Raw genomic sequence first — 45,388 nt, 5'->3', positions numbered from 1 at the left:
TTTCACCCAGACAATAGGCCAGCATCAGCCGAAGTAACGACACCGCATCTGGAATTTGGCGCCGCCGCACGAAAGCCTTCGTCTGGCGCGCACTTATTTCAAGCTGCGCAGCCCCGCCGAGCTGCGCAACCACTCTCGTCCAGTCCTCGTTCAGAAGCGATTCGTCTGCCATCCCGCCTTGGAATCACGTGTGATTCCAACACTCAAGAATAAACTTAACGCCTATGCGGCCTTCCCTGCGCCCTCGGCACCTTTGAGGGCGATGACTCGCGCAAAGCTCGGGCACGATGTGCCGCGAGAAGGCGAAGCTGTGCGTGAGACCTGGACAGGAATGCGAGATGGATTCGACTCTCGTGCCCCGGACGCAGCGCAGCGCCCCTTCGGCGGTGCGCTGCAGAGCCGGGGTCCATCTCACCGCAGCTTACCCTGCGCAATTGGATCCCGGCTCTGCGCCGCAACGCTTGCGCGTTGCGGCTTGTCCGGGACACGAGGGTTGAGTGCCCTATGGCCTTCCATTCCGTCATTGCGAGCGCAGCGAAGCAATCCAGGATGTTTCCGCGGCCACAGTCTCGATTGCTTCGTCGCAAGAGCTCCTCGCAATGACGGCGGAGAGAACGACCACCCATTACGCCTATCACTCCGCTAGCGTCGCCTCCACGAATCCGCGCGGATCAGCGCAGAACTCCCGCATGACGCGGTAGTGATCAGTCTCCTCCACCGTCACGGGCTCGAGGCCATACTTTGTCAGCCGCAGCAACCGCGCATTGGGATACGCCATCAGCATCGGCGAATGGGTCGCCATGATGACCTGGCAATTGCGCGAAGAATCCATGCGATGCAGCAGCTTCAGAAACTCCATCTGGCGCGCCGGCGACAGCGCCGATTCCGGTTCGTCGAAGATGAAGATGCCCTGCCTCTGGCATCGCTCCTCGAAAAAGCGCAGAAAGCCCTCTCCGTGGGAGTACGACAGAAAATCGGGCGGCATGTCCGAGACTTCGTCGAGATATCTTGCAACGGAGAAGAAGGTCTCAGCTCGGAAGAACCAGCCGTTGGTGATCTTCGGCACCCAGCCGGCGCGAAGTGCGGTCGACAATTCCCCAGCCATGATCTCACGCGCATTGGAATGATCGACCGCGCGATAGCCCTTGCCGCCGCCGGCGTCGTCATAACCGGCAAGTGCTGCAATACCCTCCAGGATGGTCGATTTGCCAGTGCCGTTCTCGCCGACGATGATGGTGATCGCGGTGTCGAAGCTCAGGTCGAATTCTTCGCTGAAGATCGGGAGACAGTATGGATATACTTCCCAGTCCGGGACCAGCGCGCGGTCGAGCCAGACGCGCCGCAGATAGGGAGCAGGCAGCCTGATGTCACGCTGTCGCCCTCGCATAACAACCACCTCCCTGCCTTGACCAAGAACTACCGTCACAGGAACATATCAGGAACAATCATCTTGAGGAAGTGGTTTGCGGGCGAACGACAAGTCTACTCCAGCACCTCCAGCACCAGCTCCATCGTCATCAGCACGGGATTATCGCCGCGGATCAGACGGCCCTCGGCGATGCCGCCGGTGTAGTCGATCAGGGCAACATCGAGCGCAGCTTCCGCCGCGCCGGAAGTGCCGGGCGCGATCGTCCCCGCTGTTATCGCCAGCTCCGTCGCGAACGGCTCGGTCACGCCGCCATGGCTGAAGCGCGCCCCGATGGTCGAGCCGACCCCGCCATGGATCTTCGCGCGGGCAATGCCGTGCGCGCGGCAGAACTCTTCGAGGCAGAAAGCAAAGTCCTGATTGGGCCGCAACCGCAGCGCGAAGGCACGGCTCGTCGTGCGCGCGCCGGTGCTGGCAGCCGCCACCGGCCCGAACAGCTTGAAGTTGGTCTCGCCATCGGGCTCGGCCGTGAACATTGCACCATCGATCCCGAACGCCGCGACCTCAAACGGCTCGGCGACGATGGTCTCGTCCGGCAGCATGTGGCCGCCGCTCGTCTTGCCGTCCGCTTCGGTCCAGAGCCCATGGCAATGAAAGAACGGCGCGCCGTCGCGCGTGCCGAGCGTCATGCTGCCGAGCTTCGTGCGCGTAGCGCCAGCCGGCCGGAAGGTCTCGCTGTAGAACGCCGCGTTCTCGCCGGTCTTCGACAGCGCCGGCATGACATAGGCGAACGGCCCGAGCACACCGTGCCGAAAGTTCAGCACGCCGCCGGCAAAGCCCTCCGCGGCAAAGCCGCGCCGCGCAGCCTCCAGCAGCGGCACACCCGCCTGAAGCGTGAACGTGAAGGCACGCCCCCTCGCCTCCACCCATTGAATGCGTTCGGCGGCAGGCGCGCCCGGCTGCTTGATCCTCCGCATCGCGTCCGCTCAGCTTGCCCTGGTCTTGTCGAGGTCGAGCAACCCGCGCGCTTCGAGCTCATCGCGCACCATGCGCTTCGGCACCTTGCCGTAGCCGGATTTCGGCAGCGCCTCCCAGAAGAAGAACCGCTTCGGCATCTTGTAGCGCGGCACTTTTGGCGACAGGAACGCCGCCATCTCGGCTTCGCTCACCGGCTTCGCGCCCTCGCGCGCGACGCAGACGGCAACGCCGACCTCGCCCCAGGTCGCATCTGGCACGCCGAGCACGGCAACTTCGCCGATCGCGGGATGGGTCAAGATCTTCTCCTCGATCTCGCGCGGATAGATGTTGGAGCCGCCGGAGATGTACATGTCGGAGGCGCGCCCGGTGATGTAGACGAAGCCCTCCTCATCCATGTGGCCGAGATCGCCGGTGCGGAACCAGCCGTTGCGGAACGCCTTCGCGTTGGCTTCGGGATTGTCGTAATACCCGGCGAACACGGCTGGCCCGATCACGCAGATCTCGCCGCTCTGGTTGGCTTTGAGCTCGCGGCCCTCGTCGTCCTGGATCGAGACCTGCATGCCGGTACGCTCGAATCCGCAGGTGCCGATCTTCGCATGCGGGCGGTCCTCGGGATCGTGCAGCGCGGCCGGCAGCACGGTGATGTTGCCGGTGACCTCGCCAAGGCCAAAATACTGCACGATCACCTTGCCGAGCTTCTTCAGCGCGGCCTTCTGATCCTCGCGATACATCGGCGCGCCGGCATAGACGACCTGGCGCAGCGAGGAGTGATCGTATTTGTCAGCGGCGGGATGCTCGACCATCATCTTCAGGATGGTCGGCACCGTGAAGAGATTGCTGACGCGATGCGCCTCGATCAGACGGAACGCCTCGTTGATGTCGAATTTCTCTGTAGGCAGCAGCACGGTGCGCGCGCCGCGCGCGGTCTGCATCAGCTGATGCACGCCGGCGCCATGCGACAGCGGCGCCACCACCAGCGAGGCATCCTGCTCGGTCGTACCGGGCGTCAGATCGGCGAGATGATTGGTGACGACGAATCCCATCTGCCCGTGGGTCAGCACCGCCGCCTTGGAGCGGCCGGTGGTGCCGGAGGTGAAGAAGAACCAGCAGGGATCGTCGTGCTCGACGGCGACATTCTCCACGGCAGCTCCGGTATGCGAGGCGATGGCGTCAGCCACCGAGCGCTCAGCGAACGCGGCCTTGCCGTCGATGCTCCAGGTGAATTCCAGTGCGCCGCCCTTCACCGCCGCGGCGTGCTCGGGAAAATCGACATGGCACAGGAACGCCTTGGCGCCGGAGGCCTGCGCGAGATAGCTGACCTCGTCCGGCATCAGGCGGAAATTGGTGGGGACCCAGACCGCACCGAGCCGGAACGCGGCGAACATCGAAACGAACATCTCGTCGCCATTCTTGGAATGGACGAGGATGCGGTCGCCCTTCGCAATGCCGCGCGCAGCGAGCGCCGCGGCCAGCGCCGAGACCTGCGCATCGACCTCGCGCCAGGTCCAGGATTTGTCACCCCAGACGAAGCCAGGGCGCGCTCCATGCCGCCGCGCATTCTGGGTCAGCATATAGGCGAGATTCATGACGCGGCGGGACATGCGCAGGGGCTGCATCGGGCTTCCTCTTCGACGACGGGCGGCATGCGAGCCGCCCGCTCATTGCAGCCCATTTATCGCCAACGCCAGCGCCCCTGCAAGGCCTGCCGCGGACCAGCCCTACGGCTGCTTGAACGCAAACGGCGCGGCCGTGATGGCCTTCGTCTTCCAGCAGGCTTGCGGACCAAAGCCGCCGCAGAAGCTGCCATGCAGATCGAAGCGGACGGTGCGCGCGGCGCCGCGCTTCACCGGCGGGGCCATGATCTTGTAGCGCAGCACATAGCCGTCAAACACCTCGCGCACGCTGCCATCCGGCAGTGTCACCAGGATCTTCAGGACGCAGCCGCCGGTTCCGCAATAGGTCGTCTCGCGATCGCCGCATTTGGTGTCCTGGAAATCGACGATGTAGTCCTCGCGACCATCGCCGGTCAGATCGATCTTGCGCACGGTATTTGGCGCGAAGGTCACCTCGCCACCCTCCTGGCTATCGCATTCCTCATTGGCGTAGCGCACCGCCTTCTGCACGCCGGGTGGATAGTCAGCGGGATTGAACGGTTTTGCATCGTCGGCACGCGCGCCAGCCACGAGCAAGGTGAGCAAGAGGATCAGATATCGCATTGGCGTTGGTCGCAGCTACAATCGCAATCGTTCAGGGAATTTTAAACATGATCGGCGCAACCTCGCTCAGTTCTCGCGTACAGAGTGCCGCATCATGGTCAAAGCGCCCGCCCTCCTCCTGTTGTCGCTGGCGCTCGCCGGATGTGCCGTGGCGCCACAGACGCGTCTGGCTTCCGATCCCGCCTTCAAGCCTGCGCGCTATGCCTGGGATGGCGCCGGTGAGGATCCCAATCGGCCGCGCGCTGCCTCGCAGCCAACACGGGCCGCTGCCCGCTCCGAGCGCGGCAGATCGCAAGCCGGGCTTCAGCCCTATTCCAAGGAATGGTGGCAGGCGCAGGACAACACCGAGGCCGAGCAGGACACCAGGGTCAACCGCTCCCTGGTCATCTGCCAGGGTTGCCTCCGCCCGCAGCCTCAGGCCGAAGATTCCAGGCTGGCCAAAGCGACCGATTGAACCGAACGGCCTCAGATCGGAAACCGCCGACCGGACCGTGCGTTACGACTTCGTGCGCGAGGCGCGCAGCTGCAGGGCAACAATATGAGCGACGTCATCAACAATAAAGCCCATCACCGCTATGAGCTCGAGGTGGAGGGTCATCTTGCGACCGAGCACTACAAGCTCGATGGCAATGTCATCACGTTCGAGCATACGGACGTGCCGAAGGAACTTGGCGGCAAGGGCATCGGCTCGAAACTGGTGCAAGGCGCGCTCGACCAAGTCCGCGCCGACGGATTGAAGCTGATCCCGCAATGCCCGTTCGTGAAGGCGTGGATCGACAAGCATCCGGACTATGCGGATCTCGTGACACGATGAATGCGCAGGCCCACCGCCCGTGGCCGGCGGGCCTGCCGATATCTACGGCCTATTGTCCGTGCTTGAGCAAGTCCTGATCATTCATATCCCAGTCCTGCCACAGCTGGAGTATGCCGAGCAGCACCACCACCGCACCGAGGCTCGTATGATAGATGCGGAGAAAGCCCTCACCGGAATAGCCGATCGCGTATGGCGAGGCGATGAGCCACAGTCCGACCAGGATCGTCGTCACCTCTTGCCAGCGCTGCAAGGCGACATATTCGAGCTGGCTGAGGCCAAACACGACCAGACCGATCGCGACCGTGTTCAGGATTGCCGTCTGGTGTCCGGTGATCGCCTGATCCTGGATCGGAAACCACGGCGAAGCCACGATCACTGCGCCAAGCAGCATCCCGCACCAGTCTTCCCATGTTCGATGAGTACTCAAGAAACCAGAGTCCGACATCGTACCCTCCTACACAAGAGGCATACGTCTGCGGCTGGCGATCATGACACTCCGAATGTCTAGCGACCCTGCCGGCCGCATTCGGGCGTATGTCCTCTCATGGACGTGGGAACCGAAGTTCGGCTTGCAAGAGCGGTACCGAGGATTATTTGCAGTTGCCGCACCATGCTCGCAACGCGCGATCTCCATACTGCACTGCGGTCGCGGCAGTGCGCATTTGCATATACCTCCTCTGCGCCAATCTCCCTTGGTCTTACCTTGGCAAGAGCGGCGTCAGCCTCCTAAATCAGAAGGAAATTTGCATTTCGGAAGGACCCACATGGCGGCTTCGGTACGCGACAACAAGGACAGGAGGCGCTTCGAGCTCGATGTCGGCAACGACATCGCCTTCGCCAATTACCGGCTCACGCCGTCCGCCGTGATCATCACCCACACCGAGACGCCGCGCGCACTGCGGGGCCGCGGCATCGGCTCCGAGCTGGTCAGGGGCGCGCTGGACCTGATCCGGCGCGACGGCAGGAAGGTGATCGCCGGCTGCGGCTTCGTCGTCGACTATCTCGACAGGCATCCGGAGGATGCGGATTTGGTCGCCTGAAAGCAAAAGGACCCGCGCGATCGCGGGCCCCTGCGATACGACCTGGCGATCGATCAGTGCTTGATCTCCGGCGGCAGCTTGCCGCCATTGGCGGCGAGCTTCGACATCACCTGCTTGTGCAGCCAGACATTCATGCTGGCCGAGTCGTTCATGTCGCCGCTATAGCCCAGCTCCTTGGCGAGATCCTTGCGCGCAGCGAGGCTGGAATCGATGTCGAGCGCCTTCATAAGGTCGACGATCGAGGTACGCCATTCCAGCTTCTCGCCCTTATGTGCGGCCGCCGCCTTGTCGACGATCGCGGCGACGTCGACCGCGGCCATGGGCGCGGAGGCCGGCGCCGAAGCGCTTGGTGCCCCTGCGGGCGCGCCGGGCGAAGCGGTGCCACCGGCGGGCGCGGCGGAGGCCGGCTGGTTGCCGAAGATCGCGCTCATGATTTTCCCGAAAATGCTCATGTCTGCTCCCCGAAAAGGATCCGTTGGAAGGCCTTGAGTGGCACTTATAGACGAAGTTACTGCGTCGCGCCCGCGAAGTTCCGCGAACGACCAGCAGCATCAGCTTATCTGCGGCGAAATGACGACAGAATGACGTCGTCGTGGTTGCGCCGCGACATCGAATTTCACCCAAGCGTGAGGACAGGACTCGGACTTGGGGAGTATGGTTGCCGTTCAGCTCGCGATGCCATCCGGAATTCGCGTCTGGTCGGTATCGCGAGATTTCAGAGAATGGCGGCCACTTGCGCCGTTTGCCGGCGCCGGACTCGGCCGTCCGGCAAGGGAGCTAGCGACCATGGCCACACTCTACCAGGGCAATGTCCCTACGATGGCCCAGCCCTCGGATGCGGCTGGACCAGTGATCCGAACCATCCAATTGTCCGATCTGCACGACGCGCTCAGGCGCGGCTGGGAAGACTTCAAGGCCGTTCCGAGCCACGCCATCATCCTTTGCGTGATCTACCCGGTGCTCGGCCTCGTGCTCGTCCGCGTGGTCATGGGCTATTCGGTGCTGCCGCTGTTGTTTCCGCTGGCTGCCGGCTTCGCGCTGATCGGGCCCTTCGCGGCGCTCGGGCTCTACGAGCTCTCCAGCCGGCGCGAGCGCTATGAACCGGCCAGCGCCTGGGATGCCATGGAGGTGCTGCGCTCGCCTTCGTTCGGTGCGATGCTCGGCCTCGGTACGTTGCTGCTCGCCCTGTTCGTCACCTGGGTTGCGACCGCGCAGGCGATCTATGTCGCGGCGTTCGGCTACGAGGGCGTCAGCGGATTCTCGGACTTCATGATGCGCGTGCTGACGACGCAACAAGGCTGGTGGCTGATCGTGGTCGGCTGCGGCACCGGCTTCCTGTTCGCGCTCGCCGCGCTTTGCATCAGTGTCGTCTCGTTCCCCTTGATGCTCGACCGCCATGCCGGCGCGTTCGAGTCGATGGTGACTTCGCTGCGCGTTGCCGCAAGAAACCCGGTGCCGATGGCGGCCTGGGGCCTGATCGTGGCGGCGCTGCTCGCGCTCGGCACGATACCGGCCTTCCTCGGCCTCGCCGTGGTGGTCCCCCTGCTCGGGCACGCCACGTGGCACCTCTATCGCAAAGTGATCGTATCCGATCCGGGCGCGCGGCCCTTACCGCCCCCGCCGCATCGTCCGCGCAAGCCGGCCGCTGATTTTCCGGCCAATCTCTTCCCGTGGCGGAATCGAACCGACGCTTGACGATCTCGTGACCTCCGATCCTGCCCGGCTGCGGGCAGGATCGGCCTGTCATGCGCCTTGCTTTGGCCGCGGTTACAATCAAAATTGCGCCGCCGGTCGGATCACTTCACGGAATCAATTTCATCTGATGACCCCGACGATTTCTCGTCTCGCTCTCGCAGCCTTCGCCCTCTCCGTGTCAATCCTGTCCGCCCAGCCAGCGCTCGCCGCGGCTGCCTGCGGCTCGGGCAATTTCGACGCCTGGCTTGCGGATTTCAAAACCGACGCTGCGGCGAAAGGCATCTCGCAGCAGGCCATTACTGCCGGGCTTGCCGGCGTGACGCTCGATCAGAGCGTGCTCAACCGCGACCGCTCGCAAAAGGTCTTCAGCCAGACCTTCGAGGAGTTTTCCGGCCGCATGGTGCCGCCACGCATGCAGCGCGGCTCCAACATGATGAAGCAATACGGCTCCGTGCTGTCGCGCATCGAGCAGGCCTATGGCGTGCCCGGCGAGATCTTGGTTGCGATCTGGGGTCTCGAGACCGATTTCGGCGTCAACACCGGCAAGTTCGCAACGATCCGCTCACTGGCAACGCTTGCTTATGACTGCCGGCGCTCCGAGCAGTTTCGCGCCGAGCTGATGGATGCGCTGCGCATCGTCCAGCGCGGCGATCTTGCGCCTGGTGACATGAAGGGGGCCTGGGCCGGTGAGCTCGGCCAGACCCAGTTCATGCCGTCGTCCTGGATCAAATATGCCGTCGATTTCGACGGCAACGGCAAGCGCGATCTCCTGCACAATGCGCCCGACGTGCTCGCCTCCACCGCCAATTATCTCGCCGGCTATGGCTGGCAGCGAGGCAAGGATTGGCAGCCGGGTAGCCCGAACTTCGCAGTGCTGCAGCAGTGGAACAAGAGCGAGGTCTATTCCAAGACCGTCGCTTATTTCGCAACCCAGCTGGCTCACGCCCCCTAAGCCCCACTCGGCTACACCCAGCTCCGGACCGCTCGGCAACCAGCCTCTCCAGAGGCCGGGGACGCACCTGTCTTTATACATCGTTGCGATCTCGGCTGACTGACTATCAAGGTCGGATCGGAATCAGCGACCATTTCGCATAAGAATGAACATTTATTCATTTATAGAATTCCTTGTTCTATGCGAATTACGCAGGCAAGACTTGAGTTTAGATGCTGATGGATCTGCTTTCAGATCACCCATCCGCAACATATTTCAGCAATGATAGATGTCACTCGATTTGCACTAACCTCGTGATTCCACGGCCATTTAACCACTTGAATCGTTGCATTTGCTGGCTCTTCTAGGCGGAATGCCAAAGGGTTAAGCGTGTCTTACCCGCGCTATGCACTCAGCGCCTAGCTGCATCGCAACATCGGAACTTTCGCACTGCACCACTCTCACCTATATCATTTCAACGATGGGGCCTTAAGCAAAGGCTGAATCGAACTACAGGAGACTACCAATGCTGCTCTCGCTCATCCGCATGATCCAGGCTTTCCGGGATTATCAGCGCAATGTTGCCGAGCTGTCCCAGCTCAGCGATCGCGAATTGGCCGATATCGGCCTCGATCGCTCGGACATCCCGCGCGTTGCCGCCGGTCAGTATCAGGGCTGATATCGTTCAGCCCTTCACCGGAACGGACCGATAGCGCCCGCCTCGTGCGGGCGTTGTCGTTTCCGGAGGCAGAAAACTCGATCTCGGCGATTCCACTCGTCGCCGAAAAGCGCTACCTGTCCGCCTCATGACAGGACCCCAATCCAACATTGTGCACGTGATCGGCGCCGGCCTCGCCGGTTCCGAAGCTGCTTGGCAGGTCGCCAAAGCCGGTGTGCCCGTGGTGCTGCACGAGATGCGGCCAGACCGCATGACCGAGGCGCACCGCACCGACGGACTCGCTGAGCTCGTCTGCTCCAATTCGTTCCGCTCGGACGATGCGGCCAACAACGCTGTCGGCCTGCTTCATGCGGAGATGCGCCGGCTCGGCTCGTTGATCATGCGCGCGGCCGACGCCAACCAGGTGCCCGCCGGCGGCGCACTCGCAGTCGACCGCGACGGCTTCTCGGCGACCGTCACCAAGGCGCTGAATGACCATCCCCTGATAGAGATCGCACGTGGCGAGGTCGCCGGCCTGCCGCCGGCCGAGTGGAGCAACGTCATCGTCGCCACCGGCCCCCTCACCTCCGCCCCGCTGGCTGACGCCATCCGCGAGCTGACCGACGAGAACGCGCTCGCCTTCTTCGATGCGATCGCACCGATCGTGCATCGCGAATCCATCGACATGTCGGTGGCCTGGTTCCAGTCGCGCTATGACAAGGTCGGCCCCGGCGGCAACGGCGCCGACTACATCAACTGCCCGATGACCAAGGAGCAGTATGACGGTTTCGTCGCCGCGCTGATCGCCGGCGAGAAGACCGAGTTCAAGGAATGGGAGACCAACACCCCCTATTTCGACGGCTGCCTGCCGATCGAGGTGATGGCGGAACGCGGCCCCGAGACGCTGCGCCATGGTCCGATGAAGCCGGTCGGCCTCACCAATCCGCACGATCCCGCCACGAAGGCCTATGCGATCGTGCAGCTGCGCCAGGACAACAAGCTCGGCACGCTCTACAACATCGTCGGCTTTCAGACGAAGCTGAAATATGGCGAGCAGCAGCGCATCTTCCGCACCATTCCGGGGCTGGAGAAGGCGGAGTTCGCCCGCCTCGGCGGCCTGCATCGCAACACCTTCCTGAATTCGCCAAAGTTGCTCGACGGCCAGTTACGCCTGCGCGCGCAGCCGCGGCTGCGCTTCGCCGGCCAGATGACGGGCTGTGAGGGCTATGTGGAGTCCGCCAGCGTCGGCTTGATCGCCGGTCTCTATGCAGCAGCGGACGCGCGCGGTGAGACGCTTGTCAGTCCGCCGGGTACGACCGCGCTTGGATCGCTGCTCGGACACATCACCGGCGGCCATATTGAGACCATCGAGCCGGGGACACGGTCATTCCAGCCGATGAACATCAATTTCGGCCTGTTCCCGCCGCTTGCGACGGTGCCGACCAAGAAGCCCGACGGCACGCGATTGCGCGGCAACGAGAAGACGGTGGCCAAGAAGCAGGCGCTGAGCGCACGAGCGCTCGCCGATCTCGATCGCTGGATCGCCGACCACCTGCGCATTGCCGCCGCCGCGTGAGTTTTCGATGAGCCTCCCCAAAGACGACGCCGCAGAGCTGTCGGCGCGCTGGACCGAAGGTGTGCTGCTCAAGCGCGACGTGTTTTCGACCGTCGAGCGCGGCCGCTTCCGCAGCAAGAGCAGCGAGATCGATGCGGTGCTGCGCCGGCTCGACGAGGTGCCATGGTGGTCGTTCCTACTGGCACGCCATCTGTTCGCCCGCGAGAAGCATGCGCTGGTGCGCGCCAAAGGCCTCAACGTCGGTCCCGAGCTGCTGTGGGCCGGACGCCGCGCTCTGGTGCGCGGCTTCGTCGACGGCGTCGCACTGCATCTGGCCAAGCCGCATGGCGATCTCGCCTATTTCCGCTCGGCCAAAGCCGTGCTGCGCCGGCTGCGCCGCACCGGCATCTGCCACAACGATCTCGCCAAGGAGCAGAACTGGCTGGTCGGCCGCGACGGCCGGGCCTACGTGACCGACTTCCAGCTCGCCGCGTGCTTTAACCGCCGCGGCCGGCTCTATCGCATCCTCGCCTATGAGGACCTGCGGCATCTGCTCAAGCACAAGCGCTCCTACGCGCCGGAGGCGCTGACGCCGCGGGAGCGAAAGATCCTGGCGAAGAAGTCGTTCGCCGCGAGCCTGTGGCTTGCCACCGGCAAGAAGGTCTATCGCGCCATCACCCGAGGCCTGTTCAACTTCACCGACCGCGAGGGTGGCGGCCGCCGGCTGGTCAACGACGCGCCGGTGCTGGCCGAACTGATCCGTCGGAATCCCGCCGTTCGCGACGCCGCCATCGTCGCCTTTGCCGACCGACGCTCCGGCGTCGGGCTCTATGCCTTCGTCGAAGCCGACGAGACCGCGCTCGAAGGCCAGCTCCGCAGCGAGCTTGCCGCAGCCAAGGGACCGAAGCCGCCTGAGCACATCCAGATCGTGCACGCCCTGCCGCGCAACACCAGCGGCAAGCCACGCACCGAGGTCCTGCAACTCGTCGCCATGAACCAGCTCGACCTGATCGAGCCGATGATGACGAACGAGCAGGACCGCGCCTTCCTCAAGGACATCCTGGAGCAGCGCAAGAACCTGCGCGACCGCTTCAATTTCGAGGCGAACCTGCCAACGAGCTAGCGGCGCCTTGAAGCGTCCACATTGGCGATGGAGAAGCGTTCGAACAAGGCAGGGTCGGCAAAAATTATGGGCGCTCGGGGGACGATGATACATCGTATGGCTGGCGGCATGTTCGCTGGCCTTCTGTTGCTGGCAGGCGCGCCCGCGATGGCCGACTCGCCGGCCGAGCTGATCTCGAGCTTCCGTCTCAAGCATGGTGAGGTCCGCGTCGTCCGCGATGCCACACTCGACCGCATTGCCATGGATCAGGCCCGCGCGATGGCGGCGAAGGACGATCTCAGCCACGACGCGCTCGGCCCGTTCAACCGCCGCGTCGCCCCGGCGGGCGCGGGGCGTGCCGCCGAGAACATCGCCTATGGCTACGACAATTTCGAGAAGACGCTGGGCCAGTGGATCGATTCCTCCGGGCACCGCAAGAACCTCTTGCTGCACAACGCCTCCCGCGTCGGCATTGCGAGCGCCAGGAATGCCAGTGGCAAGCGCACCTACTGGGCCATGGTGATCGCCGGCGATTACGAGCCGAAGGGCAAGGGTAAAGGCAAGAAGGACAAGGAGCCGCTGGTTGCCGTGAAGCGCGAGGCTCCGGCAAGCAAGCCCAAATCCAGCAACTGCCACATCAAGCTGCTCAGCCTCTGCATCTGAGACGAGACTAGGCCGTCTTGCTCGCGGTCCTCGAGGCGTCTAATTCATGCACGAAGGTCGCGAGAAGCGGAGGCGCAAGTGATCGACATCGACCGAATACGCGCCGAGACTCCGGCCACCTCGCGGCTCGCATACCTGCATAACGCCGGCGCGGCTCTGATGCCGGCGCCCGTTGCCGCGGCGATGAAGCAGCATATCGACCTTGAAAGCGATGTCGGCGGTTATGCCGCTGCCGACCGTGAATCCGATCGGCTCGACGCGGTCTACGGCTCGGTCGCGCGCCTGCTCAATGCCGCCCCCGATGAGATCGCACTTGTCGAGAACGCGACGGTTGCCTGGCAGATGGCGTTCTACGCGCTGCCGTTCCGCGAGGGCGACCGCATCCTGACCGCCGAGGCGGAATACGCCGCCAACTATGTCGCGTTTCTTCAGGTGGCGAAACGAACCGGCGTGACGATCGACGTCGTGCCGAGCGATTCCAGCGGCGAGCTCGACGTGCACGCGCTCGAACGCATGATCGACGCGCGCGTGAAGCTGATCGCCATCACCTGGGTTCCGACCAATGGCGGGCTGGTCAATCCCGCCGCGGCAATCGGCAAGCTCGCCCGGGCGCATGGCATTCCCTATCTGCTCGACGCGTGCCAGGCGGTCGGACAGATGGCGGTCGACGTCGAAGCCATCGGCTGTGACATGCTGTCCGCCACGGGCCGCAAATTCCTGCGCGGCCCGCGCGGCACGGGCTTCCTCTACGTTCGCCGGGCGCTGCTGCAACAGCTCGAACCGCCGATGATCGACCATTTCGCAGCGCCCTGGGTCTCGCGCGATGAATATCGGCTCCGCGATGATGCGCGCCGTTTCGAGACCTGGGAGAACAATTACGCGGCCCGGCTCGGGCTCGGCGCTGCCGTCGACTATGCGCTCGACATCGGCATGGGTCCGATCGAGCAGCGCTGCCGCCTGCTCGCGGGCCGCCTTCGCAGCGGCCTCGCCTCCATTCGCGGCATCACCATTCGCGACCTCGGCCGCTCGCCGGGCTCCATCGTCAGCTTCACGATGGATGGGTACGATGCGGACGCCATTGTTCGCAGCGCCGCTGCGGCGGACATCACCATCGGCGCTTCGGATCCGGCGAGCACCCGCATCGACGCCGAGCTCCGCGCGCTGCCGCCGCTCGTGCGGGCCTCCCCGCACTACTACAACACGGAAGCCGAGATCGATCGGCTGATCGGCCATCTGGCGGGGCTGACGCACCGATAGCTCGTACGGCCTGCGCGCTCGGACGGCATCAATCCAATCTGCCGTCACGCGTGGTGCTCATCTCAGGATCTCGTCGTCAGCGCAGATAGTTGATCGGTATCGAACCGCGCGCGCAACTCGCTGATGGCTTTCGCGTCCGGCGTTCCGCTGGCTGTCAGCCTGGCCAGTTCCTCGAAGTAACGTTCGTGCCCCGGCGGTGACACGGTCATGAGAACACGGGCGGGCCTGTCACTGACATTGGTGATGTTGTGGGGCACGCCCGGCGGAATGAAGAGATAAGTCCCGGGCGTGGCCCGTACGACCTCGCCGCCGACGTGCCATTCGCACTCACCTTCGAGCATGTAGAAGGTTTCCTCCTGCACGCGGTGAACATGGAGGCCGGTGGCAAATCCTGGCGGGACCGTCCAGTCGAACATGCTGGTGTGTCGGGTGTCCTCTCCGGTCACCAGGAAAGCCATGGGATGGCCACGCAGCGTGACGCCCCCGCTCCTGCCCGGCCTGCGGATGATCGGTTTTCCACTCATACTGTCCCTCCATGGCTCTTGGCTGCTTCGCGTAAACGGCGAGCCATGGTGCTGCGGACGTCCCGGAAAGTCCTGAATCCGTTCGGAAAATATTGCAAAATACCTGCGAATTATGCCCTTCTTGGATAATGGCCGCGATCCTTGAATTTGGTCCATTCCGCCTCGATACCGATGCGGGGATCCTGTTCCACGGCGCCGAGCCCGCCCCCCTCGGCCAGCGCGCCGTGCTGCTTCTGGCCATGCTGGTACAGCGAGGCGGAGCGCCGGTGTCCAAGGATGCACTGATCGAAGCTGCTTGGCCCGCCCGGGCAGTCGAGGAAAGCAATCTGACCGTTCAAATCGCAGCGCTGCGGCGCACCTTGGCTGCCATCTCCGGAGAGGCACGCTGGATCGAGACACTGCCGCGGCGCGGCTACCGCTACGTCGGTCCGGCCGCCACGACGCTCCCCGCAGATCGCGCGACCGCGGCCCGCGAGCAGCCATCGCTGGCACTGCCCGACCGTCCGTCAATCGCGGTGCTACCCTTTGCAAATCTGAGCGGCGATACCGAGCAAGACTACTTTGCCGACGGTATGGTCGACGACATCATCACCGGTCTATCGCGCATCAACTGGCTGTTTGTGATCGCGCGGAATTCGACGTTCACTTACAAGGGCGCTGCGGTGGACGTGAAGCAGATTGGCCGCGAGCTCGGCGTGCGCTACGTGCTGGAAGGCAGCGTCCGGAAGACCCGCGCGACTGTCCGGATCACCGGACAACTGATCGACGCATCGACCGGAATGCATGTATGGGCCGAGCGCTACGACCGCCGCTCCGAAGACATTTTCGCGCTTCAGGATGATATTGCCCTGTCAGTGGTCGGCGCCATCGCACCAAGCCTCCGGCGCGCCGAGATCAATAGGGTCAAGCGCAAGCGGCCCGACAGCCTCGATGCCTATGACCTCGTCCTGCGGGCACAGCCGGACGTCGATTCCGGCATGCCGGACCAGGTCAGGCAGGCGCTTTTGCTGCTGGAGCGTTCGATCGCCCTGGAACCGGATTATGCGCTGGCGCACGGCAACGCTGCGATGTGCCATCATTGCCTGTTCCTTCGAGCCGGCTTGCAGGAGGTCAATCGCGCAGCGTCCATTCATCACGCGCGCTCGGCGATTGCACACGGGCAGGACGACGCACTTGCCCTTACCTTGGCTGGTTTTTCGATCGGCATGGATGGCCACGATCGTTCGGCGGCGTTCACTGCGCTCGATGCTGCGCTCGCCATCAGCCCATCATCTGCGCTGACCTACATCCTCGGCAGCGTCATGCTCGGCTGGGGCGGAGATTCAGACCGTGCCATCGAATGGAGCGAGCGAGGCATACGGCTCAGTCCGTTCGATTCCTGGGCTTTCGCCGCGTTCGACGCACAGGCCCTCGGGCACTTTCATCGTGGCCGATTTGAGGAGGCGTGTCGCGCGGCCTATCGCTCGGTTCAAGCCAATCCTCGCCACAGCATCACCTATGTCCAATTGGCTGCCGCGCTGGCAAAGCTTGGACGCTTGCAGGAGGCGCGAGCGGCGGCCGCGCGGGTGCTCGAGCTGCATCCGACGTTTCGCTACGGCCGCCAATTCCAGGGGGTTAACTGCACACCAGCGCTTGCAGCGTCTCTTGGCGAGGCGCTTCGCGCTGCAGGTCTGCCAGAGTAGCGGTCAATCGGTCCATACGCGTACAAGCTCAGGTGCAGCGCGCGCTCAGTCCTGATGCGCTGAGCCTCGCCATGACCTCGTTGAGATGCGCGCTGTCACGGGTCTCGATGACCAACTGCAGCAGCGTCGCCTTGGCCGGAAGGTCGGAGAAGGTCCGCTGGTGCGAGACCTCAATGATGTTGGCGCCGGCTTCGGCCAGCAGCGCCGCCACGGCGGCCAGCTGCCCGGGGCGATCAGGAATATCGAGCGAGAGCTGGGTCAGCCGCCCCTCGCGCGCAAGCTCGCGGGTGAGGACGGAGGCGATCAGCCGCGTGTCGATATTGCCTCCGCTCAGCACCAGGCCGACCTTCTGGCCGGCAAAGCGTGACGGATCGGACATCAGTGCGGCGAGGCCGGCGGCGCCGGCGCCCTCGACAACCGTCTTCTCGATCGAGATCAGGGTCGCGACCGCGCGCTCGAGCTCGGCTTCGTTGACGAGCGCAATGTCGTTGACGAGGCGGCGGACGATCTCAGTGGTGATCTTGCCTGGCGTTTTCACCGCGATGCCCTCGGCCAGCGTGTCGCCGCGCGCCGGCAGATTGCCGTCATGGATGGCGTTGTACATCGAGGGATAGAGCCAGGCCTCGACGCCCAATATCCGCAGCGACGGCTTGATCGATTTCGCGGCAATGGCAATGCCGCTGATCAGCCCGCCGCCGCCGATCGGGACGACCAGCGTATCGAGCTCCGGGACCGCCTTGAGCATTTCCAGCCCGATCGTGCCCTGCCCGGCGATGACGAGCGGATCATCGTAAGGATGGATGAAAATCATGCCGTGCGCTTCACCGTGGATGCGCGCAAAGGCGGCCGCCTCTTCCAGCGTCGCGCCCGTGACCACCACCTCGGCGCCGTGGTGCCTGGTGTTCTCGATCTTCACCATGGGCGTGCCGATCGGCATGACAATGGTGGCGGGAATGCCGAGCCGCCTGGCGTGATAGGCGACGCCCTGCGCGTGGTTACCGGCGGACATTGCGATCACGCCACGCGTGCGCTCTTCCGGCATCAGTGCGGTGAGCCTGTTGAGCGCGCCGCGCTCCTTGAACGAGGAGGTGAACTGGAGGTTCTCGAATTTGAGCCAGATGTCGCAGCCGCAGATGCTGCTCAGCGTGCGGCTGTAGTTGCAGGGCGTCTCGACGACGGCGCCCTGGATGGTCTCGGCGGCGGCATGAATGTCACTTGGTGCGACCGGAAAGCCGCTGAGATCGGACGTGCTTTGGGACAAGTCAGCCATAGGCCAGCATAGAGCATTTGGCCGGCTCAGGCGATAAGCCAGCCTCTATTTGGTAAATTCACGTGATCGCGAGGCGCGCCACAGTGTCCAGAGCGTGCGCAGCCGCGACGATGGCTGCAGCGTGAACGGATTGCGTCCCGGGCGCGACAGGCGCTTGAGATCGGCCTGCGCCTGGCTCAGCGGCAGAAACGCCGGCCGCACCGACGGCGCTACCTGCGCCAGCAGCGACGAAGCTGCCGTCATATGCTGCCGGGCTTCACCGGCAAGCTGCTCCAGCACTGCATGGAGATCGGATGTCTCCTTGCCGGCGAAAACATCCTCCATGCTGCAATTGTGCTTCTCGAGCACTTGCTGCGGCAAGAATAGCTGCCGGTGCGCGGCATCCCACGGCAAATTGGCGACGACCTGCACGAGGCCCTGCGCCAGCCCGGCATGGCGGGCGAGATGCTCGACCACCTCCGAGGGGGGTCCCAAAACCTGCGCCGCCAAACCGAACAGCGCCGACGAGGTCGCCGCCAGATACCCCTCCAGCGCGGCCATGGTCGGCATCGGGTCGTTGTAGAGATCGAACTGGTGCTCCTCGGCAAGCAGCGACAACGGCTCGACCGGCAGGTCGAAATCCCTGACAGCGCGGAGCAGCTCGGCCGCCACGGGATTGCCCTCGGCGCTGCCATGGACATGGCCCGACAGCATATCGGTCCACCATTGCAGGCGGATCTCACCAGGCAAGGGCTGGCTCACCTGGTCGCGAACGCGGACGATCTCGACGTTGAAGGCATACAGCGCCAGCAACGCGCGGCGCTCGGCAGCGGGCGCGAACAGGGTCGCGGCGTAGCGCGGAAAGTCATGGCTGCGCACGAGATCGGCGCAGAAGGCAACGGAGTCCGGCGGCGACCCGGGGCTGCTCATGGCACGGCGATCAGCGCAGCGGCCACGCGCCGCCGCTCGCCGATCATGATGTTGTAGGTCCGCACAGCGGGGCCGGTCTGCATCGTGTCCAGCACCACCCTCACCGCCTTGAGCGCCTGACGCAGCTCCGGCGGCGGCAGCCACAACCCGGTTCCGGTGCCGACCAGGAGCGTGTCGATGCTGTTAGCGGCCGCGAAGACGCGATCCAGCGAATAGCGGTCGATCTTCTGGGGGTCCGTCACGTCCCACGCCCAGATCGCGTCCGGCAGGCAGAGCAGCGATCCCCGATGCGACATGCCTGCAAAGGCGAAGCCGCCCTTGCCATAAGCATCGATTGGCGCCGAGCGCGGGAAATGCGGAGCGTTGGGATCGCCGGCCATGAGCTTCGTCCGAATGGGCTTACTGCCCTCGCAAACTCCTGCGAGGGCATGAGGTTCGGATCATGCCTTGCTTTTCTTCGCCGGCGTATCCGTATCGGGCGCATCTTCGCGATGTTCGCCGACGCCGAGGTAGATCAGGATCGGGGCCGCAATGAAGATCGAGGTGTAGGTGCCGACCAGCACCACGCCGAACATCATCACCGCCGTGAAGCTGTGGATGGCGTGGCCGCCGAACAGCAGCAGCGCGAGCAGTGCCAGCGTCACCGTGACGTGGGTGATGATCGAGCGCGACAGCGTCGAGTTGATGGACTCATTGAGCAGCTGCGGCATCGGCATCTTCTTGTAGCGCCGCAGCATTTCGCGGATGCGGTCGTAGATGACGACGGTGTCGTTGAGCGAATAGCCGAGAATCGTCAGGAGCGCCGCGATGCTGGTCAGGTCGAAATCGACCTGGCTGATCGACATGAAGCCGATCGTGAGCACGATGTCGTGCACGTTGGCGATCATTGCGCCCAGCGCGAACTGCCATTCGAACCGGAACCAGAGATAGATCAGGATGGCGACGATCGCGAGCATCAGGCCCAGCATGCCGTAGGCCAAGAGCTCGCCGGCGACGCGCGGACCGAGCACCTCGGTGCGCTGAATGTCGACGGTGTCGCCGAGCGCGCCACGAAGCTTCTGCAGGGCTGCCTGCTGTGCGGCGTCGCCACCCGGCTGTTCCGCAACACGGATCAGGACGTTCTCGGGGCCACCAAACTGCTGCAACTGGATTTCGCCAAGACCGAGGGCGTCGAGCTTGGTGCGCATCGCCGCGATGTCGGCGGTGCCGGACTTCGCCTTCACCTCCAGCAGCGTGCCGCCCTTGAAGTCGATGCCGAGGTTCAAGCCGTGGGTGAAGAACAGCGTGATCGCAACGATCGATAGCGCGGCCGAGATCGGGAAGCTGATCCGGCGGAAGCGCGTGAAGTCGAAATGCGTATTGTCCGGAACAATGCGCAGCGACGGCAACAGGCCGAAGGCCGCGACCACGGTGAGGATGGCAATGAGGACGCCGAGCCCGATGAGAACGGTGTGAATCACGATCAGGCTCCTAGATCGGCACGCTCTGCGGCCGCTTCCACCGCACCCACCAGGCGACGATCAGCCGGGTCAGGGTGAAGGCGGTGAACACCGTGGTGATGATGCCGATGCCGAGCGTCACGGCAAAGCCGCGCACCGGGCCGGTGCCGATGTAGAACAGCACCGCGGCGGCAATGAAGGTGGTGATGTTGGAATCGAGAATGGTCGCCAGCGCCCGCTTGAATCCGGCGTCGATCGCCGAGATCGCGTTGCGGCCGCCGCGCAGCTCCTCACGGATGCGCTCGTAGATCAGCACGTTGGAGTCGACCGCGATGCCGACGGTGAGCACGATGCCGGCGATGCCGGGCAGCGTCAGCGTGGCATTGAGCAGCGACAGCAGGCCAAAGATCATGGCGACGTTGATGGCCACGGCGATATTGGCGAACACGCCAAAGAGCCGGTAGGTCACGAGCATGAACACGATGACGAGGATCGAGCCGACATAGGCCGCAAGCTCGCCCTTCTCGATTGAATCCTGGCCGAGGCCCGGACCAACGGTGCGCTCCTCGACCACCGTGAGCGGCGCCGGCAGCGCGCCGGCGCGCAAGAGGATCGCGAGGTCGTTGGCCGATTGCACGGTGAAGCTGCCGGAGATCTGGCCCTGGCCGCCGGTGATCGGCTCGCGGATCACCGGCGCCGAGATCACCTTGTTGTCGAGGACGATCGCGAACGGCAGCCCGACGTTCTCCTGCGTGGCCTGCGAGAACTTGCGCGCGCCCGAGGTGTTGAACTTGAAGCTGACGACCGGCTCACCCGTTCGCTGGTCGAAGCTCGCCTGGGCGTCGGTCAGGTCGCCGCCGGCGACCAGCACCTGCTTCTTGACCACGTAGGGCGTGGGCGGCGGCGATGCGCTCATCAGCAGCTCGGATTCCGGCGGCAACCTGCCCGCTTGCGCCTGATCCGGCGGCACGGAGGTGTCGACCATGCGGAATTCCATCTTCGCGGTCTTGCCCAGCAGCTCCTTCAGGCGCGTCGGGTCCTGGAGACCCGGGACCTGCACGAGGATGCGGTCGTTGCCCTGGCGCTGGATGACGGGCTCGACGGTGCCGAGCTCGTTGACGCGGCGTTCAACGATCTGGATCGACTGCTCGATGGTCTTGCGCATGCGGTCGAGCATCGCGGCTTGCGGGATGCTCAGGCGGATCACACCGCCGCCGGCATCAGCCACCTCAAGGTCGCGCTGACCGCTGGATCCCATGAGGCCACCCAGCGGCTGGGACAGCTCCCGCAGCTTGGCGAGTGCGGCTTGCGCATCGGTCTCCTTGGTGATGCGAACCTCGACGGCGTCGTTGCGCACGGTGACGCCACCGGTGAAGCCGATCTTGGCGTCGCGCAGCGTCCGGCGAACGTCGTCGCGGATCTGGTCCAGCCGCTCCTTCTTCACATACGCGGAGTCGACCTCGAGCAGCAGATAGGAGCCGCCCTGGAGGTCGAGGCCGAGCACGAGCCGGCGTTGCGCCCAGGCGGGCCAGGTCTTGACCTGCGCCTCGGGGAAGAAGTTGGGGACCGCGCAGAGGCACACGATCAGCGCCGTCAGGATAATCCCGAGCGCCCTCCACCGCGTGAAATACAACATCGACTGGACCTGTCAGATCAGGAGACTTGAGACTCGCGGTGAAGCGCTCACTTCGCCGCGGTGTCGTCCTTGGCGCTTTCCTTCGAGCTTTCTTTGGCCGGCTCGCCCTTGGCGCGCACGCCCGAGATCATCTGGCGCATCTGCCGCACGCGCACGCCGTCGGAAATCTCGAACTCAATCTGGTCGTCGTCGACCACCTTGGTAACCTTGCCGACGAGGCCACCCGAGGTCACGACGGTGTCGCCGCGGCGGATGTTCTTCACGAGCTCGGCGTGGTCGCGCACCTTCTTCTGCTGCGGACGCAGAATCAGGAAGTACATGATCACGAAGATCAGGGCGAACGGCAGCAGCGACATCAACATGCTGTTGGTGTCACCGGCGCCCGCGGCCTGGGCATACGCAGGGGTAATCAGCATTCGGACGATCCTCGTGAGAACGGGGGAAAGCCGGTCAGGCCCTCAGGGGCGACCGGTTCGGTCAAATTCGCGCGGACTATAGCGGCCATTGCCCCAATTGCAACGCTGCCAGACCGTCCTTTTGGGCCACCTTGCGGCGCGCCGTGAGGCCCGATAAGGCTGCGTTCTCAGGAACTTCGGACATGCCCAAAAACCATAGCAAAAGCCCGGCCGGCAAAGGCCCCCGCACCCCTGCCAGCAAGCCCGCCCGCGTCGCGGCAAAACGCCCCACGGCAGCCTCCAAAGCCATCGCCAATTCGGCCCCGGACCTCTCCCAGGAGCGCATCGTCCGCGCGCTGGAGACTATCGCGGCGCACCTCTCCGCCCGGGGCAAGCCGGCGGTCGAGGCCGAGTCGTTCGAGCGGGCGGATGCCTATGTCTGGCACCCCGACGGGCGCCTTGCGGCCGTGCCGCGGGTCAGCCGCGTCGAGCTGTTTCTGCTGAAGGGCGTCGACAGGATGCGCGACATCCTGATGGAGAACACCGAGCGCTTCGCCAATGGCCTGCCGGCCAACAACGCCCTGCTCTGGGGGGCGCGCGGCATGGGCAAGTCGTCGCTGGTGAAGGCAACGCATGCCAGCATCAACACGGAGCGCAAACCGGCCGACAAGCTCAAGCTGATCGAGATCCACCGCGAGGACATCGAGAGCCTGCCGGCATTGATGGAGCGGCTGCGGGCCTCCTCCTTCCGCTTCATCGTGTTCTGCGACGACCTCTCCTTCGACGGCAACGATGCCTCGTACAAGTCGCTCAAGGCCGTGCTCGAAGGCGGCATCGAAGGCCGGCCCGAGAACGTCATCCTCTACGCCACCTCCAATCGCCGCCATCTGCTGGCGCGCGAGATGATCGAGAACGAGCGGTCGACCGCGATCAATCCCGGCGAAGCGGTCGAGGAGAAGGTCTCGCTGTCGGATCGCTTCGGCCTCTGGCTCGGCTTTCACCGCTGTAGCCAGGACGAATACCTCGCCATGGTGCGCGGCTATTGCAGCCATTTCGGCATCGACATCGACGACGAGGCGCTGGAGCGCGAAGCGCTCGAATGGTCCACAACGCGCGGCTCGCGCTCGGGCCGTGTTGCCTGGCAGTTCGTGCAGGAGCTGGCGGGACGGCTCGGCGTGAAGCTGATGGCGCAGTAGCGGGAGCTGTCTCCTCGCCCACAACTGTCATTCCCCGCGAAAGCGGGGAATCCAGTACGAGACAGTTATGATCGATCGAGAGGCCGCGGCGTACTGGGTCGCCCGGTCAAGCCGGGCGACGACACCGTTCGTGCGGAGGCTACGTGGGCCTCACGCCCCATTCAGGAACTGAAGCGGGTCAACCGGGCTCGATCCCTTGCGGATCTCGAAGTGGAGCTGCGGCGACGCCACCTCCCCGGATTGACCCGACTTGGCAATGACCTGGCCGCGCTTGATGGTATCGCCGCGCTTCACCAACAGCTCACTCGCATGGGCATATGCGGTGACGTAGCCGTTGGAGTGCCGAACCAGGACCAGATTGCCGTAACCTTTCAGCTCGTTGCCGGAATAGGCGACGACGCCGTCTTCAGCCGCCTTGACCGGTGTCCCCTCGGGCACCGCGAGATTGATGCCGTCATTGGACTTGCCATTGGTCTTGGCGCCGTAGCTCGTGACCACCTTGCCGCGCACCGGCCAGCGGAAGGTCGGCAGCGCGCCGGTGGCCTCCGCGGCCTTCGCCGGCGTCTCCGCGGGCTTCTCTTCGACATTGGCCGTGGCCTGAGCCAGACGCGCGCTCTGCACGGGTGCGGCAGCAGCGGCCATCTTGGTGGCGGGGGCCGGAGCAGCCGCTACGGGCTGGAGCGTTCCGGCCACCGGAGCAGCCCCGACCGGAGCCGCAGCAACCGGCGCCGCGACGGCCGCGGTTTTCGCGCCGGGTACGGTCAGCTTGGTGCCGAGCTTGAGTTTTGCAGACGGATCAAGACCGTTGGCACGGGCGAGCTCAGCCGCCGAGATATGGTTCTTGCGGGCGATGCTGGCGAGCGTGTCGCCGGCATTGACGAAGTGGGTGCTCGACGGTGCAGCAACCGCAGCAACCGCAGCAACCGGCTTCGCCGCAGGCGCCGCCGCGACGGGCGCCGACGCGGGGGCTGCGGCCGCCGTCGCCGGATGCGGGATGATCAGCTGCTGGCCGGGCGAGAGCGCCCGCGGGCCCTTGTAGCCATTGGCGGCAAGGATCGCCTGCGGCGTGACGTGATAGCGCTTGGCGAGCACGTCGAGCGTATCGCTGGTGCCGACGATGATCTTGGTCCCGCCGGCCGGCTGGGCGGCCGCAACCGAGCGCGGCGGCACGGTGGCCGTGGTCTCCAGGTGCGGCTGCGCCGGGGGCGCATAGGAGCTGACGCCGCGCCCGCCACCGGACACGCCGCCGCCAGAGGCAACCGGATAGGATTGCGGCGCGGACACCGCCGGCGGCGGCAAGGGCTGCGACTGATAGTAGCCGGGCTGCGTTTGCGGCCGCGCATATTGCGGCAGCTCACGCTGCGGCGGCGGCGCTTGCTGCACCGATCCCGTTTGTTCGGAAGCGAAGGGATTGGAAAAATTTGACTGGGACAGCCGCGACGACATGTCGGCGCTGCACCCTGCAAAGCTGAAGGAGATCAGCGCCAGCACCGCGACCTGCGGCACGCGGCGCGAGTAAAGCAACTCGGCGACAGCGGACATGGTTACTCACTCGTACGCAACAGAACTGGTGTTTTAAGTAAACACGCGCCGAGTAAATAACGGCTTAACCCTCCCAATAAGATGTTGGCGGCGCAGCTGATCCGGGATTCTACAGCTCCCGCGCCACGCCGGGCAGTGCCGGCACGAAGCGGACCTCGACGAGTTCCTTACGCTCGATCCCGGTTTCGCTGCGGGTCAGGCGGGTCAGCGTCTGAACGCCCTGATGTGGGCCGACGGGGGCGATCAGGATGCCCCCGACCTCCAGCCGCTCGACCAGGTTCTCCGGAATCTGCTCCATCGCGGCGGTGACGATGATGCGATCGAACGGGCCGATATTGGGAGGCAGGTTGAGACCGTCGCCGAGCATCACCTCGACATTGTGACAATCGAGCTTTTCGAGCCGGGCGCGGGCCGTGTCGGCGAGCTTGCGATAGCGCTCGACGGTCAGCACCTGGCCGGCGAGCCGCGACAGCACGGCCGCCTGGTAGCCGGAGCCAGTGCCGATCTCGAGCACGCGGTGCTGCTTCTGGAGCTGAAGCTGCTCGGTCATATAGGCGACGACGAAGGGCTGGCTGATGGTCTGCCCACAGGCGATCGGCAGCGCGCTATCGCGATAGGCACTGTCGCGATCGGCCTCGTCGACGAAAAGCTCGCGCGGCACCTCCTCCATGGTCCGCAGCACGGCCTGATCGCTGATGCCCCGACGCCTCAGCGTCAGCTGAAACATCATCTTTGCCGGCGGGTGCTGATGGGACGTCATTGCTGCTGCTGTTGTTGATCTCGTCTGGCGGATCGCCGTACTGCACCGCAAGAATCCGAGACGAGAATCTTGTTCCAGCTCAGGAACTCATGATAGCCTTTCGGCGCAGCATTTGACCACAATCGGGCTATCAACGCGCTAAGCCATTTGCAGGTTTGGGTTCGCCGAAACGCGCATTGCGTCGCTTATCGTTATCTGCGAACGTTCGCGAGAATGGGCAAGGACTCACCTATGACTGCGACAGGGCTTTCGGGCCGCTCTGTTTTCCTCGTCGAGGACGAGGTCATGATCAGAATGATGGTCGCGGACATGCTGGAGGAGCTCGGCTACAAGGTTGCCGCCGAGGCGGGCGACATCACCGAGGCCATGCGGCTTGCGCAATCCACCGAGTTCGACCTCGCCATTCTGGACGTCAACGTCAACGGCAAGGTCATTTCGCCAGTGGCCGATGTCATCATGGCGAAGGGCTGCCCGTTCATCTTCGCCACCGGGTACGGCTCCTCCGGCCTGCCCGAACAGTACCGCGACCGGCCGGCGCTCCAAAAGCCGTTTCAGCTCGACGCGCTCGGCAAGACCATCGAAGCCGCGCTTCGCGGCGGCTAACCCTATTTCAGTATGAGGCCCAGCTCTTCCGAAAATGCTTCGTCGGTGCGGTCGAGCCTGAGCGGAGTGACCGAGACGTAGCGCTCGCGCAGCGCCGCGAGATCGGTGCCGTCGGCAGGCGTATCGAGCATCGCGGTGCGTTCGAAGCCGATCCAGAAATAGGGATTGCCGCGGCCGTCCTTGCGCTCGTCGATCCTGAGGAAGCCGAGATTGCGCTTGCCTTGGCGTGTGACGCGGATGCCCAGCACATCCTCCGGTGGGCAGGACGGGAAGTTGACGTTGATGACGGTATCCTTCGGAACGCCGGCGGCGATCACCTTGCGCAGGATGTCGGGCCCGAATTTGCGCGCGGTGTCCCACGGCGGCCGTTCGCGGGTCTCGACGCTGAACTCCTGCGACAGCGCGAATGACGGTAACCCCAAGATGGTGCCCTCCAACGCGCCGGCAATGGTGCCGGAATAGACGACGTCCTCGGCGACGTTGCGGCCCTTGTTGACGCCGGACAGCACGACATCGGGCAGCTTGGCACCCAGGATATGGCGGGCCCCCATAATGACGCAGTCCGTCGGCGTGCCGCGCACGGCGAAGTGGCGCGGGCCGACCTCGCGCAGGCGCAAGGGATCGTTCAGCGACAGCGAGTGCGACACGCCGGACTGGTCGAGCTCGGGCGCCACTACCCAGACGTCGTCCGACAAGGCGCGCGCGATCTCCTCCACGACCTTGAGGCCGGGGGCGTGGATGCCGTCGTCATTGGTGCAGAGAATGCGCATGCGAAAGGTTCGATTCCTGAATGCGGGTCCGAGCCGTCTTATCCGGCTAGGGCCGATCAGGCAAACCGGACAATTGCGGTCCAGCCGCAGGTTCCCGGCCCGGTCCCGCTAGCGGCGAATGCGCCATTGCGGCAGGAAGCGCGCGAGCCGGCCCTCCGCACGCAGTTGCATCGCCGGCACGACTGGACTCTCGACGGGAGCCTCGATGACGCCGAGCGCCTCCAGCTGCGCGACGAACGGGTCGGAGCTCGGTGCCTGCGGAAAGCGTTCGCGCGCCACCGTTAGCGCCTTGTCGAAATCCGCAGCGTTGACTCCGGGCTTGGCCCGTCGGCTCTGCACGAGATCGTCGTCCCAGAGGCGCGCGATCTCGATGTCGAGCACGCCGCGCAGGCGCTGATCGATGGCCTGGATCCCGGCACCCGTCACCGCCCATTGTCGGCCGACCCAGAAGATGTCGCGGTGCAAGGCCATGAACGGTGGGGTTCGCGTTGAGAGGGCCGGCAGGATAGCGGGCCGCCCGATCTTCGCAACGCGATTCTCGTCATGCCGCGTTTTCGGACGCGAACCGGTGCCCACTTCGCGGGAAAACGCTTTAGTCGCGCCCGATCACCTTCAGCCCGCCCATATAGGGCTGGAGCACGTCGGGGACCGCGATCGAGCCGTCCTCCTGCTGATAGGTCTCCATCACCGCGATCAGCGCGCGGCCGACGGCGGTGCCGGAGCCGTTCAGCGTGTGCACGAAGCGCGGCTTGCCGTCGGGTCCGCGCGAGCGCGCATCCATGCGCCGCGCCTGGAAATCGCCGCAGACCGAGCAGCTCGAGATCTCGCGGAACATGCCGCCGTCGCCCTGCCCGGGCATCCAGACCTCGATGTCGTAGGTTTTTTGCGACGAGAAGCCCATATCCCCTGCGCAGAGCGTCATCACGCGATAATGCAGGTCGAGCTGGCGCAGCACTTCCTCCGCACAAGCCAGCATCCGCTCCAGCTCGTCCTTGCTCGTTTCCGGCGTCGTGATCGAGACCAGCTCGACCTTGGTGAACTGATGCTGGCGGATCATGCCACGGGTATCGCGCCCGGCGGCGCCGGCCTCGGCGCGGAAGCAGGGCGTCAGCGCGGTAAGGCGCATCGGCAATTGCTTCTCGTCGAGGATGGATTCGCGCGCGAGATTGGTGAGCGACACTTCAGCGGTCGGGATGAGGCCGAGGCGCTCGGTCTTGAGCCGCTCGTGATCGGGCGAGGCGAGCAGCTCGCCCTTGATCGCCCAGAACTGATCGTCCTCGAACTTCGGCAATTGCCCGGTGCCGAACATCACCTCGTTACGCACCAGCAGCGGCGGGTTGATCTCGGTGTAGCCGTGCTCATTGGTGTGCAGGTCCAGCATGAACTGGCCGATCGCACGTTCAAGCCTTGCAAGCCCCTTCTTCAGCACGACGAAGCGCGCGCCGGAGAGTTTTGCCGCCGCCTCGAAATCCATGTAGCCGAGTGCGGTGCCGAGATCGTCATGCAGTTTTGGCGCGAAGCTGTAGTTGCGCTTGTTGCCGAACACGTGGTGCTGGACATTGCCGTGCTCGTCGACCCCATCAGGCACTTCGTCGAACGGAATGTTCGGGATCGCGGACAGCTCTTTCGTCAGCTCATCGTCGGCGGCTTTCGCAGCCGCTTCGAGCTCCGGCATCGTCGTCTTGAGGTCGGCGACTTCAGCCATCAGCTTCGCCGCACGCGCCTCGTCCTTGGCCTTCTTGGCGTCGCCGATCTCCTTGGACGCCGCATTGCGCCGCGCCTGCGCCTGCTCCGAAGCCAGAATCGCCGCACGCCGCCTCTCGTCGATCGCGAGCAGCGAGGCCGACATCGGCTTCAAACCGCGCCGTGCGAGGCCGGCGTCAAAGGCTTGCGGATTGTCGCGGATCGATTTGATGTCGTGCATGGCTGTGGTCCTGGATCAGCGCGTAAATAGTCAACGTTTATGTTGACAACTTACATCGGCGCGTCCTCCCCTAGCACTCTGTCATCGCCCGCGAAAGCGGGCGATCCAGTATTCCAGAGACGGGAGTGATTCTCCGAGGGGCCGCGGCGTACTGGATTCCCCGCCTTCGCGGGGAATGACGGCGGAGAATGGGGTGCCCTACTCCGCCGGCTTGGCCGGCGTCGATACGTCGGTGCCGGTGGCTTGCGATGAAGCCGCCGCCTTCTTCTCCACCATCGCCACCGCGATGATCGAGCCCTCGTACAGCGCCAGCAAGGGGATTGCCAGCGAGCACTGGCTGAGCACGTCGGGCGGCGTCAGCACGGCCGCGATCACGAAGGCGATCACGATGAAGTAGCGGCGCTTCTCGCGCAGCATTTTCGAGGTCACGATGCCGATGCGGCCGAGCAGCGTCAGGATCACCGGGAGCTGGAAGGCGATGCCGAAGGCGAAGATCAGCGACATCATCAGCGACAGATATTCGCCGACCTTGGGCAAGAGCTGGATCTGCGCGGTCTCGTCGCTGCCGGCCTGCTGCATGCCGAGCGAGAAGCGGACCAGCATCGGCAGCACGACGAAATAGACCAGCGCCGCGCCCAGCACGAAGAAGAACGGGGTCGCGACCAGGTACGGCAGGAAGGCCTGCTTCTCGTGCTTGTAGAGACCGGGGGCGACGAACTTGTAGATCTGCGTCGCCACGATCGGGAATGAGATGAAGCCGGCGCCGAACAGCGCGAGCTTGAGCTGGGTGATGAAATATTCCAGCAGCGCCGTGTAGATGAACTTGGAATTCTCGGGACCTGCGACCCACACGAACGGCCAGACCAGCACGTTGTAGATCTGCTTGGCGAAGAAGAAGCAGAAGATGAAGGCAACGCCAAAACCCAGCAACGCCTTGATCAGCCGCGAGCGCAGCTCGATCAGATGGTCCATCAGAGGGGCTTTGCTGGCTTCGATATCGGCGTCGGTCATGACGCTTTGGCGTCCTTGATCGCCTCGGATGGCGCGGTGTCCTGCGCGACCTTTGCCTGCTCGACCTCACGGGTGATGGCAAGCGGCTCGTTCACGGCCTCATGCGCCTCGGCTTCGACGAAGGTCTCGGGCGTCGGCGCCTCCGGAGTGGTTGGCGTCGCCGGCGGTTCGACGGCGGTGGCGGCCGACGTCTCTGCCGGCTTGTCCAGCGCATCGACGCGGAGCGCGTCGCTGACGTCCTTCTGGAGCGAGGTCAGCGGATTGAACCCTGTGGCGGCTTCCTTGACCTCGTCGAAGCTCTTCTTGAGGTCGGCCATCTCGGCCTCGCGCATCGCTTCCTGGAATTGGCCCTGGAATTCGGCGGCCATCTTGCGGGCCTTGCCCATCCACTGCCCGACCATGCGCAGCACGCCCGGCAGCTCTTTCGGGCCGATGGCAATCAGGGCCACGACCCCGATGAGGACCAGTTCACTCCACCCGATGTCGAACATGAGGTCTTCCGTTCACGCCAGCCGGAGCCGGCCCAATCCTCGCGCGCAGGATCAGGGCCGCCACCCGTGTCTCGCGTGCTCTCTGGCTCAGACGGCCTTGCTGCCGACGTCGGACCGTGCCGCGGTCGGCGCAGCATTGTGCTCGATCGACTTGGCCGGCTCAGGCTTCTCGGCGGGCTTGTCGTCGTCCTGCATGCCCTTCTTGAACGCCTTGATGCCCTGCGCCACGTCGCCCATCAGATCCGAAATCTTGCCGCGGCCGAACAGCAGCAGGACCACTGCGATCACCAAGATCCAGTGCCAAATGCTGAGTGAACCCATCCTGCAACCCTCCAAACGCGCATGGCCGGGGACCCGGCCGATCTTCACCGAAACCTAGGCTTGGCAGGGCTTAAAAACAAGGACCAAGGCGGCGCCAATTCGCTGTCGGCGCTACGCAATTTTGCTAGTGTTAACCGGTCGCAGGGCCCCGTAGACGAACGGGCGTCACTCCTCGCTTCCGCCTTCGCTGCCACCCTCATTGCCGCCTTCAGACGTCTCGGGCTCGACCGCAGGCGCTAGCGCGAGATCGAGGTCCTCGCCCGGTTCCAAGGGATCCTCGTCCTCGCGCAGAGCCGGGTCATCGGACGGCGTCGGCACGCTAAATCCGGTGGGCAGGCGCGAATCCAGGAGGCCCGTGCCCTTCAGCTCTTCTAGGCCCGGCAGGTCGCCGAGCTGTTCCAGGGTGAATTGCGACAGGAATTCCTCGGTGGTTCCGAAGGTCAAGGGACGGCCGGGCGTCTTGCGGCGGCCGCGCGGCTTGATCCAACCGGTCTCCAGCAGCACGTCGAGCGTGCCCTTTGAGGTGACAACACCGCGGATCTCCTCGATCTCGGCTCGTGTCACCGGCTGGTGATAGGCGATGATCGCCAGCACCTCGATCGCGGCGCGCGACAGGCGCCGGGTTTCGGTGCTCTCCCGCGTCATCAGCCAGGCGAGGTCGCCGGCGGTGCGGAACGTCCATTTGTTGGCGACGCGGACGAGGTTGACGCCGCGTGAGGCATAGTCGGCCTGCAATTGCTCGAGTGCAGCCTTGACGTCGACGCCCTCGGGCATGCGCTTGGCCAGCGTTGCCGTATCCAGCGGTTCACTCGAAGCGAACAGCAGCGCTTCCAGCAGCCGCAATTCCTCGGGACGTGCCTGGGATTCGTTCTCCATCGGCTCGGCCTCTTCTATCCGCACTTCAGCCAGGCTTGCCATGGCAGATTCTCCTTCTTGCACTTAGGCGACCGGCGCGTCGGGCGCAGGAGCTGCGTCCGGGACCGGTTTTGGGCGCCCCTTCCGGAAATAGATCGGCGCAAACGCCTCTTTCTGGTTCAGCTCGAGCTGACCTTCGCGCACCAGTTCGAGCGCGGCGGCAAAGCTCGAGGCGAACACCGTCGCGCGCTGCGTCGGGTCGGCGACATGCCGGATCAGGAAGTCGTCGAGCACGCCCCAATCGTCCTGCTCGGTGATGCTGCCGACCAGCCGCTCCAGCGTGGCGCGCGCTTCGGCAAGCGACCACACCGTGCGTTTGGCCAGATGCACGCTCGCCAGCACGCGCGACTGGCGCTGCGCGGCATAGGCCGTGAGCAGGTCGTAGAGCGTCGCCGTGTATTTCGGATGCTTGATCTCGGCGATCTGCTCGGGCTCGCCGCGCGGGAAGATGTCGCGCTGCAATTGCGGCCTGTTCATCAGCCGGTTGGCAGCTTCGCGAATGGCTTCCAGCCGGCGCAGCCGGTTGGCGAGCGCAGTCGCCATCTGCTCCGCGCTCGGGCCTTCCGCACTCGGCGGCTCCGGCAGCAGCAGGCGCGACTTCAGGAAGGCAAGCCAGGCCGCCATGACGAGGTAGTCGGCGGCAAGCTCCAGCCGAATCTTTCGCGCCGCTTCGATGAAGTGGAGATACTGGTCGGCCAGCGCCAGGATCGAGATCTTGGCGAGGTCGACCTTCTGCTGCCGCGCCAGTGCGAGCAGGAGGTCGAGCGGGCCCTCATAGCCCTCGACGTCCACCACCAACGCCGGCTCACCCTCGGCGAGCTCTGCGGGCCGCCCGGTTTCAAACGATAGGATTTCTGCGGTCATGCCGATGCCGTGTTTGCCCGTGCGATCAATGCGTCCAGTTCGGCGCGTGCGGCCACGCGGTCGAATGGCTGCGGCGGCTTGCGTGCGGCGAGCGCGGCGTTCGCCCGCTCCAATGCCCTGCCGGACAGTTCAGGTGTCTGGCCGGCGACGTCGCGCATCTCCTCGATATTGCCGTTGCAATGCAGGGCCACGTCGCAGCCGGCCGCGAAGATGGCGCGGGTCCGCTCGGCGATATTCCCCGACAGCGCGTTCATCGACACGTCATCACTCATTAACAAACCCTGGAACTCGATTGCGCCGCGAATCACGTCAGCAATCATTGTCGCAGATGTCGTCGCCGGATGGGCGGGGTCGACTGCGCTAAACACAACATGTGCAGTCATGGCCATTGGCAGGTCCGAAAGCGGCTTGAACGCCGCGAAATCGGTGCGTTCCAGCTCGTCCCGGGGTGTATCGACGGTCGGCAGCTTGAAGTGGGTGTCGGCGGTTGCCCGGCCATGACCGGGAATGTGCTTGAGCACCGGCAGCACGCCGCCCTGCTCCAAGCCCTCGGTGACCGCGCGCGCAATCGCCGCGACCTTGCCCGGCTCCGTGCCGTAAGCCCGGTTGCCGATGACCGCGTCAGCGCCCGGCACCGGCACGTCAGCCAATGGCAGGCAGTCCACGGTAATGCCGAGATCGGCGAGATCGGCCGCGATCAGCCGGGCACTGAGGCGTGCGGCAGTGAGCCCGAGCGCCGAATCAGTATCGTACAAATTCGCGAATACGGCCCCCGGCGGATAGATCGGCCAGTGCGGCGGGCCCAGCCGCTGCACCCGTCCGCCCTCCTGATCGATCAGGACAGGCGCGTCGGCAGCATCCGCCACCACCCGCAATTCCGTAACCAGTGCAGCAACTTGAGCCGGTGTCGCGACGTTGCGCTTGAACAGGATAAAGCCCCATGGGCGTTCGCCACGGATAAACTCCCGCTCAGCGGCGGTCAGTTCCGTTCCGGATACGCCGGTAATGAAGGCCCGCGTGCTCATAACGGCCGATTAACCCTGCCCCGCTGGGGGGTCAAGGAAACGGCCGTTAATTCCTCTGGACGAAGCAAGCAGACAGGCCTGCGGACTTCAGGCTGTTGCAAGCCTGCGTCGCCTCCTCGGCCGAAGCGTAGGGACCAGCGAAGGCGCGGTAGACGATCCCCTTGCCCTTATCAGTCAGATCGACCCGCTTGATCACAGGCGAACGGGAGCCGAGCACGCTGCCATACTTGCTCTGCAGCACCCGGTAGGAAGCGGCCGCACTGTCCTCACTCTGCTGCGAGGAGACCTGCACGATGTAGCCGCCGCTGCTGCTGGGCGCGATTTGCGTCGGGTTGGTGGCAGCCATCCGCTGCGGCGGCTCGGCCGGCGCTCCCGATTGCGGGGCGAGCGAAAGGGGTTGGTTGACGCTGGCATTTGCCGAGGTCGGCGGATTGCGCGGCGCGGCCGGCGGAGCGGGCGCGGCAACAGGTTTCGGCGCCGCGGGCGTCGGCTTGGCGGCCGCTGATTGCGGCACGGCGCTGTCGGTTTGATCGCCCTTCACGGCCACGGTCCTGATCGCACGCGGCGAATTGTTCGGCAGCGTGCCGTTGCTCGGAGTCGGCCCCGCGCTCGGCGGAGGCACCGCAGACGGCGATACGCTGGCCACCGACGGCGGGTTCGCATTCTGGTTCAGCGGCGGGAACACCACGCGGGGACCGCCCGCCCTGGCGTTGACGTCGACGGGAGCCTCCTCGCGCGGCACGATCTTTTCAGTGCCGTCACCGCTGACCATGCGGTCTGGCACCTTGGCCGCGGAGTCCGTCGGAGCCGGCACGATCTTGGTCGGCGTGTTGTCAGCCTTGATGATCGGCGGCTCGCCGCTGCGGGGCGAGCCGATATAGGTCTTGTAGGCGAACGCCGCGCCGGTGCCGACCACGGCAAGCGCCAGGATCGCCGCGACCGTTATCATGCCGCCGCGCTGCTTCTTCGGCTCCTCGACTTCGGCCTCGGGATAGTCGCTCTGGTACGCGTAAGGGTCATCCGGATAGGCCGGCTCGCGCTGGTAGTCTTGCTCGCCTGTCTCCAGCCGGCCGTAGAGCGCATCGTCGTAGCGCGAGGCATCGGGCTGCGCATACGGCTCCTGATAAGCCTGCTCCTGGTAGGCTTGGCCATGCTGCTGGTAGGACTGATCCTGAAAACCCTGATCCTGATAGGCCTGCGGCTGATGAACATCAGGCTCGGGCACGGCAGGCTTGGCTGAATAGCGGTGCAACGGATGAACCGGGCTGACCGAGACGGGATAGTCAGGCTCCGGCGCGGGTGCCGGCTGCGGCTGCACGTTGGCGCGCCGCATCCATGAGGGCGGCCCAGGCGATGGCAGCGCCTGCTCGGCGTAATCCTGCTGATCGTCGGCCTGGCGGTAATCGTCTTCATTATAGCTCTGGGCGGGCGCCGCCGGCGGACGCGCAGTCGGTTGCCCCTGCGCTGCGAACGGATCGGTTTGTCCGATCAGACGGGCGAGCTCGGCCAAGGGATCATTTTCCGCCTTCCCATGCTGATCGCCACCGCGACCATATGCATCGGAGGGAAACGGTCTGTCCTGATATCGTTCGGCCATCGTGATGATGCGTCCCTTCGGGAAAGCCGCGCGCCCCTCGACCAAGGCACGGCTTTCGACCCACAAGGCTTTCAACCAAGTCTAAGCGGTCCGGCTTCTGCCGGTTACCCCCGAATTCCCCTTAAGTAGTTCGCCCCAAACTACCGCATCTCGTCCGGAGCATGGACGCCGAGGATGGCGAGGCCCGATGCCAGAACCGAGACGACGCCCTGGACCATCGCCAGCCGCGCCTTTGTAAGATCTGCATCATTATTGATAATGAAGCGTAAATAGGGCAAATCGCGCCCTTTCGTCCAAAGTGCGTGAAATTCGCTGGCTAAATCATAGAGATAAAAGGCAATTCGGTGCGGCTCGTGGGCGCTGGCTGCCGCTTCCAGCATGCGCGGATAAATTGCGAGACGCTTGAGAAGATCGAGTTCCACGGGGTCCGACAGCCGCTCGACCGCCGACTCAGCGAGCCAGGCGATGCGCTTGCCGGTATCCTCAGGCAATTCCGGGAACACCTCGGCCCGCGCATTGCGGAAGATCGAGTGGCCGCGTGCATGACCGTACTGGACGTAGAACACCGGGTTGTCGCGCGACTGCTCCATGACCTTGGCGAGGTCGAAGTCGAGCACCGCGTCGTTCTTGCGATAGAGCATCATGAAGCGGACGGCATCCTGGCCGACCTCATCCACCACCTCACGCAAGGTGACGAAGTCCCCGCTCCGCTTGGACATTTTGACCGGCTCGCCATTGCGCAGCAGCTTCACGAGCTGCACGATCTTGACGTCGAGCGATCCCTTCCCCGAGGTCGTCGCCTTCACCGCCGCCTGCATCCGCTTGATGTAGCCGCCATGGTCGGCGCCCCAGACGTCGATCATCTCGGCAAAGCCGCGGTCGAACTTGTTCTTGTGATAGGCGATGTCGGAGGCGAAGTAGGTGTAGGAATTGTCCGACTTGATCAGCGGACGATCGACGTCGTCGCCGTAAGCCGTCGCCTTGAACAGCAGCTGCTCGCGGTCCTCCCAATCCTCGACCGGCGCGCCCTTCGGCGGCGGCAGGCGGCCTTCGTAGATGTCGCCCTTGGCGCGCAGGAAGTCGATGGTCTCGGCAACCTTGTTGTTGCTACCCTCGATCAGCGAACGTTCAGAGAAGAACACGTCGTGACGGATGTTGAGCGCGGCGAGATCGTCCTTGATCTCGTCCATCATCATCGCGATCGCCTTGGCACGCACCGTCGGCAGCCACTCAGCCTCGCTCTTCGCGACCAGTTTGTCGCCGTGCTCCTTCGCCAGCGCCTCGCCGACCGGCTTCAGGTAGTCGCCTGGATATAGACCTTCGGGAATGGCGCCGGTGTCCTCGCCGAGCGCCTCGCGATATCTCAGGAAGGCGGAGCGCGCGAGCACGTCGACCTGCGCGCCGGCATCGTTGATGTAATATTCCCGCGTGACGTCGTGGCCCGCGAACTGGAGCAGGCTGGCCAGCGCGTCGCCAAACACGGCGCCGCGGCAATGGCCGACATGCATCGGACCGGTCGGATTGGCCGAGACGTATTCGACGTTCACTTTGGAGCCGCCGCGGATGCGGCCGTAATCGGCGCCCTCGCGCAGCACGGTCCGCAGCGCCTCGGCCCAGGCGGCCGGCCTCAAGGTCAGATTGATGAAGCCGGGACCTGCGACGTCGACCTTGGCGATCAGCGCATCCGTGCGCAGCCGCTCGGCGATCTGCTCGGCGAGATCGCGCGGCTTTGCCTTTGCCTCTTTCGCAAGCACCATCGCGGCGTTGGTCGCCATGTCGCCATGGGTGGCGTCGCGCGGCGGCTCGACCACCACCCGCGAGAAATCGATGCCCTCGGACCAATTGGCGTCCGCCGCGAGCGCACGGCAGGCGGCGTGCACGCGTGCGAGCACATCGGCGAACAGATGCAGGGATGGGGATGTCTGGGGCATGGCCGCCGCCTAACGCAAATCCGGGGTCGAGTCAAAGAGCCGCTGGTGCTCGGTCAGGGCGAAACGGTCGGTCATTCCGGCAATGAAATTGCCGATCCGGCGTGCCCGGTCGCCCTCATTGTCCGCCTCCGCGCCCAACAGCCATTCCGGCGGCAGCTCGGCTGGCACCTTCAGGTATTTCGCGAACAGATCGAACAGGATCTGCTCCGCCTCCCCCATCACGCGCATCACCCGCTCGTGGCGGTACATGTGTTGGTACAGGAAGGTCTTGATGGCAGCCTCTTCCTCCGCGACCTCGACCGGAAACGCGATCAGCGCCCGGCTCTGCTGGCGCACGTCCTGGGCCGATTGCGGCTTGACGGCAGCGAGGTTCTTCTGCGTCTCCGCAAACACCGCCCCGATCAGATGCGAGATTAGCTCGCGCACCAGCTCGGCGCCGCGCCGGACGTCCTCGAGATCGGGATAATGCGCCGCAGTCTCGGCGATGATCTCCGCGGTCAGCGGCATTGCCTTGAGATCGTCGAGCTGGAACAGGCCGGCGCGCAGGCCGTCATCGATGTCATGGGCGTCATAGGCGATGTCGTCGGCGATCGCGGCGACCTGCGCCTCCAGCGAGGCAAAGCTCCACAATTCGAGATCATAGGTCTTGACGTAGTCGGCGATCCCAACGGGAACGCCATGCTCGCGATAGCGCCCAACCGGGACGCCGCTGCGGTCAGTCAGCGGGCCGTTGTGCTTGACGATGCCCTCCAGCGATTCCCAGGTCAGGTTGAGCCCGTCGAACTCGGGATAGCGGTGCTCGAGCGAAGCCACGACGCGGAGCGTCTGAGCATTGTGGTCGAAGCCGCCAAATTCCTTCAGGCAGGCGTCCAAGGCCCGCTCGCCGGCATGTCCGAACGGCGGATGACCGAGATCGTGCGCGAGTGCGAGGGTCTCGGTTAGGTCCTCGTCCAGCCCGAGCTGCCTGGCCAGCGCGCGGGCGATCTGCGCCACCTCCAGCGAATGGGTCAGCCGGGTGCGGTAGTGGTCGCCCTCGTGGAACACGAACACCTGGGTCTTGTACTTCAGGCGGCGGAACGCGGTGGAATGGATCACCCGGTCGCAATCCCGCCGGAACGGGCTGCGGGTCCGGCTCGGGGGCTCGGCGACCAGCCGGCCGCGGCTGCGATCGGGGTCGCAGGCATAGGGCGCGCGGGGGGCTGCCATTCCGACGGACACGGCGAATTTAGTCCCTATCCATTTGATTCTGCGTATGGTGGCACTTAACTATGTCAGGCGCGGGATACCAAATGAATTGGGTATGACTGCGGGACTATTGGAGACCAGTGATGACGACTGCCGTGACCATCAGCGACCGGGCCGCACGCCGGATTGGGGAGATCCTCAAGGGCGAAGGTGCTGGCGCGATGCTGCGCATCTCCGTCGAGGGCGGCGGCTGCTCCGGTTTCCAGTACAAGTTCGACATCGACCGTGCCCGCACCGAGGACGATCTCGTGATCGAGCAGGAGAACGCAGTGGTGCTGGTCGATTCCGCCTCGCAGCCGTTCCTTGCGGGCTCGCAGGTCGATTTCGTCGACGATCTGATCGGCGCCTCGTTCCGCGTCAACAATCCCAACGCGACCGCGTCCTGCGGCTGCGGCACCAGCTTCTCGGTCTGACCGGCTAGACGCCCGTTATCTGTCTTTCCTCGTCCCTCCAATCCACGTCGACCGGCATCAGCACCGGCTGGAGCGGCGCGTCCTCCGACATGGTGTGCCCGTCGAGCGCACGCAGCAAGGCTGCGATCAGCGCCTGCTTGCGCAGCGGTTTCGCCAGAAAGTCCGACATGCCCGCTTCGCGGCAGATCCTGACGTCCTCGGGAAAGGCGTTGGCGGTGAGCGCGACGATCGGCAGGACCTCGAAGCGGCCTCCCTGCGCACGGATCGCGCGGGTAGCAGCAAGTCCGTCCATGTCGGGCATGCGCACGTCCATCAGCACCACGTCGTAGTGGACTTCGGAGGCCTCCGCGACGGCTTCGGCGCCGTCCGTGACGACGCGCAATTCGACGTCGAAGGCCCCCAGCATCTTGCTCACGACCATGCGGTTGACGGCATCGTCCTCTGCGACCAGCACCTTGAGCGGCCGATCGAGGCCGGCGATGCGGGCTTTCAGCTCCTCTGCCTCGTCGCGCCCGGCCGCGGCATCGGACGCCTGCGCCTGGCTCCAGGGCAGCACCAGCGTGAAGCGGAAGGTCGAACCCTCGCCCGGCGCCGAGGTGACGCCGATGGTGCCGCCCATCTGTTCGATGATGCGCCTGCTGATCGCAAGGCCGAGGCCGGTGCCGCCGAAGCGGCGGCTGATCGAGGCATCGGCCTGGGCGAAGTCGCTGAACAGCAGGCCGAGCTTTTCCGGGGCGATGCCGATGCCGCTGTCGGTCACGGTCCATTCGACGGTCGCCAGCAGGTCGCGGCGCGCCTGGCAGATGACTGATATCCTGACCTCGCCTTCGTCGGTGAACTTCACCGCATTGGACGCGAGGTTGAGCAGCACCTGGCGAATGCGCGCGACGTCGCCGCGCAGCGTCGGCGGCAGGTCCGGATCGAGCTCGACCTTGACGGATAACCCCTTGCCCTTGGCGCTCGCGCGCACCACGCTCGCAACCGTCTCGACCAGCGCCTGCGGGGCGAAGTCGATCACCTCGAACTGGAAGCGGCCAGCCTCGAGCTTGGACAGGTCGAGAATGTCGTTGAGGATACGCTGGAGATTGTCGCCGGACTCGCGGATCGTGGTGACGGCTTCGCGCTGCTCCGGATCAAGCTTGGTTTCGAGCAGCATGCTGGCAAGCCCGAGCACACCGTTCATCGGCGTGCGGATCTCGTGGCTCATCACCGCCAGGAAGTCCGACTTGGCGCGGCTCTCGGCCTCGGCCTTTTCCGCGCGCCAACGCTCGGTCACGTCGCGGCCGAAGCCGCGATAGCCGAGGAACATTCCTTCGCGATCATAGGCGGGCTTCGCCGTCAGCGACCACAAGCGCGCCTCGCCGCCGGCGACGACCTTGAGATTCATCTCGTTCAGCGGCTCGGCCTGCTCCATCAGACCGACGATGTTGTAGGCCGCGGACTTGTCTTCGGGGCACAGCATGTCGAGCACGTCGGCGAATTGCGATCCTTTCAGCAGCGGAAGCGGCAGCTGCGCGACGTCCGCGAAGCGTTGAGGCACGTCGATCAGATGCCCCTCGGCATCGGTCTGCCACAGCCAGTCGCTGGCGTTCTCCTGAAAGTCCTTCAGTAGCAGCGAGATGATCTCCGTCTGGCGCTCGAGCTCAAGCTGGGCCTTGAGATTGCCGAGGAACAGATTGCCCTGGCAGACGATGTTACGCGCCATGAAAAACGCGAACAGCAGCAGGAACACCGCGGTCACGAGATACGGACCCGTGCCGCACAAGAGCAGCGCGCCGGCGCAGGAGGTCGTCATGGTGGCGAGATAGACGAGGCCGGCGCGCGGGAAGGTCGAGAGCGTGAAGGCGCCGCCCGACATCATGCCGACCATCAGGCAGGCCAGGATCAATTGGCTGGTCGGCTCGATGCGGCTGAACAAGGCGAGCGGCAGCGTGCTCCAGATCGCGGCCAGGAAAAATGCCTGCCGCAGCATCTGCCGCGCGGCGCGGAGCGAAGCCTCCTGCGGCGGGTTCTGATGCGACTTGTGCCACGCGCGCACCGCGAGCGAGGCGGTGGCCGCGAGCGTCAGGCCCCAGATCGCGAGGAAGTCGTTCCAGCCCCTGCCCCAGAACAGGATCAGCACGATGGCAACGTTCAGCATCGTCACCGACATCGTCACCGGGATCAGCCGGGTCACGGCGTCGATCTGCTTGGCGCGGACGCGGCGGATCTCACGCTCGCTGAGATCGGCAGTCAGGCCGTCCTCGATCTCGAAGCCGCCGAGCCAATACAGGAACGCGCCGATCAGGCCGTCACGCGGCTGAGCTCGCTTCATCGACTTATCCGGCCATCCCATCCGCGGAACCTTCTGACGATCAATGGCCCGCCGCCTGCTTAGACCGGGTTAATTTTGTGGGAGATTTTGCGGCGTCCTTGACGGGCGCGTTTGCAGTTTGTTCTAACCATGGTCCCTGCCCGGAGCCCGCCGACATGCCCATCAGAGTAGCGACGTGGAACGTGAACTCGGTCCGACAGCGGATCGATCTGCTCCTGTCCTGGCTGAGGGAGTGCCAGCCCGACATCGTCTGCCTGCAGGAGATCAAATGCGTCGACGAGGCCTTTCCGCGGCTGGAGATCGAGGCGCTGGGCTACAACGTGGTGACGCACGGGCAGAAGACGTTCAACGGCGTCGCCCTGCTCTCCAAGCTCCGGTTCGACGAGACCAAGTCGGGCCTCGCCGGCGACGACGAGGATACGCATGCCCGGTTCCTCGAGGGCGTGGTGACGCTCAAGCGCGGGGTGCTGCGCATCGCCTGCCTTTACCTGCCCAACGGCAATCCGGTCGGGACCGACAAATATCCCTACAAGCTCAAATGGATGTCCCGGCTTCTTGATTATTCGAAAGAGCGACTCAAGGCGGAGGAGCCGCTGATCCTCGCAGGCGACTTCAACGTCATCCCGCATGCCCGCGACGTGCACAATCCGGCCGCCTGGACCGAGGACGCCCTGTTCAAGACCGAGACGCGCGAGAGCTTCCAGTCCCTGCTCGGCCTCGGCCTGACGGATGCCTTGCGGGCGGTGACCGACGAGCAGGGCCTCTACACCTTCTGGGACTATCAGGCCGGGGCCTGGCAGAAGAACCAGGGCCTGCGGATCGATCATCTCTTGCTGTCGCCGCAGGCCACCGACCGGCTCGCCAATGTCGGCATCGACAGCTATGTGCGCGGCTGGGAGAAGCCCTCGGATCACGTGCCGGTGTGGGCGGATCTGGATCTGGAGGCGGCCTGACGCCGCCCCGCCGTGGAGCTACTCCCGGCGGCCCTGCACCCACTGCTCCAGCATTTGCAGGCACATGGCGCGGTCGTCGTCGGAGGCCTTTGCGAAGGCGCGGTTGTAGCTTTCCTTGATCCAGACCTCCTCGGGACCAGCGCTGTCGCGCGCCAAGGTCAGCCACATCAGGCCGCGCGCGGCCTGCCGCGGCAGGCGGTCGCCGTTGAACAGCATCTGGCCGAGCAGTGCCTGGGCCTGGTGCTGCCCCTTCTGCGCGGCGAGACCGAGCCAGCGCGCGCCATAGCGGAAGTCCTCGCGCGAGGCGTCCGGGGTCTTCAGGTACAGACGGGCGAGGTCGTACTGCGCGTCTGCGTTGCCGAAATAGGATGCGGCATAGGAGAACATCTCCCGCGCACGGTCCGGATCGGCCTTGATCTTCGAATTCGGAATGCCGGCCAGATAGTAGCGGCCGAGCGCGACGAAGGCATTGGCGACGATCTGCGCCTGCGGCGCCGACGGGCTGTCCTCGGCATGCGCGTTGGCGATCCGGCTGAAATATTCGAAGGCACGCAAATCGTCCTGGGCGACGCCATCGCCATTGGCGTACATGCGGCCGAGCTTCCACTGCGCGATGGGGTGGCCACCCTCGGCAGCATATTGCAGGGCGCTGAGCGAGGTTTCCTGGGCTGCGACCGCCGGCGGAACCTTGGTGCGCACCGCACCCGCCGCGCCTGGCAAGGTGGTCACGACCGGGATGGTCGCGTCCTTCGGATTGACCGGCGCGCCGTCGAAGGCGAACGCCGGCGCGGCCAGCGCAGCCGCCCCCAACATAAACGCAACTGTGGCACGCCTAGATGTCCGCATAGCACTGTTTCTCGTGCGCGCCGCCCGGATGGGTCACTGCCCCTCCGACCGCTGGTCCAACCTGCTGAGCATATTTCCAGAGCGCACCCGACGTGTGGTTAGTCGCGCGGGCGCTCCATTTGGTTTTGCGCTGGGCGAGCTCGGCGTCGCTCAACTTTACGTTAAGGGTACCGGCGACCGCGTCGATCTCGATGATGTCGCCGTCCTCGAGCAGCCCGATCGGGCCGCCGACCGCCGCCTCTGGCCCAACATGGCCGATGCAGAAGCCGCGGGTGGCGCCGGAGAAGCGGCCGTCGGTGATGAGCGCAATCTTGCCGCCCATGCCCTGGCCGGTCAGCGCCGCTGTGGTCTGGAGCATCTCCCGCATACCGGGACCGCCCTTCGGCCCCTCGTAGCGGATCACGATGACTTCGCCTTCGCGGTAGGTGCGGTTCTGGACCGCCTCGAACGCGTCCTCCTCACGGTCGAAGCACCTGGCCGGACCGGTGAACTTGAGGTTGGACATTCCCGCGACTTTCACGATCGCACCTTCTGGCGCCAAATTGCCCTTCAGACCGACCACACCGCCCGTCACGGTGATGGGTTTGTCTGCCGGGTGCACCACGTCCTGGTGCGGATTCCACTTCACGCTCTTGAGGTTTTCGGCGATCGTGCGGCCCGTGACGGTAAGGCAATCACCGTGCAGGAAGCCGTTGTCGAGCAGCGTCTTCATCAGAAGCGGTATGCCACCTACTTCAAACATGTCTTTGGCGACATAACGGCCGCCCGGCTTCAAATCCGCGACATACGGTGTCTTTTTGAAGATTTCGGCAACGTCGAACAGGTCGAACTTGATGCCGGCCTCGTGCGCGATCGCCGGCAGGTGCAGCGCAGCATTGGTCGAGCCGCCGGACGCCGCGACCACGGCAGCCGCATTCTCCAGCGCCTTAAGAGTGACGATGTCGCGCGGCCGGATGTTTTGGGCGATCAGGTCCATCACCTTCTCGCCCGCGGTCATGCAGAAGGCATCGCGGATCTCGTAGGGTGCCGGGGCACCGGCCGAGTACGGCAATGCGAGGCCGATCGCCTCCGAGACGGTCGCCATGGTGTTGGCGGTGAACTGCGCGCCGCAGGCGCCCGCCGAGGGGCAGGCCACGCGCTCGATCTCGTCGAGGTCCTCGTCCGACATGGCGCCGACCGAGTGCTTGCCAACGGCCTCGAACATGTCCTGCACGGTGACCTGCTGCCCGCGGAAGTTGCCGGGCAGGATCGAGCCGCCGTAGATGAAGATCGAGGGGACGTTGAGGCGGACCATCGCCATCATCATGCCCGGCAGCGACTTGTCGCAGCCGGCGAGCCCGACCAGCGCGTCATAGGCGTGGCCGCGCACGGTCAGCTCGACCGAGTCGGCGATGCATTCCCGTGACGGCAGCGACGAGCGCATGCCGTCATGGCCCATGGCGATGCCGTCGGTCACGGTGATGGTGCAGAATTCGCGTGGCGTGCCGCCGGCCGATGCCACGCCCTTCTTCACCGCCTGGGCCTGGCGCATCAGCGCGATGTTGCAGGGAGCGGCCTCGTTCCAGCATGAGGCGACGCCGACGAAGGGCTGGTGGATCTGCTCGGTGGTCAGACCCATGGCGTAGAAGTAGGACCGGTGCGGCGCGCGCGCAGGGCCTTCCGTCACGTGACGGCTCGGCAGCCTCTGCTTGTCGGTCTTAGCGTTCATCGCAACCAGTTTCCCCAGCCAACCCTTTCAGACCCGAAAAATCAGAGCCAAGATTTGAATCGACCTTGGGATTTTCTCGTCGCCTTCGAAGACCGCCGCTGCCCTTTAAAACAACATTAGAGCGATTTTATTCATGTTCAGGTGTGGCTAAAAAGCGGCGGCGATGCGAACCGCCAGTGATGAGGGTTAAATCCGGACCGACTGTTGCGCAAGCGGCACAATCGTTACCGGGAAGACACGGGTGGGATTACAAAGATACCTATTCATGAAGGCCATTCACAACTTGAAATTTTAGGTTGGATAAATCACTTCCGAATCTGAGTCGATGATGTGGGTGACAGTTCGGCTGAGTCGGAGCGCCTTTCCTAGCAACGACAACGCCCTTCGTGTCCCGGACAAGCCGCAACGCGTGAAGCGTTGCGGCGCCGAGCCGGGACCCAGGGCGACACGGCACAATGCGGCGACGTGGGCCCCGGCTCTGCAGCGCATCGTCGAAGAGACGCTGCGCTGCGTCCGGGGCACGAGAGCGGAGCGTGGCAGCAGCTCTCCAACGTGCATTCCGATTGCAGACATGCCTTCGCATTCCCGCGGCGCTTTGCCCGAGCTTTGCTTGATCGCTCCACCCTCCTATACAAGAGGGCGCAGGGAAGGCCGGGTGCCGGCTGGCACCCGCGTTCCGCTGCGCGAAGATGTAACGCAAGGAGACCGCACAGCAGCATACAGGTGAAGCCCAACACACGGCCTTCCCTGCGCGATGGTCGGACGGCTTATGCCGTGCTCTCCCGGGAGCCGAGTTCCTTCTGGCCTCCCTCACTCCCGCGAAATTCAC

General features: G+C 64.7%; 45 protein-coding genes. 15 read left to right on the top strand and 30 right to left on the bottom strand.

Going from position 1 to position 45,388, the window contains the following annotated elements:
- Nucleotides 1–634 precede the first annotated feature (634 nt).
- The 4 genes from YU9_RS0130790 to YU9_RS0130775 form a co-directional block, all read right to left on the bottom strand.
- Nucleotides 635–1,387: an AAA family ATPase gene (locus YU9_RS0130790; protein ID WP_027576249.1), complete on the bottom strand. Its 753-nt coding sequence runs from the start codon at nucleotides 1,385–1,387 to the stop codon at nucleotides 635–637.
- Nucleotides 1,388–1,482: 95 nt separating this feature from the next.
- Nucleotides 1,483–2,343, bottom strand: a complete 861-nt coding sequence (locus YU9_RS0130785; protein WP_027576248.1) for a PCC domain-containing protein — start codon at nucleotides 2,341–2,343, stop codon at nucleotides 1,483–1,485.
- Between the two features lie 9 nt (nucleotides 2,344–2,352).
- Nucleotides 2,353–3,960 (bottom strand): acyl-CoA synthetase, encoded by a 1,608-nt coding sequence (locus tag YU9_RS0130780; RefSeq protein WP_027576247.1) that lies wholly within the window; start codon nucleotides 3,958–3,960, stop codon nucleotides 2,353–2,355.
- Between the two features lie 102 nt (nucleotides 3,961–4,062).
- Nucleotides 4,063–4,560: a hypothetical protein gene (locus YU9_RS0130775; RefSeq protein WP_027576246.1), complete on the bottom strand. Its 498-nt coding sequence runs from the start codon at nucleotides 4,558–4,560 to the stop codon at nucleotides 4,063–4,065.
- A 94-nt stretch (nucleotides 4,561–4,654) separates the two neighbouring features.
- On the opposite strand from YU9_RS0130775, the gene YU9_RS0130770 reads away from it, so the two are divergent.
- Nucleotides 4,655–5,014, top strand: coding sequence for a hypothetical protein (locus YU9_RS0130770; protein ID WP_027576245.1), 360 nt, complete (start codon nucleotides 4,655–4,657; stop codon nucleotides 5,012–5,014).
- An 84-nt stretch (nucleotides 5,015–5,098) separates the two neighbouring features.
- The gene (locus tag YU9_RS0130765) at nucleotides 5,099–5,374 is read left to right on the top strand and encodes a GNAT family N-acetyltransferase (RefSeq protein WP_027576244.1); all 276 of its coding nucleotides are present in this window, start codon (nucleotides 5,099–5,101) and stop codon (nucleotides 5,372–5,374) included.
- Between the two features lie 49 nt (nucleotides 5,375–5,423).
- Here YU9_RS0130765 and YU9_RS0130760 read toward each other — a convergent pair whose 3' ends face one another.
- Nucleotides 5,424–5,819: an SPW repeat protein gene (locus YU9_RS0130760; RefSeq protein ID WP_027576243.1), complete on the bottom strand. Its 396-nt coding sequence runs from the start codon at nucleotides 5,817–5,819 to the stop codon at nucleotides 5,424–5,426.
- Between the two features lie 319 nt (nucleotides 5,820–6,138).
- Here YU9_RS0130760 and YU9_RS0130755 point away from each other — a divergent pair, with 319 nt between their 5' ends.
- A complete protein-coding gene (locus YU9_RS0130755) occupies nucleotides 6,139–6,414 on the top strand; it encodes a GNAT family N-acetyltransferase (protein WP_027576242.1) in 276 nt (91 codons plus the stop codon).
- 53 nt (nucleotides 6,415–6,467) lie between these two features.
- Here the strand turns inward: YU9_RS0130755 and YU9_RS0130750 are convergent, their stop codons facing one another.
- Nucleotides 6,468–6,866 (bottom strand): DUF3597 domain-containing protein, encoded by a 399-nt coding sequence (locus tag YU9_RS0130750; RefSeq protein ID WP_027576241.1) that lies wholly within the window; start codon nucleotides 6,864–6,866, stop codon nucleotides 6,468–6,470.
- A 334-nt stretch (nucleotides 6,867–7,200) separates the two neighbouring features.
- Here YU9_RS0130750 and YU9_RS0130745 point away from each other — a divergent pair, with 334 nt between their 5' ends.
- The 7 genes from YU9_RS0130745 (at nucleotide 7,201) to YU9_RS0130715 (ending at nucleotide 14,275) form a co-directional block, all read left to right on the top strand.
- Nucleotides 7,201–8,109, top strand: a complete 909-nt coding sequence (locus tag YU9_RS0130745; RefSeq protein WP_027576240.1) for a DUF2189 domain-containing protein — start codon at nucleotides 7,201–7,203, stop codon at nucleotides 8,107–8,109.
- Between the two features lie 127 nt (nucleotides 8,110–8,236).
- The gene (locus YU9_RS0130740; protein WP_027576239.1) at nucleotides 8,237–9,061 is read left to right on the top strand and encodes a lytic murein transglycosylase; all 825 of its coding nucleotides are present in this window, start codon (nucleotides 8,237–8,239) and stop codon (nucleotides 9,059–9,061) included.
- Nucleotides 9,062–9,566: 505 nt separating this feature from the next.
- A complete protein-coding gene (locus YU9_RS46405; protein WP_007590701.1) occupies nucleotides 9,567–9,719 on the top strand; it encodes a DUF1127 domain-containing protein in 153 nt (50 codons plus the stop codon).
- Between the two features lie 127 nt (nucleotides 9,720–9,846).
- On the top strand, nucleotides 9,847–11,274 hold the full coding sequence (gene trmFO, locus YU9_RS0130730; protein WP_027576238.1) for a methylenetetrahydrofolate--tRNA-(uracil(54)-C(5))-methyltransferase (FADH(2)-oxidizing) TrmFO: 1,428 nt from the start codon (nucleotides 9,847–9,849) through the stop codon (nucleotides 11,272–11,274).
- Between the two features lie 7 nt (nucleotides 11,275–11,281).
- The gene (locus YU9_RS0130725) at nucleotides 11,282–12,376 is read left to right on the top strand and encodes a serine/threonine protein kinase (RefSeq protein ID WP_027576237.1); all 1,095 of its coding nucleotides are present in this window, start codon (nucleotides 11,282–11,284) and stop codon (nucleotides 12,374–12,376) included.
- 66 nt (nucleotides 12,377–12,442) lie between these two features.
- Nucleotides 12,443–13,018, top strand: coding sequence for a CAP domain-containing protein (locus tag YU9_RS0130720; protein ID WP_156952225.1), 576 nt, complete (start codon nucleotides 12,443–12,445; stop codon nucleotides 13,016–13,018).
- A 78-nt stretch (nucleotides 13,019–13,096) separates the two neighbouring features.
- Entirely contained in the window at nucleotides 13,097–14,275 is a 1,179-nt protein-coding gene (locus tag YU9_RS0130715; RefSeq protein WP_027576235.1) for an aminotransferase class V-fold PLP-dependent enzyme, read from the top strand.
- A gap of 62 nt (nucleotides 14,276–14,337) precedes the next feature.
- Here YU9_RS0130715 and YU9_RS0130710 read toward each other — a convergent pair whose 3' ends face one another.
- Entirely contained in the window at nucleotides 14,338–14,799 is a 462-nt protein-coding gene (locus tag YU9_RS0130710) for a cupin domain-containing protein (protein WP_027576234.1), read from the bottom strand.
- Between the two features lie 128 nt (nucleotides 14,800–14,927).
- On the opposite strand from YU9_RS0130710, the gene YU9_RS0130705 reads away from it, so the two are divergent.
- Nucleotides 14,928–16,481, top strand: a complete 1,554-nt coding sequence (locus tag YU9_RS0130705; protein WP_027576233.1) for a winged helix-turn-helix domain-containing protein — start codon at nucleotides 14,928–14,930, stop codon at nucleotides 16,479–16,481.
- Nucleotides 16,482–16,509: 28 nt separating this feature from the next.
- On the opposite strand, the gene YU9_RS0130700 is transcribed toward YU9_RS0130705, so the two are convergent.
- Genes YU9_RS0130700 through yajC form a run of 6 tightly spaced genes read right to left on the bottom strand, consistent with a single transcriptional unit; the run spans nucleotide 16,510 to nucleotide 22,151 of the window.
- Entirely contained in the window at nucleotides 16,510–17,751 is a 1,242-nt protein-coding gene (locus YU9_RS0130700) for a threonine ammonia-lyase (protein WP_027576232.1), read from the bottom strand.
- A gap of 45 nt (nucleotides 17,752–17,796) precedes the next feature.
- A complete protein-coding gene (locus tag YU9_RS0130695; RefSeq protein ID WP_027576231.1) occupies nucleotides 17,797–18,660 on the bottom strand; it encodes a phytoene/squalene synthase family protein in 864 nt (287 codons plus the stop codon).
- Nucleotides 18,657–19,040 carry an Mth938-like domain-containing protein gene (locus tag YU9_RS0130690; protein ID WP_027576230.1) on the bottom strand — a complete coding sequence of 128 codons (384 nt, stop codon included), beginning with the start codon at nucleotides 19,038–19,040 and terminating at the stop codon, nucleotides 18,657–18,659. The genes YU9_RS0130695 and YU9_RS0130690 overlap by 4 nt, the downstream gene beginning before the upstream one ends.
- Nucleotides 19,041–19,100: 60 nt before the next feature.
- On the bottom strand, nucleotides 19,101–20,120 hold the full coding sequence (gene secF, locus YU9_RS0130685; protein WP_027576229.1) for a protein translocase subunit SecF: 1,020 nt from the start codon (nucleotides 20,118–20,120) through the stop codon (nucleotides 19,101–19,103).
- 10 nt (nucleotides 20,121–20,130) lie between these two features.
- Nucleotides 20,131–21,735, bottom strand: coding sequence for a protein translocase subunit SecD (gene secD, locus YU9_RS0130680; protein WP_027576228.1), 1,605 nt, complete (start codon nucleotides 21,733–21,735; stop codon nucleotides 20,131–20,133).
- 47 nt (nucleotides 21,736–21,782) lie between these two features.
- Entirely contained in the window at nucleotides 21,783–22,151 is a 369-nt protein-coding gene (gene yajC / locus YU9_RS0130675) for a preprotein translocase subunit YajC (protein ID WP_027576227.1), read from the bottom strand.
- A 182-nt stretch (nucleotides 22,152–22,333) separates the two neighbouring features.
- Between yajC and YU9_RS0130670 the strand changes: the two genes are divergently transcribed.
- Complete coding sequence (locus tag YU9_RS0130670; RefSeq protein ID WP_027576226.1) at nucleotides 22,334–23,326, top strand: ATP-binding protein; 993 nt, start codon at nucleotides 22,334–22,336, stop codon at nucleotides 23,324–23,326.
- Between the two features lie 150 nt (nucleotides 23,327–23,476).
- Here YU9_RS0130670 and YU9_RS0130665 read toward each other — a convergent pair whose 3' ends face one another.
- Entirely contained in the window at nucleotides 23,477–24,868 is a 1,392-nt protein-coding gene (locus YU9_RS0130665; RefSeq protein WP_027576225.1) for a LysM peptidoglycan-binding domain-containing M23 family metallopeptidase, read from the bottom strand.
- A gap of 109 nt (nucleotides 24,869–24,977) precedes the next feature.
- Complete coding sequence (locus YU9_RS0130660) at nucleotides 24,978–25,628, bottom strand: protein-L-isoaspartate(D-aspartate) O-methyltransferase (protein WP_027576224.1); 651 nt, start codon at nucleotides 25,626–25,628, stop codon at nucleotides 24,978–24,980.
- 231 nt (nucleotides 25,629–25,859) lie between these two features.
- Here YU9_RS0130660 and YU9_RS0130655 point away from each other — a divergent pair, with 231 nt between their 5' ends.
- Nucleotides 25,860–26,231 (top strand): response regulator, encoded by a 372-nt coding sequence (locus YU9_RS0130655; protein ID WP_027576223.1) that lies wholly within the window; start codon nucleotides 25,860–25,862, stop codon nucleotides 26,229–26,231.
- 2 nt (nucleotides 26,232–26,233) lie between these two features.
- Here YU9_RS0130655 and surE read toward each other — a convergent pair whose 3' ends face one another.
- From surE to YU9_RS0130595, 12 genes are all read right to left on the bottom strand, one after another.
- Nucleotides 26,234–27,001, bottom strand: coding sequence for a 5'/3'-nucleotidase SurE (surE, locus tag YU9_RS0130650; RefSeq protein ID WP_027576222.1), 768 nt, complete (start codon nucleotides 26,999–27,001; stop codon nucleotides 26,234–26,236).
- A gap of 108 nt (nucleotides 27,002–27,109) precedes the next feature.
- Nucleotides 27,110–27,472: a hypothetical protein gene (locus YU9_RS0130645; protein ID WP_027576221.1), complete on the bottom strand. Its 363-nt coding sequence runs from the start codon at nucleotides 27,470–27,472 to the stop codon at nucleotides 27,110–27,112.
- A gap of 121 nt (nucleotides 27,473–27,593) precedes the next feature.
- Nucleotides 27,594–28,925 carry a serine--tRNA ligase gene (serS, locus tag YU9_RS0130640; RefSeq protein WP_027576220.1) on the bottom strand — a complete coding sequence of 444 codons (1,332 nt, stop codon included), beginning with the start codon at nucleotides 28,923–28,925 and terminating at the stop codon, nucleotides 27,594–27,596.
- Nucleotides 28,926–29,123: 198 nt separating this feature from the next.
- Entirely contained in the window at nucleotides 29,124–29,936 is an 813-nt protein-coding gene (tatC, locus tag YU9_RS0130635; protein WP_027576219.1) for a twin-arginine translocase subunit TatC, read from the bottom strand.
- Nucleotides 29,933–30,427, bottom strand: a complete 495-nt coding sequence (gene tatB, locus YU9_RS0130630; RefSeq protein ID WP_027576218.1) for a Sec-independent protein translocase protein TatB — start codon at nucleotides 30,425–30,427, stop codon at nucleotides 29,933–29,935. The genes tatC and tatB overlap by 4 nt, the downstream gene beginning before the upstream one ends.
- A gap of 87 nt (nucleotides 30,428–30,514) precedes the next feature.
- Nucleotides 30,515–30,748 carry a twin-arginine translocase TatA/TatE family subunit gene (locus YU9_RS0130625; protein ID WP_018642198.1) on the bottom strand — a complete coding sequence of 78 codons (234 nt, stop codon included), beginning with the start codon at nucleotides 30,746–30,748 and terminating at the stop codon, nucleotides 30,515–30,517.
- A gap of 165 nt (nucleotides 30,749–30,913) precedes the next feature.
- Nucleotides 30,914–31,666, bottom strand: a complete 753-nt coding sequence (gene scpB / locus YU9_RS0130620; RefSeq protein WP_027576217.1) for an SMC-Scp complex subunit ScpB — start codon at nucleotides 31,664–31,666, stop codon at nucleotides 30,914–30,916.
- Between the two features lie 21 nt (nucleotides 31,667–31,687).
- A complete protein-coding gene (locus YU9_RS0130615) occupies nucleotides 31,688–32,527 on the bottom strand; it encodes a ScpA family protein (protein WP_025036467.1) in 840 nt (279 codons plus the stop codon).
- Nucleotides 32,524–33,552 carry a beta-N-acetylhexosaminidase gene (gene nagZ, locus YU9_RS0130610; protein WP_027576216.1) on the bottom strand — a complete coding sequence of 343 codons (1,029 nt, stop codon included), beginning with the start codon at nucleotides 33,550–33,552 and terminating at the stop codon, nucleotides 32,524–32,526. Before nagZ ends, YU9_RS0130615 begins: the two co-directional genes overlap by 4 nt.
- Before the next feature lie 46 nt (nucleotides 33,553–33,598).
- Nucleotides 33,599–35,149 (bottom strand): SPOR domain-containing protein, encoded by a 1,551-nt coding sequence (locus YU9_RS0130605; protein ID WP_027576215.1) that lies wholly within the window; start codon nucleotides 35,147–35,149, stop codon nucleotides 33,599–33,601.
- Between the two features lie 140 nt (nucleotides 35,150–35,289).
- Nucleotides 35,290–37,080, bottom strand: coding sequence for an arginine--tRNA ligase (gene argS / locus YU9_RS0130600; RefSeq protein ID WP_027576214.1), 1,791 nt, complete (start codon nucleotides 37,078–37,080; stop codon nucleotides 35,290–35,292).
- 9 nt (nucleotides 37,081–37,089) lie between these two features.
- On the bottom strand, nucleotides 37,090–38,298 hold the full coding sequence (locus tag YU9_RS0130595; protein WP_027576213.1) for a deoxyguanosinetriphosphate triphosphohydrolase: 1,209 nt from the start codon (nucleotides 38,296–38,298) through the stop codon (nucleotides 37,090–37,092).
- 110 nt (nucleotides 38,299–38,408) lie between these two features.
- On the opposite strand from YU9_RS0130595, the gene erpA reads away from it, so the two are divergent.
- Nucleotides 38,409–38,738, top strand: a complete 330-nt coding sequence (erpA, locus tag YU9_RS0130590; RefSeq protein ID WP_027576212.1) for an iron-sulfur cluster insertion protein ErpA — start codon at nucleotides 38,409–38,411, stop codon at nucleotides 38,736–38,738.
- A gap of 4 nt (nucleotides 38,739–38,742) precedes the next feature.
- Here the strand turns inward: erpA and YU9_RS0130585 are convergent, their stop codons facing one another.
- Nucleotides 38,743–41,073, bottom strand: coding sequence for an ATP-binding protein (locus tag YU9_RS0130585; protein WP_027576211.1), 2,331 nt, complete (start codon nucleotides 41,071–41,073; stop codon nucleotides 38,743–38,745).
- Between the two features lie 134 nt (nucleotides 41,074–41,207).
- Between YU9_RS0130585 and xth the strand changes: the two genes are divergently transcribed.
- Nucleotides 41,208–42,005, top strand: coding sequence for an exodeoxyribonuclease III (gene xth / locus YU9_RS0130580; RefSeq protein ID WP_036018554.1), 798 nt, complete (start codon nucleotides 41,208–41,210; stop codon nucleotides 42,003–42,005).
- Between the two features lie 18 nt (nucleotides 42,006–42,023).
- On the opposite strand, the gene YU9_RS0130575 is transcribed toward xth, so the two are convergent.
- Together YU9_RS0130575 and ilvD are read right to left on the bottom strand one after the other, a co-directional pair.
- On the bottom strand, nucleotides 42,024–42,851 hold the full coding sequence (locus YU9_RS0130575; RefSeq protein ID WP_027576209.1) for a tetratricopeptide repeat protein: 828 nt from the start codon (nucleotides 42,849–42,851) through the stop codon (nucleotides 42,024–42,026).
- Entirely contained in the window at nucleotides 42,838–44,559 is a 1,722-nt protein-coding gene (gene ilvD / locus YU9_RS0130570) for a dihydroxy-acid dehydratase (protein WP_027576208.1), read from the bottom strand. The genes YU9_RS0130575 and ilvD overlap by 14 nt, the downstream gene beginning before the upstream one ends.
- Nucleotides 44,560–45,388 lie beyond the last annotated feature (829 nt).

Source organism: Bradyrhizobium sp. WSM1743, assembly GCF_000473065.1.
GTDB lineage: Bacteria > Pseudomonadota > Alphaproteobacteria > Rhizobiales > Xanthobacteraceae > Bradyrhizobium.
This window is presented reverse-complemented; position numbering and strand designations above follow the sequence as displayed.

What these genes read in the sequence shown, in the direction of transcription:
- YU9_RS0130790 (WP_027576249.1), bottom strand. Translation starts at nt 1,387, where the DNA reads ATGCGAGGGCGACAGCGTGACATCAGGCTGCCTGCTCCCTATCTGCGG.
- YU9_RS0130785 (WP_027576248.1), bottom strand. Translation starts at nt 2,343, where the DNA reads ATGCGGAGGATCAAGCAGCCGGGCGCGCCTGCCGCCGAACGCATTCAA.
- YU9_RS0130780 (WP_027576247.1), bottom strand. Translation starts at nt 3,960, where the DNA reads ATGCAGCCCCTGCGCATGTCCCGCCGCGTCATGAATCTCGCCTATATG.
- YU9_RS0130775 (WP_027576246.1), bottom strand. Translation starts at nt 4,560, where the DNA reads ATGCGATATCTGATCCTCTTGCTCACCTTGCTCGTGGCTGGCGCGCGT.
- YU9_RS0130770 (WP_027576245.1), top strand. Translation starts at nt 4,655, where the DNA reads ATGGTCAAAGCGCCCGCCCTCCTCCTGTTGTCGCTGGCGCTCGCCGGA.
- YU9_RS0130765 (WP_027576244.1), top strand. Translation starts at nt 5,099, where the DNA reads ATGAGCGACGTCATCAACAATAAAGCCCATCACCGCTATGAGCTCGAG.
- YU9_RS0130760 (WP_027576243.1), bottom strand. Translation starts at nt 5,819, where the DNA reads ATGTCGGACTCTGGTTTCTTGAGTACTCATCGAACATGGGAAGACTGG.
- YU9_RS0130755 (WP_027576242.1), top strand. Translation starts at nt 6,139, where the DNA reads ATGGCGGCTTCGGTACGCGACAACAAGGACAGGAGGCGCTTCGAGCTC.
- YU9_RS0130750 (WP_027576241.1), bottom strand. Translation starts at nt 6,866, where the DNA reads ATGAGCATTTTCGGGAAAATCATGAGCGCGATCTTCGGCAACCAGCCG.
- YU9_RS0130745 (WP_027576240.1), top strand. Translation starts at nt 7,201, where the DNA reads ATGGCCACACTCTACCAGGGCAATGTCCCTACGATGGCCCAGCCCTCG.
- YU9_RS0130740 (WP_027576239.1), top strand. Translation starts at nt 8,237, where the DNA reads ATGACCCCGACGATTTCTCGTCTCGCTCTCGCAGCCTTCGCCCTCTCC.
- YU9_RS46405 (WP_007590701.1), top strand. Translation starts at nt 9,567, where the DNA reads ATGCTGCTCTCGCTCATCCGCATGATCCAGGCTTTCCGGGATTATCAG.
- trmFO (WP_027576238.1), top strand. Translation starts at nt 9,847, where the DNA reads ATGACAGGACCCCAATCCAACATTGTGCACGTGATCGGCGCCGGCCTC.
- YU9_RS0130725 (WP_027576237.1), top strand. Translation starts at nt 11,282, where the DNA reads ATGAGCCTCCCCAAAGACGACGCCGCAGAGCTGTCGGCGCGCTGGACC.
- YU9_RS0130720 (WP_156952225.1), top strand. Translation starts at nt 12,443, where the DNA reads ATGGGCGCTCGGGGGACGATGATACATCGTATGGCTGGCGGCATGTTC.
- YU9_RS0130710 (WP_027576234.1), bottom strand. Translation starts at nt 14,799, where the DNA reads ATGAGTGGAAAACCGATCATCCGCAGGCCGGGCAGGAGCGGGGGCGTC.
- YU9_RS0130705 (WP_027576233.1), top strand. Translation starts at nt 14,928, where the DNA reads ATGGCCGCGATCCTTGAATTTGGTCCATTCCGCCTCGATACCGATGCG.
- YU9_RS0130700 (WP_027576232.1), bottom strand. Translation starts at nt 17,751, where the DNA reads ATGGCTGACTTGTCCCAAAGCACGTCCGATCTCAGCGGCTTTCCGGTC.
- YU9_RS0130695 (WP_027576231.1), bottom strand. Translation starts at nt 18,660, where the DNA reads ATGAGCAGCCCCGGGTCGCCGCCGGACTCCGTTGCCTTCTGCGCCGAT.
- YU9_RS0130690 (WP_027576230.1), bottom strand. Translation starts at nt 19,040, where the DNA reads ATGGCCGGCGATCCCAACGCTCCGCATTTCCCGCGCTCGGCGCCAATC.
- secD (WP_027576228.1), bottom strand. Translation starts at nt 21,735, where the DNA reads ATGTTGTATTTCACGCGGTGGAGGGCGCTCGGGATTATCCTGACGGCG.
- yajC (WP_027576227.1), bottom strand. Translation starts at nt 22,151, where the DNA reads ATGCTGATTACCCCTGCGTATGCCCAGGCCGCGGGCGCCGGTGACACC.
- YU9_RS0130670 (WP_027576226.1), top strand. Translation starts at nt 22,334, where the DNA reads ATGCCCAAAAACCATAGCAAAAGCCCGGCCGGCAAAGGCCCCCGCACC.
- YU9_RS0130665 (WP_027576225.1), bottom strand. Translation starts at nt 24,868, where the DNA reads ATGTCCGCTGTCGCCGAGTTGCTTTACTCGCGCCGCGTGCCGCAGGTC.
- YU9_RS0130660 (WP_027576224.1), bottom strand. Translation starts at nt 25,628, where the DNA reads ATGACGTCCCATCAGCACCCGCCGGCAAAGATGATGTTTCAGCTGACG.
- YU9_RS0130655 (WP_027576223.1), top strand. Translation starts at nt 25,860, where the DNA reads ATGACTGCGACAGGGCTTTCGGGCCGCTCTGTTTTCCTCGTCGAGGAC.
- surE (WP_027576222.1), bottom strand. Translation starts at nt 27,001, where the DNA reads ATGCGCATTCTCTGCACCAATGACGACGGCATCCACGCCCCCGGCCTC.
- YU9_RS0130645 (WP_027576221.1), bottom strand. Translation starts at nt 27,472, where the DNA reads ATGGCCTTGCACCGCGACATCTTCTGGGTCGGCCGACAATGGGCGGTG.
- serS (WP_027576220.1), bottom strand. Translation starts at nt 28,925, where the DNA reads ATGCACGACATCAAATCGATCCGCGACAATCCGCAAGCCTTTGACGCC.
- tatC (WP_027576219.1), bottom strand. Translation starts at nt 29,936, where the DNA reads ATGACCGACGCCGATATCGAAGCCAGCAAAGCCCCTCTGATGGACCAT.
- tatB (WP_027576218.1), bottom strand. Translation starts at nt 30,427, where the DNA reads ATGTTCGACATCGGGTGGAGTGAACTGGTCCTCATCGGGGTCGTGGCC.
- YU9_RS0130625 (WP_018642198.1), bottom strand. Translation starts at nt 30,748, where the DNA reads ATGGGTTCACTCAGCATTTGGCACTGGATCTTGGTGATCGCAGTGGTC.
- scpB (WP_027576217.1), bottom strand. Translation starts at nt 31,666, where the DNA reads ATGGCAAGCCTGGCTGAAGTGCGGATAGAAGAGGCCGAGCCGATGGAG.
- YU9_RS0130615 (WP_025036467.1), bottom strand. Translation starts at nt 32,527, where the DNA reads ATGACCGCAGAAATCCTATCGTTTGAAACCGGGCGGCCCGCAGAGCTC.
- nagZ (WP_027576216.1), bottom strand. Translation starts at nt 33,552, where the DNA reads ATGAGCACGCGGGCCTTCATTACCGGCGTATCCGGAACGGAACTGACC.
- YU9_RS0130605 (WP_027576215.1), bottom strand. Translation starts at nt 35,149, where the DNA reads ATGGCCGAACGATATCAGGACAGACCGTTTCCCTCCGATGCATATGGT.
- argS (WP_027576214.1), bottom strand. Translation starts at nt 37,080, where the DNA reads ATGCCCCAGACATCCCCATCCCTGCATCTGTTCGCCGATGTGCTCGCA.
- erpA (WP_027576212.1), top strand. Translation starts at nt 38,409, where the DNA reads ATGACGACTGCCGTGACCATCAGCGACCGGGCCGCACGCCGGATTGGG.
- YU9_RS0130585 (WP_027576211.1), bottom strand. Translation starts at nt 41,073, where the DNA reads ATGGGATGGCCGGATAAGTCGATGAAGCGAGCTCAGCCGCGTGACGGC.
- xth (WP_036018554.1), top strand. Translation starts at nt 41,208, where the DNA reads ATGCCCATCAGAGTAGCGACGTGGAACGTGAACTCGGTCCGACAGCGG.
- YU9_RS0130575 (WP_027576209.1), bottom strand. Translation starts at nt 42,851, where the DNA reads ATGCGGACATCTAGGCGTGCCACAGTTGCGTTTATGTTGGGGGCGGCT.
- ilvD (WP_027576208.1), bottom strand. Translation starts at nt 44,559, where the DNA reads ATGAACGCTAAGACCGACAAGCAGAGGCTGCCGAGCCGTCACGTGACG.